This is a genomic window from Mobilisporobacter senegalensis, assembly GCF_003752155.1.
Taxonomy (GTDB): Bacteria; Bacillota; Clostridia; order Lachnospirales; family Lachnospiraceae; genus Mobilisporobacter; species Mobilisporobacter senegalensis.
Genome location: NZ_RJVG01000003.1, coordinates 1 through 57,671 on the forward strand (window position 1 = coordinate 1; position 57,671 = coordinate 57,671).

Consider the following 57,671-nt stretch of genomic DNA (forward strand, 5'->3'; position numbering starts at 1 on the left):
TTATAATCTCTATAAGTACCATAACAAAAGAAATCGAATTCAATTGACAGCATAAATATTTGACAATCGATAAATATTATTCTGCCTGCATTTGAGCAGGTGCATTTAGTGACCCCGATTTTAGATATAATCTTGTAAATAAATCGAGAACAGCCATAGCTTCACCGTCTGGTGTTACTATGGCCGTTCTTTATGGCCGTTTTTTTACAGCCCCTTTACTATTTGGTTTAATTATTCATAATCTATTTTGCATATTTTTCAATCCTTTATTAATTTCATTGGCTGTTTTACTATCAATAATCCATATAATCAGATGAACAAATATATAGATAATAAAAACAGATATAGCAAATGGGAATGCAGCATTATTACCATCGAACAACCCTGTGAAATGTCCGAAGGTTATTAAGAACATTTCCAAAACAATAAAGTGAAGTATTTTTCGAATAAACATTTGGGAAGATGATAATTCTTTTGACGAATATAATATAAAGGAGGGAAGTATAGCAATAACACCGATAATTAGAGGGGAAAAAAAGGCTTCATATCCAAACTTGGTATTTGAATCATAAATTGCTCCTAAGACCGCAATAGCTATAGTAATTCCAGTTACAATTATAAAATAATTTAATAGATTTTTCTTTAAAAATTCCTTAAAATCCATAATTTTCTCCTAAATTCTTAATTTATCTTTCAATGCAGTTACATATTGTCTGGATATTATTATCTGTTCTCCATTTTTAAGTTTTGCACTAAATCTGCCATTGAGGGCTGGTTTTACATAATCTATTTTTAATAGATTAATAATTACAGATTTAGAACATCGGAAGAACTGGTGATTTTTGTAAATATATTCTAATTCATATAGCTTGCATTTTACTTCATAAACCCTATTTTTAAGATAAGCAAACACCTTGTTGTCTATACTTTCGAAATAATAGATATCTTGTAAAGAAATCTGAAAGATCCCATAATCATCATATCCAGAGAGTATATCTCCTTGGTGTTTTACAAAGTTGATGATTTCTAATATTTTATCATCAACTTTATAACAACGAATAAGTATAGTTTCTTCTTCTGGTTTTCTTATGTTTTCAATACTAATCTTCATGCTTTCTCCTGTAGATTATATTAATATTCTTCCATAAGATTTAGCTCCTTAGTATTCTTTAAATAATGGTCGAAATAGTCTAATATAATCTGATTCATAGTTTTAATACAATAGCGGCTATCTACTTTACCAGTACCTAACATATTTGCAATGAAAGGTGAAAACATAGGCAAATCAGTAAAGTTAAGGTGTCCAGAACCTTTGATTACAACTTGACTGGCTGCGCTTGCATTGCTTGTTACTACCATATTAGCATATATTGAAGAATTATCCAATGCATCTTTGTAATGTTCTTCATTATAAAGATTTAAAATTGGAATTGGGTAAGGAGTATTATTTAATATTTCTTTTTCCATATCCAATCCAGTTACCTCACCAATCATCGTACCATCAACTACTATAACTGCATCTATATCATTACGCTCTCGACCAATTTGTGCAGCTGTTGCGCCTCCTAAAGAATGGCCAAACATACCGATTTTTTCTGTATTAATCATCTGAAAGACTTCATCAGAAGATGGAGAGGAGGCTTTACTCAAAATATTATCAATTATTAGATTTGTATCAGCAAGTCTTAGATTAAGCCAATTATGAGTGAGTTCAAATTCTTCCCTCTTATTATAATCATTATTTTGAATAGCTATTGCATCATTAAGGAAATCTACATTTACAATCGCAACTTCTCCATTTACTTGTTGGGTAAAGAAGGACTGGTAAGTATGGTCAATACTACATACTACATAACCATTGCTGGCTAATTCTACAAAAGTAGAATAATTACTGCCACGAAATCCAAATGCGCCATGAGAAAAAATTACTAATGGAAATTTTTCGTTTTCACTTTCTGGATACCAAAATTGTATGGAAACTTTTCTGTTCTCTGTTTGATTGGAATAGGATTCTATTCGATCCGGATCTGTTAATGTATAACTCATAGTCCTTGTATTATAATTACCAGTCTGAGCAAGCGGCTCATATTGAGGAAATAGGATTGCAGGTATAATGGCAAAAGTAATTAATAAACAATTACTTATACATATTATAATTATTCTTACTGTTGTATAAGTTTTTTCTGCTTTTTTCTTTTTGCGAATAATATACCATAATCCGATTAGTGCTTGTAGCGATAGAAGTGTGAAAAGTGTTGTCCATTGAAAGCCCCATTTTATTATTTTAAATATTATTAAGAAAGAAAATAGTACAAATGATATGATATGTAAATAAGATTTAATATCTTTACTATGGGAATTTATTTTAATACAATACATAGCAAATCCTATATTTACAATAATACCAATGGTTAATATAATTATCCCAGTCATTTTTATTACTCCTTTATCATTTATTATAGATTGAGTTTAATTCAAAGAAACCATAGTAGCAATAGGTTAACAGGTAAGTTACAAAATAGTCAGGTAAGTTGCATAAAGTGAGACTTAATTCAGGTGTGGCTTTTACCACATCTGAATCTTAGCTTCACCTATCTAGGGACGTAGCAGCTGGTAGTCATCAGATAAATCAAAGGATGATAACAAAAATAATCATTGATGTAACCTAAATTTTGTATTATTATTCATTTAATGGATATGTCTCATTATATTACTAATAACTGAACTTTCATATTACTTAGGAGGGATATAGAATGGCGATAGAGAAAGTAAGAAAATATTTTAAACAATGGAATATGGAGGATAGGATACAAGAATTTAATGTATCCAGTGCAACTGTAGAGCTGGCAGCAGAAGCACTTGGCTGTGAGCCGGAACGGATTGCAAAATCATTGGCCTTTAAAGTAGAAGATGATTCTATTCTTGTTGTTGCTGCTGGTGATGCCAAGGTCGACAATGGAAAATTTAAAAATAAGTTCAAGACAAAGGCAAAGATGATTGCTCAAAATGAGGTAGAAGAATTAATTGGACATGGAGTTGGTGGAGTATGCCCTTTTGCCATTCATGAAAATGTTGATGTTTATTTAGATATTTCATTAAAGCGATTCCAGACTGTATTTCCTGCCTGTGGCAGTAGCAACAGTACGATTGAACTTACAATAGAAGAGCTGGAAAGATACGCAAAAAGTAATCAATGGGTGGATGTATGTAAGAATTGGTAAAGTACAATTATGAGCAAAGCAGGACAGGAAATAGCAGTAATATTCTTTTATAATTGAAACAGGAGATGAGATTAATGGATTTTGTTCAAAGTCTGCAAAAGGCAATTGATTATATTGAGGAAAATATATTGGAACCAATTACTTATGAAGATGTTGCAGAACATGTCTATATGTCTAACTATCATTTTCATAGGACATTTAGCATGATAACGGGCATGACGGCAAATGAGTATATCAGAAACAGGAGATTATCCATGGCCGGTCAGGAAATCATCATGTCTGATATAAAAGTAATTGATCTGGCTTTTAAATATGGTTATGAATCGCCGGAAAGTTTTACAAAAGCATTTACAAGATTTCATGGTATTTCTCCCAATATAGCAAGAAAAACAGGTATGAAGCTAAAATCTTTTAATCGGCTTCTAATCAAATTAAAATTGGAAGGTGGTACTGCTATGGATTACAGAATTGAGAAGAGAGAACCGTTTCGGCTTATTTCAAAGGTGGGAAAATTCAGGAACGAATCTATTTCAGAGGAGGGAAATACAGAAATTTCTGATTTTTGGCAAGAATGCGGCAGCAATGGTACGATTCATACACTAAAACAACATGCCGGTCAGACAGACCTATATGGGTTATGTGAACCAGTATCAAAAGAAAGCACTTATTTTAAATATGGAATTGGCATGATATATGATGGCAATCATATTCCAGAAGGTTTTTTTATTTGGGAAGTAAAGAATACTTTGTGGGCTGTGTTTAAATGTATTGGTGAGACCAGCCAATGTATCGGTGAAACCTGGGATAAAATTTTTTCTGAATTTCTTCCAGGCTCAGAATATAATATGGTTGATGATACTGATTTTGAATTATATCCAGATGGTGATGATGCCGATTGTTTTTGTGAAATTTGGATACCTGTTGAAAAGAAATAACAGGATTAATAAAATGGGGCTGCCCCAAAATTATTATGAATAATACAAAAAAACTATGCTCTCCCTATAATACACTGTTGAAAGGGAGAGCATAGTTTTTATAGCTGTACATCATTCTTTTTTAATGCTGGTATTCTGATCTCAACTTCGGTATATTCACCAAGAACGCTATGATAGGATAATCCGAATTCTTTATCATAAAATAATTGAAGTCTGTGATGGATATTAACGATAGCGACACCACTGCCAGTTGTACTTTTTACATTGCCAGTTAACAATTCATCCAATGTTTCTTCCGGGATACCAATTCCATCATCAGATATGAGGAAAACAAGGGTTTCCCCTTCTAACCACCCGGTAATTACAATATTACCTTCTTTGGATTCTTTCCCTAAAATTCCATGTTGAATTGAATTTTCAACAACTGGCTGAAAAATGATCTTTGGAATGGTATATTCTAGTATATTATCAGGAATATCTACGGTAAAATGGATCTGATTATTATAACGCATATTCTGCAGCTGAATATATAGTGAAACATGCTCTATTTCTTCTTCTATCGTTACTACGATATTTCCTTTGCGTAATGTCATCTTATAAAATTTAGATAAGGTTTGTACCGCATTTGATACTTCTTCGTTCAAGCCCTTTTTTGCCAGCCAGTTAATCATATCTAAAGTATTATAAAGAAAATGAGGATTAATCTGTGACTGTAATGCTTTAAACTCGGCAGTTCTTAATTCTTTTGCATTTTTTATCTGTTCTTCAGATAAATCATTGATTTCTCCAACCATATAATTATAAGTTTCTATTAAATCACCGATTTCATCATATTCCGGCGGGTGTTCTAAAGGTGTCGGCTTGCCCGTTTTTACAGATCTCATTATATTTATGACATTTGATATACGTCTCACAATGGAATTGGATAAGGAGATAGATACCACAAAAGCAAAGGCGAGGATCAGTATATAAGCGATCAGGAATTCGATAATGATAGTTTTATTATCGGACCAAATGCTATTTACAGGTATTACAGTTATCATGATCCAATTGGTACCTGCAATTTCCTGATAGGAAATATAACAACTTCTTGATGAAAAGTATTTTGTTTCAAATTTATTTGTGTCTGGTACGATAGGAGGGATATCATCATAATAAACGAGATATTCTCCAACAAGGCTGTTATTAGAGTATCCTACAATAGCATCTCTTTCATTGATAATATATTTTGCACTTTCAGGCAGATTCGTATGTTTCTTTAATAATGAATTAATATAACCTTTATTAAAATATACTGCAACAAATGCCACTTCCTGATTATTTTCATCTGTTATTTTCCGGATAAAAGACAATTGACCGGATACTCTCTTCTCAGTCCCGGTTAAATATAGAGTTGGACTAAATATAGCTTTGCTATTTGTACTGGAGAAAATACCATGCCAGTAGGAATTCTTAATATCATCAATAGGCTTATATAATCCACTCTTTAAAAGAGTAGCATCATCAAAATATTTTGAATAGCTGGAGTCTAAGTATATCTTAATATCAGTAATCGTTGTGCCGTCGACCGCAGATAATACATTATGTGTAAATGATAAAAGCTCTTTGTATTCAGTATTATTCATCTGGAGATTTGGATTTCCGGTTAATTTAATAAAAGTCTTATCCTTTACAATCTGATTGGAGATATCCCGGATGGAACCAACAGTATTTTCAATATTTGTAACCGTTTCTCTGGCAACACTTAATTCTGATTCCTTGGTGTTCGTTATGATAAGATGAAATAACTGATTATAGAATAAAGCAGTTATGATTAATATAGGAGTCACAATAAGAATTAAGTGGGAGATTAATAATTTATTCTTTAACTTCATATCGTGAGAATAATAACTTATTAAATTATTGATTTTTTTGATCATTTCCCATAACGCTCCCTATATTCGGATGGTGATAAACCAACTGACTTTTTGAAGATCTTTCCAAAATAGTTGCTATCACTATAGCCTACTTTTGATGATATATCAGTTATTTTAAATCTGGGATCCTTTAGCATATTTTTTGCTTTTTCAATTCTAAACTCGGTAAGATATTGATTTAAGGTTTTTCCGGTTTCATTTTTGAATATTGTACAAACATAGGTAGAAGAGAGGTAAACATGTTCACTGATATCTTTTACGGATAATGTTTCATTGCTGTAATTTTTATTAATAAATTCTTTGATGCTGAAAATTGTCGCATTATCTTTTATTTCTTCTTCTAATGCTGAAAAGAATGTGTTTATTTTATCAACTAATATCTGATGAATATCTATTAAATGATTATCCTTTGAAACATAATCTAATATAATTGTATCAGAATCGGTATAAAAAGATGACATATGGAGGCTGGAGGCCGTATTATATAAAAGTGTAAATATTTTATAATAAATATCTCTGGCATAGTTTGGCAATACGTGCTGATTGTTTAACAATTCTTTATATAAAGATTCAATAATTTTAAATATTGTATTCTTATCATGATTGTTTAAACATTCTTCAAATTCATTCATCAGATTCTGATTAAAATTAGGAGCAGGTTTTAAATGATCAGAAATAATAATATTGTTATATTCATAAAAAAAAGAACTCTGAAGTAATGAAACAGCAATATTATAAGATTCATATATATTCTTGACTCCTGTAACATTTTTACCTACGGTAATATAATATTGATATGATTTATTTAAATATGCGGCTAAATCATCACATATATTATTAATACTATATTCAGTGATTTTATCATTCGTAAATATATGAATAATAATATAAGCATCATTTTTCACACCAAGAATATAATTCATTCGATACTTCTTGATACATGAATCTATCGTATCATATAATTCATTTATATCATTGTCCTGGATGCTGGAAATTGGTTTTTTCAGTGATAGGATTATGGTTGTAAAATCTGTTGTGTTCTTAATTTGATAACCAGAATCATGAAATCTTTTTTGGTAGTTCACATCACTGTTTTTTACGGGTGGATGGGTTACCTCTATGGCTAATTTACGTTTGGTATGCCTGTCATGATTATTCATGGTAATCTGTTGTTTCTCGTAGAGCGTCTGAGTTTGAACTGCACTTTTAACCGCTTCTTCTATTTCCTTTGCATCTATTGGTTTCTCAACATAGCTGATCACCTTTAAAGAAATAGCAGCTTTTAAATATTCTTTGTCAGAATAACCACTCATAAAGATAATACTTGTATTGGGTAATATCTTATTAATTTCTTTTGACATTTCGATTCCATTCATTCTAGGCATTCTGATATCACTGAGAATGATATCAGGTCTATGTTTCTTTGCAAGTTTAACGCCGTTGATTCCATCATCTGCCTCAATTATTTCATCAATTCCAAGCTTATTCCAATTAATATTAGAAATAATACCTTCTCTTGTTAATTTTTCATCATCTATTATTAGTAACTTCATTTTTATTCCCCCTTATAAAGTGAAAGTAGGAGTGTTACAGCCGACAGTCATCAGATAAAATCATGTGTTTAAAATCATCCGAATTATTATTGTAACAAAAATACATTAAATTATCAATTATAATCGGAAATATATCAAGGTATATCCATAAAAAAACCGTATATTAAAGAAAAAACAACTATATACCAATATAATTCAAACACAAATCCAAACAAAACAAACAAACTACAATAAAATATTACCCTTCTTCTAAAGATTTTACCATAGGAATTCATTTTACCCAATGATATCATAATACTAAAGATAAGAGCAATAAATAATAATTAGTTTTCCCAATATTGGAAGATAAATATTTGTTCTAATTGAAATAATGGAAGGAGAATACAAATGTCTGATTATGTTCTTGAGCTAAAAGGGATTACCAAAATATTTCCAGGCGTTAAAGCATTAGATAATGTGCATTTTCAACTTAAAAAAGGCGAAATACACGCATTGATGGGTGAAAATGGTGCAGGAAAATCTACTTTCATCAAAGTAATTACAGGAGTACATAAAGCGGAAGAAGGCAAGATGTACTTAGATGGTAAGGAAGTTGATTTTAAAAATCCCAAGGAGGCACAAGCAGCTGGAATTGCAGCTATTTATCAGCATGTTACAGCATATCCCCATCTTAGTGTTACAGAAAATATATTTATGGGACACGAAAAGGTTCAAAAAGGTACTGGCAGGATTCTTTGGAACCAGATGCATGCTGAAGCAAATGAATTATTAAAACAGCTTAGTGCTGATTTTGATGCAACGACTGAAATGGGAGCCTTAAGTGTGGCACAGCAGCAGATGGTAGAGATTGCAAAAGCACTATCTATGAAAGCAAGAATAATTATCATGGATGAACCTACAGCGGCTCTTACACAAAGAGAAAGTGAAGAATTATACAAAATAACGGAAAAGTTACGTGATGAAGGAGCTTCCATTATTTTTATCTCACATAGATTTGAAGATATGTATCGTTTGGCTACCAAAGTTACAGTGTTTAGAGATTCTCAATATATTGGTTCTTATGATGTTGATGGAATTACCAATGAAGATCTGATCGTGGCAATGGTTGGACGTGAAATAACACAGCTTTTCCCAAAACCAGAAATTAAACTTGGTGAAGAGATATTAAGTGTTAAGAATTTAAGCAGAACCGGCTATTTTAAAGATGTATCTTTCAACGTTAAAAGAGGAGAAATATTAGGATTAACAGGTCTCGTGGGTGCAGGGCGTACTGAAGTTTGTGAGACTATTTTTGGAATTGAACAAAAAAGTGGTGGTCAAGTCTTTTTAGAAGGACAAGAAGTAACAATTAATGGCCCATTAGAGGCAATGAATATGGGAATTGGTTATTTGCCTGAAGACAGACAAAAATCCGGCTTGATCTTAGATTGGGGTATTGGACGTAATATTACTTTGCCCGTCCTTGAGCAGGTATCGAAATATGGCTGGATCAATGATAAAAAAGAAAAAGAATTAGGCAAAACTTTAGCTGAAAAAGTAGATACGAAAGCAGTTACGGTCTATGACCTGGCAAGCTCCCTATCTGGTGGTAATCAGCAAAAAGTAGTTGTTGCTAAATTATTAGCTTCAGACCTTAAAGTTATTATTCTTGATGAACCAACGAAGGGTGTTGACGTTGGTGCCAAGGCGGCTATTTATGAAATCATGGGAGAATTAGCTTCCCAAGGGTATGCAATTATTATGGTTTCATCTGAAATGCCGGAAATCCTTGGTATGTGCGATAGAATCGTTGTAATGTGTGATGGCAGAGTGACAGGTGAACTGATGGGTCACGAAGCTTCACAAGAAAGGATTCTTGAAAAAGCAATGGCAAAGTCCAACAATAATCAAGGGTAGAGCGAGGTGAAAGAGAGTGGAAAAGAAAAGTTTTGACATAAAGAAATTAACAAGCTCAAGAGAAATGAGTTTGGTCCTTATATTAATCGTATTAAGTTTATTTATTCAGCTTAGAAACAGTTCTTTCTTATCAATTACAAATATTAATGACTTAATAACCAATGCAGTTATGTTAAGTATTCTTGCAGTTGGTATGATGTTTGTATTATTGATTGGTGGTATTGATATTTCCATTGGATCTACAATAGCATTTTCAGGAATGGCTGTTGCACTGATATTAAGATCGAATCCTGGAATCCCTACAATTCTTTCTTTTATTCTGGGAATTATAATTGGTACATTATGTGGATTACTGGTCGGCCTTATTATCGCCAAAGGAAAAGTCATTCCAATTATTGCAACACTTGGCCTTATGAATATTTTCAGAGGTGCAACTTACCTTATAGCTGATAATCAGTGGGTAGCAGCTTATCAGTTGCCAGAAGGTCTGAAAGCATTTGCAACAGGTAAATTCTTAGGCATTAATAATATGATCATAGTTGCAATTGTAGTGTATATTATATTTGCATATTTTATTAAATACACCAGAACCGGACGTAAAATATATGCTGTTGGAAGTAATGTTGATGCAGCTAAGGTCAGTGGTATCAATATTGACAGAATTAAAATTTTAGTATATTCCATCATGGGTGGATTATCTGGTCTGGTATCAATACTTTGGATATCTAAATACGCTTCAGCACAAGGTGATGCTGCAACAGGTATTGAAATGGATGTTATCGCTGCCTGCGTTATTGGCGGAGTAAGTTTAAATGGTGGTAAAGGTACTGTACTTGGAGTTATTTTAGGAACTGTTACATTAGGTATTTTAAATAATGCCCTGCCTTTAATTAATATTTCTCCATTCTGGCAAGATGCAATCAAAGGTTTAGTAATCATTGCAGCTATTATAATCAACACAATTACACAAAGAACTATGGATAGAAATAATCTAAAAAGGAGGGAAATCTAATTATGGGAAAGACAAAAAGAGTAATTACAACTGCACAGGAATTTTCATGGAAAAAGTTTTTCCTTCAGTGGGAATGGTTATTAGTACTATTATTTATAGGTATTAATATCATGAATGCTAATTTATCTCCTTATTATATGAACTCAAGCGGATTATTAACAGCAACATCCTCATTTTTAGAAAAAGCATTTATTGCTTTACCAATGGCTTATATATTAGTACTTGGTGAAATTGATATATCAGTTGCATCAACTGTTGCATTATCATCTGTAATCATGGGTGTTTCTTACAACAATCTGGGCATTCCAATGGAAATCGCTGTTTTAATATGTTTGGCAACTGGAACTCTTTGCGGATTTATTAATGGATTTATATTAACAAAATTCAAAGAATTGGCACCGATGATTGTTACTTTAGGTACAATGATTCTTTTCAGAGGAATCGCAACTATGATTTTAAAAGATCAGGCTTCTGGTAATTTCCCAATGTGGTTCAGTGAAATTTATTGGGGTTCCATAGGAAATATCCCATATATGCTAATTGCATTTATTGTTCTGGCAGTAGCGTTTGGAGTTGTTTTGCATAAAACAACTTTTGGAAGAAGAGTATTCGCGATTGGAAGTAATGGTATCGCAAGTAGATATTCAGGTATACAAGTGGATAAAATAAGATTGCTAATTTATACTTTAACAGGTACAATGTCAGCTGTTACTGCATTATTCTTAACATCAAGAATGGGAAGTACAAGACCAAATATTGCCCAGGGATATGAAATGGACGCAATTGCAATGGTTGTACTTGGTGGTATCTCTACAAGTGGTGGTAAAGGAAGATTTGTTGGAGCTATCATCTCAATATTTATTATTGGTTTCTTAAGATATGGATTGGGATTGGTTAATGTCAGTTCACAGGTTATGCTTATCGTTATTGGTACACTATTAATTTGTGCAGTAATGATACCAAATTTAAATTTAGGCAGATTCTTTAAAAAGAAAACGGCAAAGACTGCTTAGAAGAGGTTACTTTGTTACAAATGGCGAAAGCTATTAATGTATAATTTTTATATTAAAAGGAGGAATTTTTCATGAGAAAAATGAAAAAAATTATGTCACTAGCTCTTGTTTTATCACTTTCTGTTAGTTTATTAGCAGGTTGTGGAAGCAAGAAAGAAGAACCAGCTGCACCAGGAGGAGATACTGCCACTGAAACAACTGATTCTGTAGAGGGAAAAAACTTTGCAATCTTAGTTAAGAGTGCAGGTAACCCTTATAACGAAAAAGAAAGTGCTGGATTTAAAGAAGTTATTGAAGCTGCTGGCGCAACTGCAATCGTAAAAGCTCCAGAATCAGCTACTGCTGAAGCACAAATTACAATGATCAACGAATTAGTAGCTCAAAAAGTTGATGCAATCGCAATTGCAGGTAATGATTTTGACGCTTTACAACCAGCTCTTAAAAAAGCTATGGATGAAGGAATTAAAGTATTATCTTTAGATGCATCTGTTAATTCTAACAGCCGTATGGTTCATATTAACCAAGCGGATAGTGAAAAAATCGGACGTACTTTAATTCAAGCTACAAATGAAATGGTAAAAGGTGAAGGCCAAATCGCTATTCTTAGTGCAACCAGCCAGGCAGCTAATCAAAATACATGGATTGAATGGATGAAGACAGAATTAGAAGAAGGCGATTACTCCAAACTGGAACTTGTAAAAATTGCTTATGGTGATGATGAATTCCAAAAATCAGTAGATGAAACAGAAGCTTTAATCAAAAACTATCCAGACTTAAAAGCTATTATTGCACCAACAACTGTAGGTATTATGGCTGCAGCAAAAGTAGTTACTGATAAAGGTTTAGTTGGTAAAATTGCTGTAACTGGTCTTGGTCTTCCTAGTGAAATGGCTGAATACATTACAAATGGTTCTTGCCCATGGATGTACTTATGGAATCCAATCGATGTTGGAGCTTTAGCAGCTCATGCTTCAATCTCACTTGTAAAAGGTGATATCACTGGAGCAGAAGGAGATAAATTTGAAGCTGGTACACTTGGTTCTTATGAAGTAATCAAAGCAGCTGATGGTGGTACAGAAGTTCTTCTTGGAGCACCTTTCAAATTTGATCCAGAAAACATTGATGAATGGAAATCAGTTTACTAAAATTTAAATAAGGTAAAGAGATATCAGATATATTGTCTTGCCTTCATGATATGAATAGGGTGGTGCTGATCAAATTTGCGTGTAAGCAACTAGCAAGTGCCACAGACAGGAGAAACACGCGAAGCTTGTTTCTCCTGTTTTACAGTTAAGAATATAGTAGTCCGAACATATAGAATCATTTAATTTCGCCGGAATAAACTCGCTGCTCTTAAAATAATAAGCGAAATTGCCTGTTTTATAGAATCATTAAGAATATGTAAATTCTTAAAAGACTAATTTAAAATGTCTTGACACCATTTCATATTATTCTGGCAAGTATTTATTAGAATCAATTCATACTAAAAATATTGAATTACTAATTAAGGTATTATAACCACTAGATGTAAAATAATTTATTTAAATAATTTAATATCTGATATAAAATTAAAATATTTATAATTAAAAATGCCTTACTATTTATATAGCCAGCTTTGCTACAGAATCTATATTAAGCCTTGTGAGGCAAAGTATCATTATGGCGTCATCCGGCTGAGTACGGTGTCCATATTTCGTCAAGACTCTTACCAAGAATGTGATTTCCTAAATCACATTCTTGGTAGTATAGAGGCTTGTAAGAAATTTACCGTCACGAAGGAAAGGTAGCCCTAATGATACTTTACCTGCAAGGCTATCAGAAGAACTTAAAGCAAAGCGTATGTAGAACAACAACCCAAAGGAGGAATCAATATGGAACACAGTAAAAAATATGCATGGACCTGGAAAGTAAAAGAAGAATATTTAGATGAGTATGTAAAAATGCACCTGGATCCATGGCCAGAAATTATGGAAGAACACACGAAGGCTGGATATCGTAATTATTCTATCTTTCAAAATGGAAATCAATTTTTCTATTGTTTTGAATGTGATGATGTAAATGCAGCAAATGAGTATATTGCAAAAAGTGAAGCTTGTAATCGTTGGAATGCAATCACATCAAAAATGGTTGAGGGATCATTTGACTTTAATGAAGAGGAGCCTATTAAGTTTATGAAGGAAGTTTTTTATTTAAAATAAAAGACGGATATATTATTAGGGGGAAATTATGAGAGAATCACAAAAAACAAAAGATAAAAAGTTAAAATTACCTAAGGTAAGAAAGATAAAAGATAAAAAAATAAAAATGACTCAAATGGGAAGCAACAGGGATTCGATCGCGGGGAAATTAAAGAGATCCCTGTATAAGATAGGAGCAGTAAGTGGATTTAATATAATATTAGCAATTGTATTATTATTTACAATCTCCAATGAAATAAAATCTTTTCGGGATACGGCATTCACAGCAACTAATTTTGCCTGGAGTTCCCGTGAGACATTATTATCCGTGGAAACGAATTTTTTTAAAGCTATCTCAAGTACTGACAAAGGACAGACCGATGAATATATCATTGCTGCAAATACAGCCTCCAATAATTTAGTCAGTGCCGTTGCAAAATTAGCAGAATTGAATGTTGCCACAAAGGAAGAACTGACCAAAATTGAAGATTTAAATATGGAAATGGCCCAGGTCAAAACGAACATGCTGGCGAAGATCAAGCAAAATACCCCTGACAGCAATGAAGCCGCAAAATCTTTGTTGATGAGTAAGTATTTGCCAATTACCGCGGAAATTGCTGTAATATTAGATCAAATTGCAGTAAGGGCAGATCAGTCCGCCAATAATTTTGTATCTGGAGCTAACATAAGATCCTATATCAGCCTCGCCATTTTGATTGCATTCTTCGCATTTAACCTTTTCTTATTAATAAGTACAAGCAAATCTATTATTAAAAAAATTACAACTCCAATTGTGGGAATCAAAGATGCTTTAGTGGAAGTTGCAAATGGTAATCTGGATATTACATTTAATTATGAATCCAATGATGAATTTGGTGTATTAGCAAATTCCATCCGTGAAACAATTAAAGAATTAAAGAAATATATTGACAACATTAATATTGCTTTAAAGAATCTGTCCGAAAAAGACATGAGTGAGGAAATTACTATCGATTATAAAGGTGATTTTGAACCCCTGAAAGTATCCGTAAATTCCATAGTAGATTTTTTAAATGAGATGCTATACAAATTAAAGGGAGTAGCCTATGAGGTATCTGAGGGTGCGAAAAAAATGCAGGAATCTTCCCAGCTGCTTGCAGATGGAGCCAGTGATCAATCAAGTTCTGTAGAAGAACTTGCTGCTACTATCCATGAGGTCACTGAGGCAGTACAGGCAAATGCAGATAATGCAAAGCATGTCAATCAATTTTTTGATAAATCCATCCAGCAAATTGATGAGGGAAATGATTATATGAAGGAACTTCTTGCCTCAATGGAACGTATTGCAGAACATTCGAATCAAGTGTCAAATATAGTTAAGATGATTGATGAAATATCATCACAAACAAATCTTCTGTCATTAAATGCTGCAATAGAAGCAGCAAGAGCAGGGGAACATGGAAAAGGTTTTGCAGTCGTTGCCAACGAAATTGGAAAACTTGCAAATGAAAGTGCCCTGGCCGCAAAAAATTCGACAGATTTAATCAATAAGACCTTAGAAGTTGTTAAAAGTGGTTCTGAACTTACCTCTAAAACTGCAAGTGTTTTTGATGCAATTGTAAAAGATTCAGAAGAAACAAAAGAATTAGTAAATGGTATTGATGAAGCTTGTGCAAGTCAATCTGATTCTTTGGCAGAAATCCTTGTTGTTGTAAATCAGATTGCTAATGTTACAGAAGCAAATACATTAGCAGCGGAAGAAACAGCAGCTTCCAGTGAAAAACTGACCTCGGAAGCGGATACACTTCGTTCAATGTTAGATGAATATGTATTAAAAGAGATATAAAAAGTTTTATATTTTTCTGGGAAAAAGGACGGATGTGGTTTTACATCCGTCCTTTTTTATGAAAAACAAACAAAAACAAATAAAAACAACAAAAACAAGTAAAACAGTATTGACTAAAAAAGAAAACAATGATACAATACAGTTAAACAAACATAAAACAAACCAAAACAACATTTTTAGGAGGAAATATTATGGTATCTGAATACGAAATCAAGAAAGAAATATGCGAAATAGGTAGAAGAATCTATAATAAAGGTATGGTTGCTGCAAATGATGGTAACATTTCTGTAAAGTTAAATGAGAATGAATTTTTATGTACGCCAACCGGTGTTAGTAAAGGATTTATGACTCCTGAATATATCTGTAAAGTAGATAAGAATGGAAAGGTACTTCAAGCAAACGGTAACTTCAAACCATCTTCAGAAATCAAAATGCATATGCGTGTATATAAAGAAAGACCAGACGTTAATTCAGTAGTTCATGCTCACCCAATGTATGCAACTGGATTTGCAATTGCAGGTATTCCATTAACTCAGCCAATTATGCCGGAAGCAGTTATCACTCTTGGTTGTGTTCCGATTGCTGAATATGGTACACCATCTACAGAAGAAATTCCAGATGCAGTATCAAAATATGTTCAATATTATGATGCAGTATTATTAGAAAATCATGGAGCTTTAACTTACTCTGATTCACTTTTAGCAGCATACCACAAGATGGAGTCTGTAGAATTCTATGCACAATTATTATTCATCTCAACTCAACTTGGCGGACCAAAAGAATTATCAGAAGCTCAGGTTCAAAGACTATATGAGATCCGCAGACAATTCGGCATGACAGGAAAACATCCTGCTGATCTTTGCCAAAACAACAAAGATGGAAAAACTAGTTGTCACGGATGCAGCGAACATGGAAGCAAAGGAACTGATACAGATGCATTAGTTTCTGAAATCGCAAGTAAAGTAATTCAACAATTAGGTTTAAAATAAGAAATATTATTATCAATCATTCTACAGAAAAGGGGAATGATATATGCATGAAACCAATGAACCTGGTAAAAAGAAACTCGCTAGTCTATACCACGATTTAGACGGTTTGATTGGATATATTGAGTGCATTCAGGCAGAATCAGATAATGTTGATTTAAACTTAAATTTAAGAGATATTACCAGAAAAATAAAATCCACTCAGGCACAAATGGTTGAAGCAGTTGTAAAAGATGTGATGGGAGTGTACCTGCCATTGGAAAAAAATGAGATGGTACAGGATATAAACCTGGATCAGGCGGTTGTTTTAATCAAGGAAGTGGAAAATCAGGCAAAAAGGTGGGGCATGTCTGTTGTAACAAGTATTTATAACAGTGCAGCAAGACCGGTAGCAGTACATTGCATGGACCAATCCTATATAGCAAGTTTTGATGTGGCAAATAATAAAGCATATGCGTCAGCTGCTCTGAAAATGTCCACAATTACATTAAAGAATTTAAGTCAGCCAGGACAGGAATTATACGGCATTCAACATACCAATGAAGGGCAGATTGTAATATTCGGAGGCGGCGAACCACTTATTTACAAAGAAAAAATCATAGGTTCCATAGGAGTAAGTGGTGGTACGGAAGAAGAAGACACAAAACTAGCTGAGTTTGGTAAAAATAAATTGAAGGAGGTCATGACGTGGTCGTAGATGAAAAACAACTTCAAGACATCGTTAATAAAGTATTAGTTAAACTACAGAATAATCCACAAAGTGGTCAAAATAGATTATTAGGCGTCTTTGACGATATGACGGAAGCCATTAACGCAGCGAAAAAAGCACAAAGTATTGTACAAAAGTTATCTATGGATTGCAGAGAAAAAATCATAAGCAATATACGTAAAAAAACTTTGGAAAATGCGGAACTTATGGCTAAAATGGGTGTGGAAGAAACAGGAATGGGCAATGTAGGACATAAGATATTAAAACATCAGCTTCTTGCAGAAAAAACACCTGGTACTGAAGATATTGCAACAATTGCATGGTCTGGAGACAGAGGCTTGACATTGATAGAAATGGGGCCATTTGGCGTAATTGGAGCAATCACTCCATGTACAAATCCAAGTGAAACGATTCTTTGCAATAGTATCGGTATGATCGCAGGAGGCAATACAGTTGTATTTAATCCTCATCCGGCAGCAATTAAAGTTTCTAACTTTGCTGTAAACCTAATAAATGAAGCATCTATTGAAGTAGGCGGACCAGAAAATATCGTAGTATCTGTGAAAAAACCTACTATGGAAACAAGCGATATTATGCTAAAACACAAAGATATCCCATTAATCGCAGCAACAGGAGGACCAGGAGTTGTTACTACAGTTCTTTCTTCTGGAAAACGTGGCATTGGAGCAGGAGCTGGTAACCCACCAGTGCTTGTAGATGAAACTGCTGATATTAAAAAAGCTGCAGAGGATATCGTAAATGGTTGTACTTTCGATAATAACCTGCCATGTATCGCAGAAAAAGAAATCGTTGCGGTAAATGAAATAGTAGAAGAACTGATATATTATCTCATTGAAAATGGTTGTTATGTAATTACGAAAGAAGAACAGGACAAATTAACAGCCGTTGTTCTAAAAGATGGCAGATTAAATAGAAAATGTGTAGGTAAAGATGCACGTACATTACTATCTATGATAGGGATCAATGCTCCAGACAACATTCGCTGCATTATCTTTGAAGGAGAAAAAGAACATCCTCTTATTGATGAGGAATTAATGATGCCGATCCTTGGTATCGTCAGAGCCAAAGATATTGATGATGCAATTGAAAAAGCAGTCTGGTTAGAGCATGGCAATCGTCACTCAGCACATATGCATTCAAAGAATGTGGATAATCTGACTAAGTTTGGTAAAGCAATCGATACTGCAATCTTTGTTAAGAATGCACCTTCCTATGCAGCGCTAGGTTTTGGCGGAGAAGGATTTTGTACCTTTACGATCGCAAGTAGAACTGGTGAAGGTCTTACTTCCGCTCGTACCTTTACGAAGCAAAGACGTTGTGTAATGGCAGACAGCCTTTGCATACGATAATCAAATAATATAGGAGGATTTGTAATGGATGTAAATTCAGTTAACATTGAAGAGATTGTAAAACAAGTACTTCAGGGAATGAAAGAAGCTCCAAAAAGTACAGCTGCTAATACATCTGCAGGTACAATACCTAAGACAAGTAAAGTAGCAATGCTTACAAAACTAGAAACATTTGAATTAAAAGAATATCCAATACCTGAATTAGGGGATGATGACATCCTTGTTAAGGTTGAAGGATGTGGTATCTGTGGTACAGATGCTCATGAATATAAAAGAGACCCATTTGGTTTGATTCCGGTTGTACTTGGTCATGAAGGTACCGGTGAAATCGTTAAGATGGGCAAAAATGTAAAGAAGGACAGTGCTGGTAAATCACTTAATATTGGTGATAAAGTAGTAACTTGTATGATCTTTAAAGACAATCCGGATATTACAATGTTCGACCTTAACAAGCAAAATGTAGGGGGAGCAGATGTATATGGATTATTACCGGATGATGATGTTCATTTAAATGGATGGTTTGCAGATTATATTGTTATTAGAGGCGGATCTACCGTATTTAATGTAAGTGATCTGGATTTAGACTCAAGAATCTTAATCGAACCTTCTGCAGTATTAATTCATGCAGTGGAGAGGGCGAAGACTACAGGAATACTTAGATTCAATTCCAGAGTAGTTGTACAAGGATGCGGACCAATTGGATTACTTTGTATCGCAGTGCTTAGAACCATGGGTATTGAAAATATTGTTGCAGTAGATGGTGAACAAAAGAGACTTGACTTTGCGAAAGAATTAGGTGCAACAAAATCAGTAAACTTTAAAGACCATAACGGTATTGAAGCGTTAGCAAAAGGCGTGGAAGATGCATTTGGCGGTTACCTTGCAGATTTTGCATTCCAATGTACCGGTTCCCCGGTTGCCCATGCAAATATATATAAATTTATCCGTAATGGCGGTGGTCTTTGCGAACTTGGTTTCTTTATCAATGGTGGAGATGCAACAATCAATCCTCATTTTGATATTTGTGCAAAAGAAATCACTACAGTAGGATCCTGGGTTTATACATTAAGAGATTATGCTACAACATTTGATTTCTTAAAGAGAGCAAAAGGAATCGGGCTTCCAATTAACAAATTAATCACACATAAATATCCGCTAAGTCAAATTAATGAAGGCTATGTAACGAACCTTAAAATGGAAGGCTTAAAGATTGCCATTATTAATGAATAATAGGGAGAAAAAAGTATGACAAGTGCAGTAGGAATGATAGAAGTATATGGACTTGTTGCAGCTTTTGTTGCAGGAGATGCTGGATGTAAAGCAGCGAATGTTACAATAGAGACTTTCGATCGAAATAAGCCTGCAAATGCAGACAGCCTTCCGGTTCCTTTAATCATTATGGTAAAGTTTCGTGGTAGTGTTGATGATGTTAGAGCGGCAGTTGATGCGGCGGAAGTGGCAGCAAATAAAGTTTCTGGAGTGATTACAAAACATATTATTGCCAGACCAGAAACTGATACTGAAAAGATGTTAAAATTAAATGGATTAGATAAGAACTAAAACTATAAATGGAATTAATCAGGAGGATAATTATTATGGCACAAGAAGCATTAGGAATGGTAGAAACCAGAGGATTAACAGCAGCAATTGAGGCAGCAGATGCAATGGTGAAAGCAGCTGAAGTTGTATTAGTAGGAACAGAAAAAATCGGTTCCGGACTTGTAACAGTATTAGTCAGAGGAGATGTAGGCGCTGTGAAAGCAGCTACAGAAGTTGGTGCAGCAGAAGCAAGCAGACTTGGCGAATTAGTAGCAGTGCATGTAATTCCAAGACCACATACAGATGTAGAAAAAATTCTTCCTAGAATCTAATGATATATTAGCCCATGGCAAAAAGGAGTGTAGGACCAATGAAATCATTAGGATTTATTGAAATCCCAAGCGTAACAGCTGCGATTGAAGCACTAGATACTATGTGCAAAACGGCAGACGTTGAATTTGTTACATGGGAGAGAAAATTAGGTGGAAGACTTGTAACAATCGTTGTTAGGGGCGATGTTGCTGCTGTTACAGAAGCAGTTGAAAGTGCAGCAAGTAAAGCAATGAAACCTTGTGTTCATGCAGTGATCCCAAATCCACATGAAGAAACATTAAGAATGGTTGAGATTAGTGCTAATAAGTTTAATTAGGCGGTGTAAACATGGCAGATGAAAAAAAGCCAGTGAAAGCAAATGAGAAACCACCAGTAAATGTGGTACCAGAAAATATTCAAAAAGATACAATTGTAAAAGAAGTAAATTCAAAAAATGAAACCATCAAAACTAAAAAAGTCGTATCAAAACCTGTAAAAAAAGAGGTTGAAGAGACAATTATCAAGGAGGAAAAAAGAATGGCACAAGAAGCATTAGGAATGGTAGAAACTAGAGGTTTAGTAGCAGCAGTTGAGGCAGCAGATGCAATGTTAAAAGCAGCTAACGTTACACTTGTAGGAACAGAAAAAATCGGTTCTGGTCTTGTATCTGTTATGGTAAGAGGTGATGTAGGAGCTGTTAAGGCTGCTGTTGAATCAGGAGCAAATTCAGCATCTAAACTTGGTGAATTAGTAGCAACTCATGTAATCCCAAGACCACACACAGATGTAGAAAAAATACTTCCAGCTTTAAAATAGGTTTTTATTACAGTTCAGCTATGCAGAAAGTAGTGTCAAATTCCACGAGGGTGCTTGCATACTAAGGGCAGTTTGTGCACTACTTTCTATATGGCGTTCTGCCTAAGCAAAATGTAGCAGCGCGAAACCCCGCTTAGGGCTGAACTGTAGCAGCTCAAAAGTTCAGGGTAAGATAAAATTATTGGTACGAAATTAAAAGAGGTGACAATCTTGGAAGAAAAAACAGTTGAAATGATAACAAAATTGGTTATGGAAGCAATGAATCAAAAAAGTACCAATGAAGGATTTGCTGTACCAGTTGGAGTATCTGCAAGACATATACATTTAACAAAAGAAGATGTAGAGACATTATTTGGAAAAGGTTATGAATTAACCAAGAAAAAAGAGTTAATGGGCGGCCAGTACGCGGCCAATGAACTGGTAACAATCGTAGGTATAAAGCTTAGAGCCATCGAGAATGTAAGAATTTTAGGACCTGTCCGTAAGGCATCCCAGGTTGAAATTTCAGCAACAGATTCGATAAAATTAGGAATAAAAGCTCCGATCAGAGAGTCAGGAGACATTAAGGGTTCGGCACCAATTGCAGTCGTTGGGCCAAAGGGTGTTGTATATTTACAAGAAGGCTGTATTATAGCAAAAAGACATATACATATGTCCCCGGCAGATGCAAAAGAAGCTGGTGTAAACAATGGTGATACAGTATCAGTGCAAGTTGAAAATGAAAGAGGAACAACCTTTAATCATGTAAGTATCCGTGTGGATGAGAGTTTCACATTGGAAATGCATATTGATACAGATGAAGCAAATGCAGCTAAAATTGCTACAGGGAATATTGTCAGGATTTTAAAGTAATGCAGATGATAGTCATCAGATAAAGTAGAAATAAATACATTTTTATGTAATTATAATAAATGAAGTATAGGAAAACCAAATTTGAATGTTAAGTAGGTGAAAACATGATTGTAGGCAAAGTTGTAGGCAGTGTTGTAGCGACAAGAAAGAATGAACACCTTGTAGGCTCAAAATTTTTAATTGTTGAACCTTTTAAAAATATGGAGCAAGGCAGCGAGAGATTTGTAGCAGTTGATAATGTTGGTGCAGGAATAGGTGAAATTGTTCTTGTAGCAAAAGGCAGTGCCGCCAGAATTGGCTGTAATACAGAAAGTTCACCTGTTGATGCAGCAATTGTCGGTATTGTTGACGACTGGATAGGACTGGAGTAGATTTGACATATGGATATTAAGGAATTAACAAGTATTGTGAAGGAAAGTGGAGTTGCCGGTGCTGGAGGCGCAGGGTTTCCAACCTATGGAAAGTTTGATAAGAGAGCGGATACGATTATCTTAAACTGCGCTGAATGTGAACCTTTGCTGAAAGTACATAGGCAGCTTTTACAAAAATTTGCTTATGAAATCATGAGTACACTTGATATGATAGCGACAGCAGTAGAAGCAAATCAGATTATTATTGCCGTAAAATCTTCTTATACCTTAACAGTTGATGCTGTTAAATCCTATATTGATTCATTTCCCAAAATTATAATCAAAGAGCTAGAAGAAGTTTATCCAATGGGAGATGAAATTGTACTTATCTATGAAACATTAGGTAAAGTCGTACCTCCTGGTAGTATTCCAATTGAAGCCGGAGTTACTGTATTCAATGCAGAAACTGTTTATAATATCTATAAAGCAGTCACAGATCATGAGCCGGTTTCTTCTAAATATCTTACGATAGCAGGAGCAGTAAATACTCCCGTGACGATAAAAGTTCCTATTGGAATGACTGTAAAAGAGGTTGTAGATTTAGCTGGAGGATCTGTAGTTGATAATCCTGTATATATTATGGGAGGTCCAATGACAGGGAACATTGTAAATTCTTATGATACAGTTACGAAAACTACCAATGCAATTTTGGTCCTGCCTAAAAATCAATATGTAATACAAAAGAGGTTATCAAAGACCTCTATTAATATGAAAAGAGCCATGTCAGCTTGCTGTCAATGTGAAATGTGCACGAATCTGTGTCCCAGAAATCAATTAGGGCATCCTATTGCGCCTCATATGTTCATGAGAGCAGCCACAAGTGGTGTTACGAAAGATTTAGAGCCATTTTTGGATACAATGTTTTGCAGTTCTTGTGGATTATGTGAAATGTATGCCTGTCCCCAAGAACTGTCTCCAAGGCGGTTAATTCAGGATTATAAAAATGGATTAAGACAAAATGGAATCATTATGCCAAAAGGATATTCCTTGGGGGAAGTAGAATCTTTCAGAGAATATCGTAAGATTCCTATGGAACGTTTGACTTCCAGGCTCGGTTTAAAAGCTTATAATGTGGAGGCTCCCCTCACTGAGACTGAAGTGATACCAAAACAGGTAAAAATCTTATTAAATCAACACATTGGTCCAAAAGCAGAACCTGTGGTAAATAAGAAAGATATGATAAGCAAAGGTGATGTGATCGCAGCGGCAGAAGAAGGAAAACTTTCTCTCCCAATACACGCATCAATTTCAGGCGAAATATTAGAAGTAAACGATAAATATATAATAATTAATAGTTAGTATAGTCTGATAATTGTGAAACTCTTAATTGTGCCTATGATTATTCCAAAGTACACGGGAATATCAATAGACACAAAAAAGGGCTTCACAATTATCAGTATAGCGAATAGAGAGAGGATGCGCACTTTATGGGTAAGGCAATCGGAATGGTTGAATATAAAACAGTTTCCAGAGGATTATTAGTAGCAGATATGATGCTTAAAACAGCAGAAGTTGAGATTGTTGAGGCTCAGACGGTATGTCCTGGAAAATATATTGTATTATTAAGTGGTGATCTAAGTGCTGTTAATGCATGTATTGAAGCTGCCCGTACTGGTCATAGTGAACATCTGATAGATAGTTTTATTCTGGGTAATCCCCATGAATCAATTTTTCCGGCTATTTATGGTACCACCAGGATTGATAAAATCAATGCTCTTGGGATTTTAGAAACTTTTTCAGCAGCATCTATTATTGTAGCTGCCGACGAAGCGGCCAAAACGTCACAAGTGGATTTGATAGAATTAAGAATTGCCAGAGGTATGTGTGGTAAATCTTATCTATTATTAACAGGAGATATAGCTGCGGTAGAAGCAGCTATAGCAAAGGCAAAATCAGCTGTTGGCGAAAATGGGATGTTATTAGATTCTTCAGTAATTGCAAATCCTGATGGAAAACTTTGCAAAAGTATATTATAATGCTCATAAAGACAATTTTTCTTGCTCGCAAGGGAAAAATTGTCTATGGGATAATAAATACGGAGTATTTATTATATTCACATAGACTAATCCTTACATAAGGGAAAAAATGCTTGCGTGACAATAAATACGAAGTATTTATTGTATGCTCATATAGCATTTAAATAGAAAATTGTCTATGGGACAATAAATACAACAAATTAAATGGGGTACCATGTAGGAAAGTAGGAATGTTGATGCTTGCAATCGAAAGAAGAAATAAGATATTGGAGATTTTACAAAGTGAAAACCGGGTTGTGGTTAGTAATTTAAGTGAATTGTTCAAGGTTACAGAAGAAACAATCAGGCGAGATCTTGAGAAACTTGAAAAAGAAGGCTTGGCCAAGAAAACTTATGGTGGGGCGATCATTAATGAAAGTGTAAATGTAGATTTGCCATATACTGTCCGTAAGAAAGCCAATGTGGCAAACAAACAATACATTGCAGAAATTGTAAGTTCTATGATTGAAGATGGGGACCATATCATGATGGATGCAAGTTCTACTGCAGTGTTTGTTGCAAAGCAACTAAAGAAAAAGAACAAGAGAAATTTAACTCTGATAACTAATTCCATCGAGATTCTTTTAGAATTATCCGATGTAGTCGGATGGAATGTTTTATCAACCGGAGGTGTGTTAAAAGAAGGTTCCCTCTCTTTAGTCGGCTATCAGGCAGAGAAAATGATCAGTACTTTTCATGTTGATAAAGCAATTATCTCCTGCAAAGGGGTCGATATGAATAATGGCATCACAGATTCCAATGAAATGGATGCACATATTAAGAAATTAATACTCGATTCTGCGAATACAAAAATATTAGTAGCAGATACATCAAAATTTGGTAAGATATCATTTACTCAAATAAGTGAATTAGATAAAGTTAATATTCTTGTGACAGATACAAAATTGGATGAAAAATGGGAACAAACATTTGAAACTTTAAAAATTGATTATAAGTATAGTAAAGAACAATAATAATATCGCTCTATTTAAATCAAGGAATATAGTTTTTAATTTAATAATAAAAAGCTTGTGGTGAAAGATGAATCTTCACCACTTTTTTTGTTTAAACTCAAAACAAACACAAAACAAATAAAAACAGATATTAAAACAATGATAAACAAAGATAAATAAAGAAAAACAAACAAAAAACAGTTGAACAACACAATGAAATATGGTATTATAAAATAGAACATAGAATAGATAGAATCAGATATACAGATTCTTAAATATAAATAGTTATCATTACGAAAGGCGGAGCTTATGAAACGATCAAAGAGAATGGAAGTGCTGGATGGACGTCCTGTAAATAAAGATGGGTTTATCAATGAATGGCCGGAAATGGGATTTGTTGCAATGAAAAGCCCTTATGATCCTAAGCCTTCTATTAAAGTGGTTGATGGAGTGATTGTTGAATTAGATGGGAAGAAAAGAGATGACTTTGATTTTATAGATCAGTTTATAGCTGATTACGCAATTCGAATTGATAGAAGCCTGGATTCAATGGCTTTATCGTCTCTTGATATTGCCAGAAAAATAGTTGATATTAATGTATCCAGAAAAGAGATATTAAAAATCGTATCCGGTATTACTCCGGCTAAGATGGTTGAAGTAATCAATTATCTTAATGTTGTCGAGATGATGATGGGTATGCAAAAAATGAGAGCAAGAAAGACACCGGCAAACCAGGCACATATCACGAACTTAAAAGATGATCCGGTACAAATTGCAGCCGATGCAGCGGAAGGGGCTCTTAGAGGGTTCCGTGAAGAAGAAACAACTGTTGGCATTGCAAGATATGCACCGTTTAATGCGATTGCATTGCTGATAGGATCTCAGGCAGGAAGAAGAGGCGTTCTTACCCAATGTGCCGTAGAAGAAGCTACAGAATTAGAATTAGGAATTCGCGGTTTCACAACTTATGCTGAAACAATGTCAGTGTATGGTACAGAAAAAGTATTTGTGGATGGAGATGATACTCCATATTCTAAAGCATTTTTAAATAGTGCATATGCTTCCAGGGGATTAAAAACGAGATTCACATCAGGATCCGGTTCGGAAGTTTTAATGGGAAATGCGGAAAAGAAATCCATGCTTTATTTAGAAACCAGATGTCTCTATGTTACAAAAGGCGCTGGTTCACAAGGAATACAAAATGGTTCTGTCAGTTGTATTGGTGTGACTGCCAGTGTACCTGCCGGTATTAAAGAAGTAATCGGTGAAAATTTAGTAGCGGCCTTACTTGGTCTTGAATGCGCTTCTTCTAACGATCAAAGTTTCACAAATTCTGATATGAGAAGAACTGCAAGAACAATGCTTCAGTTTATGCCTGGCACGGATTTTATCTTCTCCGGATATGCAGGAGAACCTAATTACGACAATTTATTTGCAGGTTCTAACTTTGATGCTGAGGATTTTGATGACTACAATGTATTACAAAGAGATATGCAGGTAGATGGCGGCTTAAAACCAGTGAAAGAAGAAGATGTGATTCGGGTCAGATCATTAGCTGGGAAAGCTGTACAGGCAGTATTTAAATATTTAGGATTGACTGAAATCACAGATGAACAGGTAGAGGCAGTTACATATGCCCATGGAAGTAAAGAAACTTTAAGTCGTGATGTTGTTGCAGATCTAATGGCAGTAGAAGATATGATGAAGAGAGGAATTACAGGAGTTGACATTGTAAAAGCCCTGGCTGAAACCGGCTTTGAAGAGTTGGCAGAAAGTATCTTAAATATGTTAAAACAACGTGTGGTAGGTGACTATATGCAGACTTCAGCAATTTTAGATGAAAATTTCAAAGTAAACTCAGGAGTAAATAATCCAAATGATTATATGGGACCGGGTACTGGTTATCGTGTGGATGGAGAACGCTGGGAAGAGATTAAGAGAATTCCTCACATTATTGACCCTAATAACTTCTAGGAGGTGGCATGCATGGAGTTAAATCAAGAATTAATTGAACGAATTACAAGGTTGGTTATAGAAAAAATCAATCTGCAGAATGAACAAAGTGAAGCCCATGGCACTCCTTTTACTGGGAAAACTTCTTATGCAGGATATCCGGTGGCTAAAAAAGGTACAAATCCAAAAGAAGTGGTTGTAGGAGTAGGGCCGGCATTTCAAAGAGAAATTAAGAAAACCATTAATGGATTAAGTCTGGATGATGTTTTAAAGAATATTACAGCCGGAATTGAAGAAGAAGGCATGATACCCCGGGTAGTAAAAATATTAAAGACTTCAGATGTGTGCTTTATGGCATTAGAGGCGGCTAAGATAAGTGGATCAGGTATTGGTATCGGAATCCAGTCCAAAGGAACTACAGTAATCCATCAAAAAGATTTATATCCATTATCTAATCTGGAATTGTTTTCACAAGCTCCATTAATGACATTAAAAACCTACCGGGCAATTGGTAAAAATGCAGCAAAATATGTGAAAGGTGAGAAAGTATCTCCAATTGAAGGAGTAAATGATCCGATGGTTCGTGCCAATTACCAGGTAAAAGCAGCACTTATGCATATTAAAGAAACAGAACTGGTAGATGTTAGTATACCAATGATTGAATGGAGGTCTGAAAATGAGATATCCTTTAGGTGAGCATGAAATAAATTCCATAAAATCCAAAACGGGAAAGAAATTAAGTGGAATTACATTAGATGAAATAAAAAAAGGAAATGTAACAGCAGATGATATAAAGATTTCAAAAGAAATGCTTTATAATCAGGGACAGGTAGCCAAGGAAAGTGATAATTCAGAACTTGCTAAAAATTTTGAAAGAGCATCTGAACTTGTGGATGTACCCGATGAAGTAATTTTAGAAATGTACAATAAATTAAGACCAAATAGATCAACAAAACTTGAATTAGCCACTATGGCTAAAGATCTTTTAGAGAAATACAAAGCAGTAAATTGTGCCAAATTGGTAATGGAAGCGGCTGAAATTTATGAGAAAAGGGGAATTCTTCTTTGAAATTAATTGCAGGTGTAGATATTGGTAATTCAACAACAGAAGTTTGTATCGGTGGGATCAAAGAAGATGGGCGGATTCGTTATCTGTCCTCTTGCAAAAGAGCAACCACAGGGACAAAAGGAACGCTGGCAAATGTATCAGGAATCAAAGATGCATTAGAAGAGGCTATGGGAATCTTAAATAAGTCTGTCAATGAACTTAGTCTGATCCGTATTAACGAAGCGACACCAGTTATAGGTGATACCGCAATGGAAACCATCACGGAGACAATTATTACAGAATCTTCTATGATTGGTCATAATCCATCCACTCCAGCTGGTGCAGGTCAGGCAGTTGGTACCATTCTATATATGGAGCATTTAAATCAGGGAAAGGCAGAGATTCCTTATATTATAGCTGCCGGTAGTGAAACAACTTATGAAGAAATAGCCAGACAGATAAATCAATATAGTAACAGGCTTAATATAGCAGGATTAATCCTACAGGCAGATGAAGCAGTTTTAGTATGGAATCGTTTAAAGAACAAAATACCGGTAGTGGATGAAGTAAAAAGAATTTATCAAATACCAGAATTTAAAGTAGCAGCAATTGAAGTTGCACTTGTAGGTCAAAGTATAAGAATGCTTTCCAACCCTTATGGGATAGCAACCTTGTTAAAGTTAAATGGAGAAGAGACAAAAGCGGTCACTCCAATTGCTAAAAGTTTAATTGGCAAGAGAAGCGCTGTTGTAATAAAGACTCCTCATGGTAATGTGAAAGAAAATATATTACCTGCCGGAGAAATATATATTGAATCAGATCAGATCTACTCTGTAAATATTGATTCTGGCGCGGAAAGAATCATGGAAGTATTAGAAAATGCAGGAACCATAAAAGATATCAGCGGTCAGGCAGATTCCAATATTGGTAATATGTTAAATAATATTAAAACAGGTATGGGTAAAGTCATAGAAGAAACAGATAGAAATATAAAAATCACTGATATTTTGGCGGTGGATACGCTGGCACCTGTGCCTATTTCCGGATCACTGGCAGGAGAGACCTGTATGGAAAAAGCGGTTGGAATTGCAGCCATGGTCAAAACCGAACAATTGCCAATGAGGAAAATTGCAGAGGAGCTAAAGAGGCAGTTACATATTTATGTAAAAGTTGCCGGAGTAGAAGCAATTATGGCAACCCTTGGAGCAATTACCACTCCCGGAACAACACTGCCTCTGGCGATTCTCGATCTTGGAGGAGGCTCTACAGATGCTGCAATTATTGACAGAGACGGCAAAGTAAAAGCAACACATCAGGCAGGAGCAGGAGAATTAGTCTCCATGCTTATTCAGACGGAACTTGGATTAACCAGCCGTCACACAGCAGAACAGATAAAGAGGTATCCTTTGGCAAAGGTAGAAAGCCTATATCATATGAGACTGGAAAACGGTGGAATGCATTTCTTTGAAGAACCAGTTGAACCGAAATATTTTGGGAATGTAGTGCTTTTACATCCGGATGAAATGATTAAGATAGAAGAAGATATACCGTTAGAAAAAATAGCTCTTATTCGAAAAGAAGCCAAGAGAAAGGTATTTGTCAAAAATGCAGTAAGAGCATTATTAAAAATAGCCCCAGATCATAATTTAAGAAGTATATCTAATATTGTTTTAGTTGGTGGGTCTGCAGAGGATTTTGAAATACCTGAAATGTTAATGGAAGAATTTGCGAACTACAAGATAGTTTGCGGGCGTGGAAATATCAGGGGAACAGAAGGTCCAAGAAATGCAGTAGCCACAGGACTTGTTCTATCATATGCAGGTGGAAGCCATGGGAATGAATAAACCATCAATACTAATTTATATAAATGAAGCCGATCCAGATATTTTAAATGAGGTCTGTGCAGGCATTGAAGAAGAAGGAATTCCATATGAGATTTTTTCTAAAGAAGAAATGGATTTAGAATATTTATCTTTCAATAGTGCCAATGATTCTATCTTAGGAGCCGGTATAGGTATATTTGGAGGGAAAGTTGCATTGTCCCTGCGTTCTCTTCCAAGGGGAACTTATATCTATTATTTAGAAAATCCTACAGATAGTGAGAGCAGAAACATAGGTGCAAATGGAGCAAGGGCAGTAAAGAGAATGCCATTTAAAGATTAATTTGAACTAAGAAGGAATGATAATATGAGCATATATACAAAAACTGGTGATAATGGTTCTACAAAATTAATGAAATTGCAGAATGTTTCTAAATCCGATGAAAGAATCCAGCTTCTTGGAAACATTGATGAATTGACGAGTAATCTTGGATTGATCAAAGCATCCAGTGATAATGCAGATATAAAAAATGAGATAGAAAGAATACAGAAAAATCTTATGACAATTATGGCTTGTATTGCTGATCAATTCAACCAGCAACACAAGATGAACGAAGCAGAAGTAATTCACTTAGAGGAAGAAATCAATCGTATGGAATCTTCTTTTTCCAGAAAGAACGAATTTATTCTGCCGGGACAAACAAAGGAATCGGCTCAGATAGATATTGCAAGAACAGTTGCAAGAAGAGCGGAAAGATGGCTGGCTGTTGTTGACCGTAAGTTTAATGCAGACTCAGGGGCTAAAAAATATATGAATCGACTGGCTGATTATCTATATATGCTGGCAAGGTATACTGACTTTATGCTGAGTAAAAAGAGTGATAAAGAAACAACATTTTCAACAAGCATACAGAGGGATAGGACAGATGATGAGATCATATCGGCTGTACTACAGAAGTTAGGATTAGGAAATAAAAATATGACCTTATCCAGTGCAAAAAAATTAATTGAAAAGGTTGAAGAACGTGCAAAAGAGGTTGGCTTAAATGCGGTTATTGCTGTATGTGGACCTGATGGTAATCCAATCGCTGTCCATGTAATGGATGGTGCATATCTGGCAAGTTTTGATATTGCAATGAAGAAAGCCTATACCAGTGTGGCTGTGAAAATGTCAACGAAAAGATTAGGAGAATTAGCAAAACCAGGAGAAACGTTCTATGGAATTGATAAGGCAGATAATGGACGGATGATAATCTTTGGCGGTGGAGTGCCATTAATGGCAGGAGATATGATGATAGGCGGTCTTGGAGTCAGTGGAGGAACATCGGAAGAAGATTCCCATTTAGCAGACTATGGACTTGAAGTACTGGACAAAGTATTATAATGGAGGCGATCAGGATGGAACATAATGATATTGAAATTAAGAAAAGCTTACGAATAAATAAATTAATAGAAGATTTATATGCTAATATGCCTGAAATTGAGGCAGATAGAGCCTATTTATTAACAGAGAGCTATAGACAAACGGAAGATGAACCAATCATCATGCGTCGCGCAAGAGCCTTTGAACATATTTTGAATAATATTCCAATCACTATTCGTGATCAAGAATTAATTGTGGGAAGTGCAACTATATCACCCAGAGGATGCCAGGTCTTTCCTGAGTTTTCATATTCCTGGTTAGAGGGTGAATTTGACACAATAGCGACCAGAAGTTCTGATCCATTCTACATCTCAGAAGATACAAAGAATATATTAAAAGATGTTTTTAAATATTGGAAAGGAAGAACAACAAGTGAACTGGCAACGACATATATGGCGCCAGAGACTAAAATGGCAATGGAACATAATATATTTACACCAGGAAACTATTTTTATAATGGAGTAGGTCATGTTACCGTTTGCTATGAAAAAATTCTAAAGATCGGTTTCGAAGGAATTATAAATGAAGTAAAAAAAGCTTTATCAAAATTAAAGGTATCGGATATGGATTATGTAAAAAGAAATGAATTTTTACAATCCGTATTAATTAGCTGCCAGGCAGCAATTGATTATGCAAACCGCTATGCCAAATTAGCAGTGGAAGAAGCAAAAAAATGCAATGATAAAACGAGAAAAGAAGAACTTATGTTAATAGCACATAACTGCAGCAGAGTACCGGCTCAGGGTGCGGCTACCTTTTATGAAGCATGTCAGTCTTTCTGGTTCGTTCAGATGTTATTGCAAGTGGAATCCAGTGGTCACTCTATTTCACCTGGACGTTTTGATCAATATATGTTTCCATATTATGAGGCCGATATAAAATCAGGGAAGATTACAAAAGAGTTTGCAATAGAGCTTATGGATTGTATCTGGGTAAAATTAAATGATTTAAACAAAGCACGTGATGCTGCTTCGGCAGAAGGTTTTGCAGGATACAGCCTGTTCCAGAATCTCATTGCCGGTGGTCAGAATAAAGACGGTGTAGATGTTACTAACGAATTATCTTATATGTGTATTGAAGCATCCATGCATGTTATGCTTCCTCAACCGTCCTTATCTGTACGTGTATGGAATGGCACACCTCATGAATTCCTGATAAAGGCAGCAAAATTAACACGCACAGGAATTGGTCTGCCTGCATATTACAATGATGAGGTCATCATACCTGGATTAGTAAATCGTGGATTAACCTTGGCAGATGCCAGAGAATATAACATTATTGGATGTGTGGAGCCCCAAAAGGCCGGTAAAACAGAAGGATGGCATGACGCAGCTTTCTTTAACATGCTAAGACCTTTAGAGCTTGTATTTAGTAATGGAATAGATCAGGGAAAACAAATAAGTATTGAAACCGGTGATGTTGAGAAAATGACTTCCTTTGAAGAATTCTTTGAAGCATATCAAAAGCAAATGAACTATATGATCGGTCTCATGGTAAATGCGGATAATGCCATTGATGTAGCTCATGGAGAAAGATGCCCGCTGCCATTTTTATCAAGTATGATCGAAGACTGTATCGGACGTGGTAAAAGTGTGCAGGAAGGTGGTGCAGTCTATAATTTTACCGGGCCTCAGGGATTTGGAATCGCCAACATGACAGATTCTTTATATGCAATTAAGAAATTAGTATTTGAAGACAGAAAAGTAACTTTGGCAGAATTTAAACACGCTTTGGAAGTGAATTTTGGAAAAGGTATTGATTCTGCTGCAGCAGAAGAAATTACGAAGGAAGTTGCCAGCAATCTATTAAAGCAGGGAAAACAGGTTACAGAACAAGAAATCAGAGATATCTATACTTCCGTATTATCAGGCGGTATTAGTAAGGAAGAACAGGAAAGATTGAATTATATATTAGACTTAATATCTGAGCTTCCTAAGTATGGTAATGATGTTACTGAGGTGGATATGTTTGCCCGTGAAGTTGCATATACCTATTCCAAACCTTTAGAAACTTTTAGAAATCCCCGTGGAGGACAGTATCAGGCAGGATTATATCCAGTATCTGCCAATGTACCTTTAGGAGCACAGACTGGAGCTACACCGGATGGAAGATTTGCCTTTACTCCAATCGCAGATGGTGTTTCTCCTGCATCAGGAAGGGATACGAATGGACCGACTGCAGCAGCTAATTCAGTAGCAAAATTAGATCATTATATTGCATCCAATGGAACTTTATTCAATCAGAAATTCCATCCATCTGCATTAAGCGGCGTAAGAGGGCTTGAGAACTTCATATCATTGATACGTGCTTTCTTTGATCAAAAAGGAAGTCATATGCAGTTCAATGTAGTTAGCAGGGATACTTTAATAGATGCTCAGAATCATCCAGAGAATTACAAAAATCTAGTAGTTCGCGTTGCAGGATATAGTGCTTTATTTACCTCTCTTTCAAGATCATTACAAGATGACATTATCGCTAGAACGGAGCAGGGATTCTAATTGGAGGAGATTATTGTGGAAAAAGATTTTACACAGGTAAAAGGTAGAATATTTGATATACAGAAATATTCCATTCACGATGGCCCGGGGATACGAACCATAATATTTTTAAAAGGTTGTGTCCTTCGCTGTAAATGGTGCTGTAATCCAGAATCTCAGGAATATGAGATTCAAACAATGGAAGTTCAGGGAAAACAAAAAATTATAGGAAGAGATGTTACTGTTGAAGAAGTCATGAAAGAAATTATGAAAGACATGCCTTACTACAGAAGATCCGGCGGCGGTGTTACCCTATCTGGCGGTGAAGCCTTATGTCAGCCAGAATTTGCAGTGGCTTTATTAAAGACCTGTCAGGAATATGGGATTCATACTGCCATAGAAAGCACTGGTATGGCTGACTTTCACGTGATTGATCAGTACTTGCCATATCTGGATTTATATCTAATGGATATTAAGCATATAAACAGCAAAAAACACGAAGAATATACAAGCAGACCAAATCAGTTAATCTTAGAGAATGCAAGGAAAATTGCAGAATCCGGTACAAATTTAATTATCAGGGTTCCTGTGATTCCAACCTTTAATCATAGGGCAGAAGAGATCAATGATATTGCAAATTATGCAAAGACATTACCGGGAGTAAAAGAACTGCACTTACTCCCATATCACAGATTAGGACAGGATAAATATGAAGGACTTGGCAGAGAGTATGAATTATCCCATATCGAACCCCTAAGTAACGAGTATATGGAAGAATTATCAAAAGTAGTTAGATCATCAGGATTACAATGCCAGATCGGTGGCTGATTAAGGAGTGATAAAATGAATTTTAATGATATATTATCCAATGAAGGAAAGACACGGATTATTCAGGAGATTGTACCAGGGAAGCAGATTACCATAGCCCATGTTATAGCCAATCCTGATGAGATTCTTTATAAAAAATTAGGCTTAAATCCAGAATTAGACTATCATAAGGCGGCCATTGGGATTGTAACTATGAGCCCAAGTGAAACTGCAATTATAGCAAGTGATATTGCCATTAAAACTTCCGGAATCGATCTGGGATTTGTAGATCGTTTTAGTGGAACCTTAATTGTTACCGGCTCTGTATCAGAAGTTGAAACATCATTAAAAGCAATTGTGGATTATGCAAAGGAAAAATTAGGATTCACTGTATGTGAAATTACGAGAACATAAAAAACTTATGTAGATTTTGTACACATTTTCTATTAAACTAAGGAGTGACACATATGAAGAAAATCATACTGATGGGACGAAGTGAATGTGGAAAAACTACATTAACACAAGCTTTAAAAGGTGAGAAAATAAGATACCATAAAACCCAATATACCAATTATTTTGATGTGATCATTGATACACCAGGTGAATATGTAGAAAATAGAGTGCTGGGGAGAGCCTTGGCTTTATATGCTTATGAAGCGGATGTGGTTGGATTATTAATTAGTTCTACGGAAGACTATTCTTTACTTAGTCCGAATATAACCTGCCTTGTGAATCGTGAGGTCATAGGTATAGTGACCCAGATCGACCAGCCAGAGGGAAATCCTGAGAGAGCTAAAGAATGGCTGAAATTAGCAGGGTGCAGCAAGATATTTTTTGTAAGTGCAGCTACCGGTGAAGGAGTATGGGAGATCATAGATTATTTGAAAGAAGATAGCGATGTCCTGCCTTGGGAGAAAGAAGTATCAGGTGTATAGAATGACAAATATCTTAGTATTAAACAGAATGAACGAGGTGACTTTATGAATCAGGAATTATTACATAAATTAGAGAAAATCACAGAAGAAGAGTCATTGATATTATCTGGGAAGAATTCTGTTGAGAAAAATATCTATACTTCCAAGAAGGATTTTGTTATTGACAGCAAAAAGATGCTGGATAAAGGAAAGCTTATAGATGTTCGAACTCATACAAGGTTTATACATTTTCCAAAACATAAACATAATTATATTGAGATTATCTATATGTGTTCCGGCAGCACGACTCATTTGATTAATGATACCAGCAGGGTAGTACTGCAAAAAGGGGATATGCTGTTTTTAAATCAAAATGCATATCAAGAGATACTTCCGGCAGGAGAAAAGGATATTGCTATTAATTTTATTGTATTACCTGAATTCTTTGATGTTGCCTTCTCCATGCTTGAAGGAGAGAATATGCTAAAAGATTTCATTGTAGATTCTTTAAGAAAAGATACTGGAAAGTCCAGCTATTTGTATTTTAAAGTGTCAGATATTCTACCGGTGCAGAACTTGGTAGAAAATATGATCTGGTCTTTGGTAAACAAGCAATCAGGCAGCCGGAAAATTAATCAGACTACCATGGGATTATTATTACTTCAGTTATTAAATTATACAGATAAAATCGACCAAAAAGAAACGGATTCCTATGATAATTTTATCACATTATCGGTTCTTCGTTACATTGAGGAAAATTATAAAGAAGCAAGCCTTACTGTATTATCCAGATCTTTGAATCAATCTGTTTATCAGCTCAGTAAATTTATAAAGAAGAATACGGGACATACTTTTAAAGAACTATTACAGATGAAACGATTAAGTAAAGCAGTAGATTTATTAAAAAATACAAGATTACCAGTTGCTGATATTATTCTGGCAGTAGGATATGATAATACCAGTTATTTTCATAGAGTATTTAAAGAAAAATATAATTTTACCCCTAAACAATATAGGGATAATATATAAAAGTGGTTGTTGCAAAAATACAGTTTTCTGAACTTAGAAGAACTTTATATTTCTCGAAATTTATGCTCCGTCGCGCGAAAGGCAGCGGCATTCTCTATCTTGCCGCTTTTCGCACATACATCCCACAAATTATCTACGAAATATAAAGTTCTTCTTACTATACAGATATTCTTATTTTTTACAACAACCATTTTTATATGTTGATTAAATATACTGACTCATTATTTTATCATAACACTCATCCACACCTTTAAAATTCATGGCATTTTTGTAGATTGCTTCTAATTTTTCATGTTCCTTTTTTGATTTCTCAAGGCGTTCTAACCCATTATTCACTAACATATTGAACATTAAAAAGTTATTTGCAATATCTGAATTAAATGTAATAATTGTATCAATATCCAGGAATGGATGTAAATTAATCACTTCATCATAATTACTATCTATATGGCTATCCGCTGTTTTTAAAAATAAGTTTAACTCAGGGATCAATAAATGCTGCAATTTTTCAGGATGGAGAGGCATATAAAAAGCTTCCACAAAATATCCTTTTCTTAATGCTTCGTTTAAAATTCTATCTAATAGTTTGGAAGCATAGTTTACATTTTCTCCGACAATAGCCCAGACTTTGTTCCCTTCACATAATGAATCCGTATGATTTATATATCCATTTGCTGTATACGCTTCTGAGAATAATTTTCTTACTTTTCCAGGCCCCATAGTTGATGATTTATCTGTAAAAATCTTATCAAGTACTTCTTCACAAACGACGCTAAATTCTTGATCGTCAGTATATCTGTCATAGATAGAATTGATCTCATCAAGAATTAGTCCGGCTCCCTTTAAATAAGTATAAGCACTTTTATATAATTGTGATTTTGTTTTGTTTATCTGTACAATTTCATCTTTATGTGCCTGCAAATCTTTATTATCAAGATAGATTCCAAGATTTACAATTTCATCTACTGCTCCCGGCAGTACTGGATCAATGGTATGAGGTGCTGTTCCATCCACAAATATTACTTTTAAGTCCGATATAATGACTCCATCCAGGCTGTCATTATCACTTGAACAATGAATATACTCTACCGGATGTTTTTTCTTCCACATACTTTCACCAATTTTTTTCATAAAGGAGCTTTTGCCAACTCCGGGACCGCCTTTTAGGATATAAATACGGTCAGCCGCATAAGGATTGATTAGATAGTCGAAATAGCTAAAGAACCCTTTGGATGTATTATTGCCTGCGAAAACATGTTTTTCTGTCAAAAAAATTACCTCCAAATATACCTTCTTATGTATTATATGAATTTAATATGGTAAAATATAATTTAATATAAGAATTATATTTTTCGATTCTTATAAAGCTCCAGATAAGAATTGCACTACCAGCATTATAATTACCTTAAAGGAGATTTTATATGAAAAAGATGGCTTTAATTATATTGAGTTTTATAATTTGTGTTATAGTAATAGGCTGCAGCAAAAAGGATGCTGATACAGAACAGAATAATGATATGGAACAATTGGTTTTTCAGGCTCAAATTGTAAATCTAAGTACAGGGGATAATCCCAGCTGCCTGGTTGTTGCAAAAGAAGATATAGGATATGGAGATAATCCCACTTTAATATCTTTAAACATACCGGAAGATCAATTATTTAATATGGATGACAATACAATAGCAATGAAGGATTTAGAACCGGGAAATATCCTTGAGATAACAAGTGACGGTGCTTTCCTGGAATCTTATCCATTGCAGATCGGAACAGTTTATAAAGTAAAAATAGTTGATAAAGGTTCCGTGAAAGACATAGAGCAATATGAAGAAGAAGTGAGCAAATATGTAAATTAATTCCTGGAAGTTGATGTTGACGTATCACGGATATAATGCTAGAATAATTCATATCAAACGAAATGAGGTAAGAATGAATGATGATTATTGCTTGCTAATTAATGAATTTAATATGCATGAATTAAACCTATTCACAGGTTTCTTTTTTGTCAGCAAGAAATTATCATTCTTTTTTATACTATATTTTGAAGGGAAAGTTTAATAATTTATCAAATAATAATTATTATTTGATAAATCCTTATTATACTTTTATTCCAGAATGCCTGAGCCACAAGATGATAATTTCTTGTGGTTTTTTTACGCAATAGGAAATGGAATAGTATAAAAGAGGAAGGTGATAGTATGTCACAAATTATTGTAAGTGATTTAACATTTAGTTATGATACAAGTTACGATAATATTTTTGAACATGTAAATTTTATGATCGATACTGACTGGAAGCTTGGTTTTATTGGAAGGAATGGAAGAGGAAAAACAACCTTTTTAAATTTATTGCTGGGTAAATATGAATATACCGGGAATATTACCACATCTGTTGATTTTGATTATTTTCCATTCGAAGTTTTGGATGAAGGGTTGGAAACGATCCAAATTATAAAGGATACCGTTGCTCCATTTACCCGCTGGGAGAAAGAGATGGACGAGTGTCTTTTATTAATTGAAGAGGGAGATTCTCGGAAAACCCTGGAAGCTACAGAAAAATATGGTGTAATTCAGGAAATATATCAGGCACATGACGGGTATATTATAGAGGAATTAATTGAAAAAGAATTAAGTACCCTAAAGGTTGATCTATCTGTGTTAAAAAGACCGTTTTCCACGTTAAGCTTTGGAGAACGTACCAAAATTATGTTAGCAGCATTATTTTTAAAGAAGAACAACTTCTTATTAATTGATGAGCCAACGAATCACCTGGATATGGAAGGGCGGGAAATCCTTGGAGATTATCTGCAAAGTAAGAAAGGGTTCATACTTGTATCTCATGACCGTGCTTTCTTAGACCGGATTATAGATCATGTATTATCAATAAATCTGACGAATATAGAAGTACAAAAAGGAAATTATTCATCCTGGCAGCATAATAAAGAACTTCAGGATCATTATGAATTAGATAAGAACGAACAATTAAGGAAAGATATTGTATCTCTTCAGACAGCTGCAAAACGTACCTTAGGATGGTCCGATAAAATTGAAGCTACAAAAATAGGTACCCATGCAGCAGACAGGGGTGCAATCGGGCATAAATCTGCAAAAATGATGAAACGTGCCAAAAGTATTGAAGCCAGACAATTAAATGCTATAGAAGAGAAACAGGGATTGCTAAAGAATATTGAAAAAGCAGATTCATTGAAATTGAATTTATTGACTTTTCCAAAAGATAGAATAATTGAGGCAGAGGATATAAGTCTGTTCTATGAAGACAGGAAAATTGCGTCTTCCATTAACTTTATCCTAAAGAAAGGTGAACGTATTGCATTAAAAGGGAAAAATGGTTCAGGGAAATCCACTTTAATTAAGCTTATGTTAGGTGATAATATAAAATATACTGGAAGATATTATATTGCACCTAACATTAAGATATCTTATGTTTCTCAGGACACTTCTTATCTTTCCGGTAATTTGAAAGATTTTGCAGTACAATATGGTTTAGATGAAACGATTTTTAAGACGGTACTTCGCCAATTAGATTTTTCAAGGGAACAATTTGAGAAGGATATCCAGGAATTTAGCGGGGGCCAGAAGAAGAAGGTATTATTGGCAAAAAGTCTGTCACAACCTGCCCATTTATTTATATGGGATGAGCCGTTTAATTTTATTGATGTATTGTCAAGAGTACAGATTGAGGAATTAATTCTCAAATATGAACCTACCATGATCTTTGTAGAACATGATAAGATATTCTCTGAACGAATAGCCACAAAGATTCTACAGATGTAGAAAAGCGATGAAGCACTATTATCATAGTTTAATTTTCTGATTGGGATTAAGATTTCTTAAAAGAACTTTTATAAATGAGGTGAAAAAATTGAATGGACAAAATAGAAATGATATTAAAATCGGAGCGGAAGTTGACATCATATTAAAAAAAGACCAAACTACAGGAACTTTAACAAGAGGCCATGTGAAAAAAATATTGACTAATAGTAAATATCATCCTCATGGAATTAAGGTAATGTTAGAAGAAGGAGATATGGTTGGCAGAGTTCAAAATATCGTAGAATAATAGAAAATAAATACACGGAGAAACTTATATGAATAAAAATTGGAAAAAGAATATTATATTATTTTTAAGCAGCCAGACAATGTCTCTCTTTGGCTCTTCCCTGGTACAATATGCCATTATGTGGTATATTACTTTAGAAACAAAGTCTGGAGTCATGATGACCATATCGATTATATGTGGATTTTTACCTAACTTCTTTTTATCTCCTTTTGCGGGTGTGTGGGCGGACAGGTATAATCGCAAGAGATTAATTATGATTTCCGATTCCTTTATTGCCATATCAACTTTGATACTTGCTATACTATTTTTGATGGGATATGATGCCATATGGATGACTTTTGTAGTATCGGCAATACGGGCTTTAGGTTCTGGAGTACAGTCTCCAGCAGTAAATGCTTATCTTCCAAGTCTCGTACCGGAAGATAAGCTTATGAAAGTGAATGGCACAAATGGCAGTATACAGGCATTTGTTATGTTAGTATCTCCAATGTTAAGCGGAGCTTTACTTTCTGTCGCGACTATAGAAGCAATCTTTTTTATTGATGTTGTTACTGCATTTATCGCAGTTATGATATTATTGCTTTTCTTAAAAGAAACACCTCATGAGAGAACAGTGAGTGACCAGCCCATCAGTTACTTTGGAGATCTAATGAAAGGTATAAATTATATTAAAAACCATTCCTATCTAAAGAGATTCTTCCTATATAGTGGATGTTTCTTTATATTAGCAGGACCTGTTGCTTTTTTAACGCCTCTTCAGGTCACACGTAACTTTGGAGATGATGTATGGAGACTTACAGCAATTGAAGTAATCTTCTCCATTGGAATGATGGCAGGTGGCATTATAATGGCATCCTGGGGTGGATTTAAGAATAAGATCTATACCATGTCATTATCCAGTATTACTTTAGCAATTTGTACTTTTCTATTTGGATTTGTTGGGATATTCTGGATATATTTAATGCTTATGGGGATATTTGGACTGGCCATGCCGTTCTTTAATACACCATCTACAGTACTATTACAGGAGAGAGTAGAAGAAGAATATTTAGGAAGGGTCTTTGGAGTCTTTGGAATGATAGCCAGTGCAATGATGCCAATAAGTATGCTTATATTCGGACCACTTTCAGATGCAATAAAAATTGAATATATGTTAATTATTACAGGAATATTTATGGTAATTGGGAGTTTAATTTTAGTGAAGGATAAGGTATTATTAGAAGCAGGAAAACCAAAAATATAGTGGAGGTAGAGTTATGAAACGATTCTTAGATTGCAGCAGTTCTGATTTTAGTAAAATGACAAGTAAAGAGTTATTAGAATCTATTGGAAAAAGTGAAGGAAGAATCATCGTATGCGAAACTATAGGGATTGCAATGCCAATGCTTGGTGATGTTACCAATGCAGAATTTGTAGCTGCTATGGGTGCAGATATCATACTATTAAACTTATTTGATGTAAATGAACCAGTCATTCGTGGTATGCCTGAAGTTTCTCCAGATGATACAATCAAAGAAATTAAGAGACTTACCGGCAGACCAATTGGTATTAATCTGGAGCCAGTAGAGCAGTCACTATCCAGCAAGGAAGGGGATAACCCAATTTGGGAATTAACGGAAGGGCGAAAAGCCACTTATGAAAATGTAAAGAAAGCATATGAAATGGGGACGGATTTTATTGTTCTAACTGGAAATCCTGGAGTTGGAGTAAATAATAGTGCAATAACAGAATCTATTAAGATGATAAGAGAGAATTTTGGAGATAATATATTAATTATTTCCGGAAAAATGCATGGTTCAGGAATTCTATCAGAATCAGGTGAGAAGATAATAACAAAAGAGGATATCTTTAATTTTGTAGAAGCTGGTGCGGATATTATCCTTATGCCAGCACCTGGTACGGTACCAGGTATTACAATGGAATATATACGAGAACTTGTGATATATGCACATAATTTGGGAGTCTTAACATTAACTGCAATTGGTACTTCCCAGGAAGGCGCAGATGTTGATACCATAAAAGAGATCGCCCTGATGTGTAAAATGACAGGAACGGATTTACATCATCTTGGAGATTCAGGATATCTTGGAATGGCGCTGCCTGAAAATATTTTGGCTTATGGAACAGCAATTCGTGGAATCAGGCATACTTATCACAGAATGGCATTATCAATAAAAAGATGATTTTAAAATTAAGTGTATAATCTATAAAATAATAATTGATAGGGTGTTACGGAATATGTAACACCCTATTTCTTTATAAATATTTAATATAAATTTTATCGGATGACTACCAGCTGTGATTAAATTTCATAAAATTTTTTATATATATTACATAAAAAAAGTCATTGAATCAGCCCATAACTGTATAAAATAATCATAATATGGTACTATGTTTCATAATGGTCCAATCAAATTGACGTAAAAGTTTCAAGATAGTATATTGAATGTATGAATGGAGGAAAAAGATGAAAAGTGTTCTGGTACGTTTACAAGAGTATTCAGGTCAAGCTAGCGGAGCTGAAAAAGGTGTGATTAAATATTTAATGCAAAACCCAGAAAGGGCAGTGAATTGCAATGTTCACGAACTGGCTGAAATTACATTCTCATCACCTTCGACAATAATTCGTCTTTGTCGAAAATTGGGTTTTCAAGGTTTTAAAGAAATGCATAAATCTCTTCTCTATGAGATGGCACTTCGAAAATCTACCAATCGGGAGAAAGGAAAAGAGATTACGAAAGAGGATTCCTTAGAATCGATTGTAGATAAGGTAACTTATAAAAATATAGTTTCCTTAGAAAATACAAGAAAGCTAATTGATATTGATATTCTGGAAGCTTGTGTTGATCTACTTTGTAAGTCTCAAACAATCTGCCTGTTCGGCATGGGTTCATCCCTGCTGGTAGCAAAAGATGCCTATTTAAAATTTCTAAGAATGAACAAACCTTGTTTGATCAGTGAAGACTGGCACGCCCAGTTACTTCAGGCCAGGAATATCAGAAATAAAGATGTTGCAATTGTAATCAGTTATTCTGGATTAACAGAAGAGGTGCTAAGATGTGCAGCTGAAGTGAAACAAAAGGGAGCACCTATTATAGCAATCACAAGATTTGAAGATTCTCCTTTATCCCGTATGGCAGATTACAATTTAAGTGTTGCTGCAACAGAATTTATATTCCGGAGTGGAGCAATGTCTTCAAGAATTGCACAACTGAGTCTAATTGATATTCTTTATACAGGATTTTTAAACAGACAATACGAATCCAGTTTAACCCAGTTTCAAAGAACACATATCGATAAACCTTACCATCATATTACACAAGATGAAAGTAATAATGAAAATAGAATCAAGGAGGAATGACAGTTGCTAGATTTAACAAAACTAACAACCGAGACACGCAATGAGAGAACTATGAATCTAGATTGTATGACCCCGCTGGAGATTGCAACTATTATGAATAAGGAAGATGAAATGGTAGTGGCAGCTGTAAAAGAGGTATTACCACAAGTTGCAACAGTTATTGAATGGTGCACCAATTCCCTTAAAAATAGCGGTAGAATCATTTATATGGGAGCAGGGACAAGTGGTCGTCTAGGACTTTTAGATGCCGTTGAGTGCCCGCCGACTTTTGGTACTTCACCAGAAATGGTAGTAGGACTAATTGCCGGAGGCAGCGGAGCATTTATTAAAGCAGTAGAAGGTGCTGAGGATAGTACTACTTTAGGAGTAGAAGATTTAAAGAAACTTAACCTTAACAAGAATGATATTGTGATCGGTATAGCTGCAAGTGGGAGAACTCCATATGTAATTGCAGCCCTAAAATATGCAAGAGAACTTGGTTGCAAAACAGCAGTTCTGGTATGTAATAGAAACTCAGAGATGGCTAAACATGCAGATATTGCAATAGAACCAGTGTCAGGTCCAGAAGTTTTAACAGGATCTACAAGATTAAAATCTGGTACAGCCCAAAAAATGATACTTAATATGATTTCAACTGGTAGTATGGTGGGGATTGGAAAAGCATATCAAAATCTTATGGTTGATGTAATGCAGACCAATATGAAATTAGTTTCCAGGGCAGAGAATATCATCATATCTGCTACAGATTGTGATAGAGAGACTGCAAAAGAAACTCTGGAAATAGCAGAAGGAAGTGCCAAGCTGGCAATTACAATGATACTTTTGCAATGCTCTAAAGAAGAGGCTATAGAAAGATTAAATCACTCACACGGGCATATACGTTATGCTCTTGAGAATAAATAATCATAATTGGAGGAGGAATATATATGTCAAACTTAGAACTAGCGAAGAAACTTGTTGAATTAGTTGGTGGTAAAGAAAATGTTGAAAAAGCAACTAATTGTATGACAAGATTACGCTTAACAGTTAAGGATGCCAGTATAGTAAAAGGAGAAGAAATCAAAGGTTGTGAAGGTGTCATGGGATATATCGTTGATGGCACATCTCTTCAAATTGTTTTAGGACCAGGAAAGGCAAAAAAAGTTGCTGATATCTGTACAGATGAATTAGGACTTCCTAAAGTTAAGTCAGGTACAGATAATTGGGAAGATAATAAAGCTTCCATGAAATCTATCCAGAAACAAAGTCCATTTAAAAAAGCAATCAGAACAATCGCAGATATTTTTATTCCATTAATTCCAGCCATTATTGCTGCAGGTTTATTTAATGGGTTAACAAGCTTAATTACTACTCTACAAGGTCAGGGAGTATTAGCAGCTGATGGTTTCTGGCAAGTAACTCAATTAATCTTCGGTTTAATTGGTAGTGGATTCTTAGGTTACTTTGCAATTTATACAGGTATTAATTCTGCAAAACAATTTGGTGCTACAGAAGCACTAGGCGGTATGATTGGTGCTATGTCAATTGCTGCTAACATTGTTCCTATATCAACATTCTTCGGTTTATACAATGAAGAACAACCACTCAATTCTATCTTAACAACAGGTAAAGGTGGTATTATCGGTGTTATCGTTGGTGTTTGGATTTTAGCGAAAGTTGAAAAATATGTTAGAAAACATGTACCAGATGTATTAGATTTAATTGTTACGCCATTTGTTTCTTTATTAGTTACTGGTCTTATCTTCGTTTTCGCGATTATGCCAGTTGCAGGTTATTTTTCTGATGGATTAGTAGCAGTACTTAGTATCATTATTAATTCAGCAAATCCAGTGGTAAGTGTAATTAGTGGTTATTTATTGTCTGCTTTATTCTTACCAATGGTATTACTTGGATTACATCACGGGCTTATTCCAATCTATGCTATTCAATTAGAAGCTTTAGGCGGAGTAACATTATTCCCAGTATTAGCTATGGCTGGTGCTGGTCAGGTTGGTGCATCCATTGCAATTTACTTAAAAGCAAAACGTACTGGAAATAACCGTTTACAAAAAGTTATTACTGGTGCACTTCCAGCAGGTTTCTTGGGAGTTGGTGAACCATTAATCTATGGAGTTACGCTTCCAATGTTTAAGCCATTTATTACTGCAGGTTTAGGAGCAGGTTTTGGTGGAGCTTATGTAATGTTAACACATGTTATGGCAAATTCATGGGGCCCTTCAGGATTAGTTGCTATTCCAATTATGAAACCAGACAGTATGTTAAACTTCTTTATTGGTTTAGTTATATCTTATGTTGCAGGATTCATTATCACTCAGTTCACTATTAAAGAAAAGGATGTAGCAAATGCTTAATTCCATTGGTTACTCTGTATACTTATCTAATTTTGAGGAACAGAAGGAACAGCTTTCTAAGATATATACAAAAGACAGTTATATATTTACGACTTTTCATATGAGTGAGGAGTTTGACAATACTTATATAGAACGCGCCATGGATATGTGCAGTTATATTAAGAATCTGGGATTTAAAATTATCGGTGATGTCTCCAGAAAAACATTAGAATTTTTTCAAGTAGATAGTTTAATTAAATTTGCAAAACAAATGAATCTGTCTATTCTTAGGATTGATTACGGATTTACGGAAGAAGAAATACTTGAACTTGCAGAACAAATGCCAATTTGTATTAATGCATCTACTGTAACGGATGATTTTATTCATACTATTGCATCAAAAAATTTAGATGTTTATGGGATACACAACTTTTATCCACGACCTGAAACTGGTTTAGATGAAGAACTATTCAGAACTCTTAATAAAAAGCTAAAAGAAAATGGAATAAAAGTTCTTGCATTCGCAGCCGGAGATATTTCAAAAAGGGGCCCAGTCTATGAAGGGCTTCCTACTTTAGAGGCCCATAGATATACAGCAACTTATGCAGCAACTCTTGATCTGTTATTAAACTATGGGGTAGACGGTGTTTTTATCGGTGATGGAATCATCAGCAAATATCAGGCAGATTTAATTTTCGGCTTTATAGATACAAATATCATAAATTTACCTGTAGAGTTTAATGATATGGGAAAAGAACTATACGAGAAAGAATTTACGATTAGGGTAGATTCGCCCCGCTGGCTGAAAAGGTTACAAGAATCCAGAGAATATTCCTGCTTTGGAAGAGAGATCACACCAGAAGAGTGTAAGGTTAGAAGTGTAGGAAGTGTTACAATTGATAATATTTCCTATCAAAGATATTCAGGAGAAATACAGATTATTGTTGAAGAATTGCCAGCAGATGAGAAAGTGAATGTAATTGGTCACATACCAAAAGAGTATCATATCTTATTAAAGAGTATTAAAAATGGTACAAAGATACGTTTTGTAAAGCCAATATAAAATAAACTTAATTCAGATATGGTTGGCCCCACATCTGAATTTAAGTTTTACTTTATATAAATAATAAAACTTCCCTAGAATAAGTCCAGTGTATTAAATGCACTGGACTTATTAATTGTGGGTTTACACCACTTTACATAAATGTTACAATTAATACTAGATAAAGAATTTTAAGTTTAAAAATACGGTACAAACATTGAACAAGATTCTATAGTAACTATGTATAACTATAAAAGGAGTGAAAGTGAATGGACTGGAGAAAAGAACTAAAAGAGAATGTAACTACAGTAAAGGAATTAAAACATGTATTGCCACTTAATATGGAACCGGAAGATACAAATAAAATGGAGAAAATTATTAAGTCATATCCTATGTCGATTCCAAAATACTATTTGTCTTTAATAGACGAAACGAACGATAATGACCCTATTAAAAAACTATGTATTCCATCAATAAAGGAAACAGATCTTAGCGGGAGTTTTGATACGAGTGGAGAGTTAGATAATACTGTAGTAGTAGGGCTGCAGCACAAATATAAACAAACGGCATTGGTACTGTCAACAAATAAATGTGCAATGTATTGCAGACATTGTTTCCGTAAAAGATTAGTTGGAGTAAGTGATAAAGAGGTTAGCAACCATTTTGGTGAAATTATCACATATATCAGGGAACATGATGAAATCAGCAATGTATTGCTATCAGGCGGAGATGCCTTCTTAAATAATAATCAAAAGATAGAATCTTACCTAAGAGCATTATCAGAAATAGAACATTTGGATTTGATCCGTTTTGGGACGAGAACTCCGGTAGTCTTTCCAATGCGTATTTATGAAGATGAAGAATTATTAAATATATTAAAGGAATATTCAAAGAAGAAAAAAATCTATCTCATAACACATTTTAACCATCCCAAAGAATTAACCAGTGAAGCAAAAAGAGCAATCAATTCTTTAATCACTGCAGGTGTTATTGTGAAAAATCAAACAGTTTTATTAAAAGGGATAAACGATAATTCTGATACAATGGCGAAATTATTAAAGGACCTTACGAGATTTGGAGTCATACCCTATTATATTTTCCAATGCAGGCCGGTATCAGGTGTTAAGAACCAGTTTCAGGTACCACTGAAGAAAGCGTATCAAATAATTCAAGAGACAAAAGCAAGATTAAATGGACAAGGGAAATGTTTTCGTTACGTATTGTCTAATGAGACAGGCAAAATTGAAATATTAGGAAATATGGAAGATGAGATGATTTTTAAATATCATCAGGCAAAATATGAAAAAGATCAAGGCAGACTATTTACATTGAATATATCAGAAAATCAATGTTGGATATAAAGAGAAATTTAATTAAATTTTATTGACAGAGTAAAATATTGGAGTTATAATGGTTGTATAATAAAAAAGGCAGAGTATTGAGAGCCATGATTGAAAGATAGTATTACATACTATTCTTTTAAGTCATGGCTCTTTTTGCTTGATTAAGGAGGCATACAATGTTTGACGTGGTTATTATTGGAGCTGGGATCGTTGGAAGCAGTATCGCAAGAGAATTATCAAGATACAAATTAAAGACCTGCGTATTAGAGAAAGGCTCTGATGTTGCTACAGGCTCATCAAAAGCTAACAGCGGTATTGTACATGCAGGTTTTGATGCAAAATCTGGTACATTGAAGGCGAAATTAAATGTGCAGGGAAATATCATGTTTGACCAGTTATCAAAAGATTTAGATTTTCCATTCCGGAAAAATGGTTCTCTTGTATTATGTTTTAATAAAAAGGATATTCAGAAGTTAGAGGAGTTAAAGGAGAAAGGCGATAGAAATGGAGTATCAAATCTTTCAGTACTTACGAAGGAACAGTTATCTGCATTGGAGCCAAACCTTAATGAGAATGTAGAAGCTGCATTATATGCACCAACGGGAGGAATTGTATGTCCTTATGAAATGACCATTGCATTTGCAGAAAACGCTTGTATGAATGGAGTGGAATTTAATTTTAATACAGAAGTAACGGATATTATTAAGAAGGAAGATTCATTTATCATTGAGACGAACAATGGCAGATATGGATCAAAAGTAATAATCAATGCTGCCGGACTTTTTGCAGATGAAATTAATAACATGGTAAGTAAAGAAAAAATAGAGATCAAGGGGAGAAAAGGGGAGTATTGCCTATTTGATAAAACCGTTGGTTCACTTGCCCGTATGACATTATTTCAACTGCCGACTTCAATGGGAAAAGGAGTCTTGGTTTCACCAACCGTTGATAACAATTTGTTGATCGGGCCAACTGCACTGGATATCCCGGATAAATCAGATACGACCACAACAAGGGAAGGAATCGAGGAAGTTATTGATAAAGCCAGACTGACGCTGAGGGAAATACCAGTAAATAAGACGATCACATCATTTTCAGGAATTAGGGCCCACGCAGTAAAAGATGATTTTATCATAGGTGAAGCAAGTGATGTAAAAGGTTTTATCAATGCTGCAGGTATTGAATCGCCAGGGCTTACAAGTGCACCGGCGATTGCAAAGATGATTGAGGAGATTGTTGGAAGAATATTATCTCCTTCATTCAATGAGAATTTCAATCCAATCCGAAAAGGAATTCCAAGATTTCGCGAGATGAATAATGAAGAGAGAGATAACTTGATTAAAGAAAATCCTTCCTATGGAAAAGTAATATGCAGATGTGAAACAGTAACAGAAGGTGAAATTTTAAATGCAATACACCGTCCTCTGGGAGCACGAACACTGGATGCGGTAAAAAGAAGGACCAGAGCAGGAATGGGAAGGTGCCAATCTGGTTTTTGTTCCACGAAGATTGTTAGTATCTTGGCAAGAGAGTTAAATTTATCAGAGATTGAAATCACCAAATTTGGTGGAGCTTCTTATTTGCTAATAGGCGAAAATAAAGAATTAATGAATCCATAGGGGGGAGGAACAGAGATGGTAGAGCATGAGGTAATAATCATTGGAGGAGGTCCTGCAGGACTTGCTGCAGCTATCGGTGCCAGAGAAGAAGGGATTGAAGATATCTTAATACTAGAACGGGATAATAATCTTGGCGGCATTTTAAACCAATGTATTCATAATGGATTTGGTTTACATACATTTAAAGAAGAACTAACCGGACCTGAATATGCAAAAAGGTTCGTGGAGAAAGTAGAGGAAATGCATATTCCATACAAACTAAATACTATGGTGATTGATGTAAATAAAGATAAAGTTATTACTGCAGTGAATGAAGAAGATGGAGTAATAGAACTGAAGGCGAAAGCAGTTATCCTTGCCATGGGATGCAGGGAAAGACCAAGAGGAGCGATTCATATACCAGGAAGCAGATGTGCGGGAATTTATACAGCGGGAGCTGCACAAAAATTCGTAAATATTGACGGATTTATGCCTGGAAGGGATGTTGTTATATTAGGCTCCGGAGATATTGGTTTAATTATGGCAAGGAGGATGACTTTAGAAGGTGGAAATGTAAAAGCTGTCATTGAATTATTACCATATTCAGGAGGATTAAAGAGAAATGTTGTACAATGTCTGGATGATTTTAATATCCCATTAAAACTATCCCATACTGTAGTGAAGATTCATGGGCAAGACAGGTTAACTGGTATTACCATTGCTAAAGTTGATGAGAATAGAAAGCCGGTCAAAGAGTCGGAAGAATATATTCCTTGCGATACATTATTATTATCTGTAGGGTTGATCCCTGAAAATGAACTATCTGAGAAAGCAGATGTTGAATTATCCGGAGTAACAGGAGGACCAATCGTAAATGAAAGTCTGCAGACCAATGTGACAGGAATATTTGCCTGCGGCAATGTACTTCATGTTCATGATCTGGTAGATTATGTCTCAGAAGAAAGTATTCTTGCAGGTAAAAATGCAGCAAGGTATATTAATGGAAAAACCTTTGATGAAGTATTTATTGAGGTCAATACTTGTGATGGTGTTCGCTACTGTGTTCCTAAATTTATCAATCCTGAAAATATTACAAAAAGTATCTCTGTAAGATTTCGTGTTGGAGATGTATATAAAGACAAATATATCTCAATTTATTTTGACGGACATAGAGAGATACATATTAAGAAACGAATTTTAACTCCTGGAGAAATGGAAACGATAAAACTTACAGAAGCAATATTTAAAAAATACCCTACATGTAAGGAAATTACTATTAAAGTGGAAGGGGAATAGTGGGATGGAAGAGAAAAAAGAAATAACTTGTATTGGATGTCCAATTGGATGCATGTTAGAGGTAACTCTGGAATATAATGAAGTAAAGGATGTAAAAGGGTATACCTGTTTGAAAGGAAAAACCTATGCAATCAAGGAATGTACCAATCCTACCAGAATCTTAACATCAACAGTCAAAGTTAAGAATGGCACAACGAATATGGTATCGGTAAAGACGATACAGGATATTCCAAAAGATAAGATAAAAGAATGTATGGATGAAATAAAGGGACTTGCAGTGAAAGCTCCAATCCATGCAGGTGATATTATCGTCTCAAATGTTGCCGGAACGATGGTTGATATTATTGCTACGAAAGATGTTCCGGAGCATTTATAACAGATACGTAATAATTACAATAGAATCATTTGGCGGAGAGAAGAGAGAGAGCCATTATTAAAAAGAGCAAACCACTCTTTATTAATAGGGCTCTTTTGGTTTTATCAAAGTAAAGTAGTGATGTGATAACTTGGAGGTGGTTGGCAGAGGCATGATAGGGAAAATTAAATCTAGATTTCTAGATTTAATATAGAAAATTAAAAAGGAGGAATTGTATGTCAACTTTTTTAGCAGAATTTCTAGGAACAATGATACTGATCTTATTGGGTGATGGTGTTGTAGCTGGGGTAGCTCTTAACAAAGCCAAAGCCAAAGATGGGGGCTGGATCGTAGTCACGAGTGCCTGGGCATGTGCAGTAGCTATACCAGCGTTCATTTTTGGAGGGGTTAGTGCTCACTTTAATCCAGCACTAACAATTGCATTGGCAGCCATTGGTAACTTTTCCTGGGACTTAGTACCAGGCTACATTGCAGCTCAATTCTTAGGAGCTATAGCAGGGGCTACATTAGTTTGGCTTGCTTATTTACCACACTGGGCTCAAACAGAAGACAAGGCTGCTAAACTTGGAGTATTTTGTACAGCTCCAGGTATTAGGCACACAGTTGGCAATTTAATTACTGAAATTATCGGCACATTCATTTTAGTTTTTGGAATTCTTGGACTTGGCCAAGTAACAATGGCAGATGGAGTCGGTACATTAGCAACGGGGTTATTAATCTTAGCTATCGGTCTTTCTTTAGGCTCACCTACAGGATATGCTATTAATCCAGCTAGAGATTTAGGACCTCGTATTGCCCATGCAATTCTTCCGATCGCAGGTAAAGGCGGGAATGATTGGGGTTATTCCTGGATACCTGTGTTAGGACCAATTATTGGGGCATTAATTGGTGCGGGAGTTTTCAAATTAGTATTCTAGTAGTATAATTTAATACATAATGAAAACAATGAGCCAAGGGTGAAACATTTGGCGAATGTAACAAGATCATGAACCTGTTCATGGTATAACAATTTAGTCGAAAGACAAATTACAAAAATGGAGGAAATAAAACTATGGGTAAAGAATATATAATGGCGTTGGATCAAGGTACTACAAGTTCTAGATGTATTTTATTTAATAAAAAAGGAGAAATTGTTGCTGTATCACAAAAAGAATTTGAACAGATTTATCCAGAGGGTGGCTGGGTAGAACATAATGCGATGGAAATTTGGGGGACTCAGATTGGTGTTGCTGGTGAAGCTTTAGCAAAAGCCGGCCTGGATGCTACCGATGTTGCAGCAATTGGCATTACAAATCAAAGAGAAACTACAGTTGTATGGAATAAAAGAACCGGACTTCCAGTTTACAATGCAATTGTATGGCAATGTAGAAGAACAGCTGGCTACTGTGACGAATTAAAAGAGAAAGATTTCGATAAAATTATTAAAGAAAAAACAGGCTTAATTTTAGATCCTTATTTTTCAGGAACAAAGATAAAGTGGATTTTAGATAATGTTCCTCATGCAAGAGAACAAGCAGATGCCGGAGAGTTATTATTTGGTAATATTGATACATGGCTGATCTGGAACTTAACAAAAGGCAAAGTACATGTTACGGATTATTCCAATGCTTCCAGAACCATGATTTATAATATTCATGACTTAAAATGGGACGATGAACTATTAGCTGAATTAAATATTCCTTTATCCATGCTTCCAGAAGTAAAATCCTCCAGTGAAGTATACGGTGAAACCGATGAGATGATTTTTGGTTCACCAATCCCAATAGCGGGGGATGCCGGGGATCAGCAATCTGCTTTATTTGGACAGTTATGCTGTGAGGAAGGGATGGCTAAGAATACCTATGGTACGGGCTGCTTTTTACTTATGAATACAGGCAATAAGCCTGTGACATCCAATAATGGATTATTAACGACTATGGCTGCCTGTCATAACGGGAAACCAGAATATGCGCTGGAAGGAAGTATATTTGTTGGTGGCGCTGTAATACAATGGCTACGTGATGAATTAAGAATGTTCACATCTGCCGCAGAATCTGAGAAATATGCTACAGCTGTAGAAGATACAAATGGTGTATATTTAGTACCTGCATTTGTAGGTCTTGGAGCTCCTTATTGGGATCCTTATGCAAGAGGTACCATCGTAGGACTTACCAGAGGTGCAAAGAAAGAACATTTGATTCGTGCGGCTTTAGAGTCTATGGCATTCCAGACATTTGATGTTTTGCATGCTATGGAACAAGACTCAGGCATTACATTACAAACATTAAAAGTAGATGGTGGAGCTTGTGCTAATAACTTTTTAATGCAATTCCAGGCAGATGTTTTAAATACTCCGGTGGAAAGACCTGCAGTAATTGAAACAACAGCACTTGGTGCAGCATATCTTGCAGGTTTGGCAGTAGGATTCTGGAAGGATCTAGAAGACATTAAGACAAATGTCAATTCATCCTCAACATTTATTCCAAATATGGAGGATGAAAGAAGAGTCACCATGACAACGGAGTGGCACAAAGCGGTAGACAGATCCCTTGGTTGGAAAAAGTAATGTAGATTCCAGGATTTGATTATTATCAGAATAGTGTTAACAAATAGAAACCAGTGGAAGCAATTCGTTGCTTCACTGGTTTACTAATATATGACAAAGGTGGAATTTAATGAAAACTGATTTTTATAATAGGGTACATATTAATCCAATCATAGCTGCAATTACAGAGAATTCTCAATTAGATAATGCATTACAATCACCATGTGAAATCATATTTTTATTAAAATCGGATATATTTAATGTAGGGACTTATGTTGATAAAGTAAAGGCATCTGGAAAAGGTGCATATGTTCATGTGGATTTGATTGATGGATTATCTAAAGATGCGTTAGCAATAAAGTATATTCATGAAAATATTCACCCAGATGGTATTATTACAACGAAAACAGGTATCGTTAAAGCTGCAAAAAACCTTAATATGTTTGTAATACAACGCTTATTCATGCTGGATCATCTATCTTTTGAAACAGGATTAAATTCCATTGACACAATGAAACCCAATGCCGTTGAATTACTGCCAGGTATTATGCCTAAAATTATAAAAAGGTTTCATAAATCTACCAATATACCTCTCATTGCGGGTGGTCTTATTATGGATAAAGAAGATGTAATGTTAAATCTGAAAGCAGGCGCAACAGCAATATCTTCAAGCTGTGAAGAAGTATGGTACATGTAAAAATTAGTATAGGAGGCATACATTATGAAAAAATTAGTGAATCGCCCTGAAAATGTAGTGGAAGAAATGTTAAGTGGTATGGTTTTAGCACATCCCGATTATGTCCGAAAACTAGATGGTTTTAATGTACTTGTCAGAAGAGAGTCTCCGGTAGAAAAAAAGGTTGCCCTGGTTAGTGGTGGTGGAAGTGGTCATGAACCTTCCCATGGGGGATATGTTGGATATGGTATGCTTGATGCTGCGATCGCAGGAGATGTTTTTACTTCTCCAACTCCTGATCCAATTTATGAAGCAATTAAGGCAGTGGATGGGGGAGCAGGAGTGTTACTTATTGTGAAGAATTACACCGGTGATATTATGAATTTTGAGATGGCGAAAGATATGGCAGAAATAGATGGCTGTCAAGTTGAGTATGTTGTTGTAAATGATGATGTCGCTGTGGAGAATAGTACATATACTGCTGGAAGACGTGGTATTGCAGGAACTGTATTCGTACATAAAATAGCAGGAGCAAAAGCAGAGATCGGAGCGAGTTTAGAAGAAGTGAAAGTAACAGCCCAAAAAGTAATTGATAATGTACGCAGCATGGGTATGGCGCTCTCCCCTTGTATTGTACCGGCAGCAGGAAAAGCTAATTTTACTTTAGCTGAGGATGAGATGGAAATCGGAATGGGAATCCACGGTGAGCCAGGAACCCACAAAGATACCCTTAAAACAGCAGACGAAATTACCGCCCAATTAGTGAATAAAATCCTGGAAGATATGCAATTATTGGATGGAGATGAAGTCGCTGTCATGATTAATGGACTTGCCTCCACTCCTTTAATGGAGCTATACATAGTAAATCGAAGAGTGCATGAAATACTAAGCAGTAAAGGAATAAAGATATATAAAACGTTTGTTGGAGAATTTATGACATCTCTTGAAATGGCGGGATGTTCTGTGAGTGTATTAGAATTAGATGAAGAATTAAAAGAATTACTAAACGCAAGTGCAGATACTCCTGCTTTTAAATTACTATAATAGGAGAATTGTGATGAGCGTAAATGGGTTGAAAATCATAGATATTTTGAACAAAATTGCAGATGTAATAGATGAGAATAAATTCTATTTAACAGAACTGGATGCAGCAATCGGTGATGGAGATCATGGATTAAATATGAGTAAGGGATTTGCTGTTGTGAAAGAAAAATTAAAAGAAGATACAGGTAGTAATATTGGAGATATTCTTAAAAAGACGGGAATGGCTCTTGTATCCAATGTAGGAGGAGCCTCTGGTCCTTTATATGGAACGGCATTCCTAAAGGCGGCTGTTGTAATGAATGGAAAAGGAGAAATGGATTTATTCGATTTTGTTATGGTGCTGCAAGCTGCTCTTGACGGAATAAAGATGAGAGGCAAGGCAGAGCCGGATGATAAAACCATGATTGATGCTATTGAACCTGCATTAAATGTTTTAAAGGATGGAGTGGAAAAAAGGTTACCGGTAAAAGTCACCTTAAAAGAAGCTGTAGATGCAGCATATAGGGGCGTGGAACATACAAAAGAGATAACTGCAAGAAAAGGAAGAGCCAGTTATCTGGGAGAGAGAAGCATTGGGCACCAGGACCCGGGCGCTACTTCAAGTGCCTTAATTCTGGATACTATTTATCAGGCAATTGCAGATGGAAGATAGGTGTATGGCTTATGGTTGGATTAGCAATAGTATCACATAGTGAAAAACTTGCATTGGGAGTCATAGAATTAGCAGGTCAAATGGCGTGGGATGTTCCTATGGCAGCAGCAGGAGGGACCAAAGACGGCAGATTGGGTACGGATCCCGATAAGATAACCACTGCAATAAACGAGGTTTTTTCTGAAGATGGAGTTATCGTTCTCTTTGATTTAGGCAGTTCCTATATGAATACTGAGATGTCCTTGGAATTTCTTGATGATGAGATAAGGGAAAAAGTCATCATAATAGATGCCCCTATTGTTGAGGGTGGAGTAGCTGCAGCAATACAAAGCAGTATTGGAAAAACATTATCTGAAATCAAAGAAGGTTTA

At 35.0% G+C, this 57,671-nt stretch carries 56 protein-coding genes and 1 pseudogene (1 of these 57 running past the window's edge); 51 read left to right on the forward strand and 6 right to left on the reverse strand.

Annotation, left to right across the window (positions count from 1 at the left end):
* Positions 1-235 precede the first annotated feature (235 nt).
* The 3 genes from EDD66_RS05295 to EDD66_RS05305 are packed head-to-tail and all read right to left on the reverse strand — an operon-like array spanning position 236 to position 2,433.
* Positions 236-664 (reverse strand): DUF3021 family protein, encoded by a 429-nt coding sequence (locus EDD66_RS05295; RefSeq protein WP_123608535.1) that lies wholly within the window; start codon positions 662-664, stop codon positions 236-238.
* Positions 665-673: 9 nt separating this feature from the next.
* The gene (locus EDD66_RS05300) at positions 674-1,111 is read right to left on the reverse strand and encodes a LytTR family DNA-binding domain-containing protein (RefSeq protein ID WP_123608536.1); all 438 of its coding nucleotides are present in this window, start codon (positions 1,109-1,111) and stop codon (positions 674-676) included.
* A gap of 20 nt (positions 1,112-1,131) precedes the next feature.
* The gene (locus EDD66_RS05305; protein WP_123608537.1) at positions 1,132-2,433 is read right to left on the reverse strand and encodes an alpha/beta hydrolase family protein; all 1,302 of its coding nucleotides are present in this window, start codon (positions 2,431-2,433) and stop codon (positions 1,132-1,134) included.
* A gap of 320 nt (positions 2,434-2,753) precedes the next feature.
* Between EDD66_RS05305 and EDD66_RS05310 the strand changes: the two genes are divergently transcribed.
* Both EDD66_RS05310 and EDD66_RS05315 read left to right on the forward strand, forming a co-directional pair.
* On the forward strand, positions 2,754-3,221 hold the full coding sequence (locus EDD66_RS05310; RefSeq protein ID WP_123608538.1) for a YbaK/EbsC family protein: 468 nt from the start codon (positions 2,754-2,756) through the stop codon (positions 3,219-3,221).
* A 74-nt stretch (positions 3,222-3,295) separates the two neighbouring features.
* Positions 3,296-4,156, forward strand: coding sequence for an AraC family transcriptional regulator (locus EDD66_RS05315; RefSeq protein ID WP_123608539.1), 861 nt, complete (start codon positions 3,296-3,298; stop codon positions 4,154-4,156).
* A gap of 98 nt (positions 4,157-4,254) precedes the next feature.
* Here the strand turns inward: EDD66_RS05315 and EDD66_RS05320 are convergent, their stop codons facing one another.
* On the reverse strand, positions 4,255-6,075 hold the full coding sequence (locus EDD66_RS05320) for a cache domain-containing sensor histidine kinase (RefSeq protein ID WP_123608540.1): 1,821 nt from the start codon (positions 6,073-6,075) through the stop codon (positions 4,255-4,257).
* Positions 6,072-7,625, reverse strand: a complete 1,554-nt coding sequence (locus EDD66_RS05325) for a response regulator transcription factor (RefSeq protein WP_123608541.1) — start codon at positions 7,623-7,625, stop codon at positions 6,072-6,074. Before EDD66_RS05325 ends, EDD66_RS05320 begins: the two co-directional genes overlap by 4 nt.
* Before the next feature lie 387 nt (positions 7,626-8,012).
* Here EDD66_RS05325 and EDD66_RS05330 point away from each other — a divergent pair, with 387 nt between their 5' ends.
* From EDD66_RS05330 to EDD66_RS05475, 30 genes are all read left to right on the forward strand, one after another.
* Positions 8,013-9,521: a sugar ABC transporter ATP-binding protein gene (locus EDD66_RS05330; RefSeq protein WP_123608542.1), complete on the forward strand. Its 1,509-nt coding sequence runs from the start codon at positions 8,013-8,015 to the stop codon at positions 9,519-9,521.
* A gap of 16 nt (positions 9,522-9,537) precedes the next feature.
* Positions 9,538-10,533 carry an ABC transporter permease gene (locus tag EDD66_RS05335; RefSeq protein ID WP_243115306.1) on the forward strand — a complete coding sequence of 332 codons (996 nt, stop codon included), beginning with the start codon at positions 9,538-9,540 and terminating at the stop codon, positions 10,531-10,533.
* Positions 10,534-10,535: 2 nt separating this feature from the next.
* Positions 10,536-11,546, forward strand: coding sequence for an ABC transporter permease (locus EDD66_RS05340; RefSeq protein WP_123608543.1), 1,011 nt, complete (start codon positions 10,536-10,538; stop codon positions 11,544-11,546).
* Positions 11,547-11,617: 71 nt separating this feature from the next.
* On the forward strand, positions 11,618-12,691 hold the full coding sequence (rhaS, locus tag EDD66_RS05345; RefSeq protein ID WP_330510850.1) for a rhamnose ABC transporter substrate-binding protein: 1,074 nt from the start codon (positions 11,618-11,620) through the stop codon (positions 12,689-12,691).
* A 726-nt stretch (positions 12,692-13,417) separates the two neighbouring features.
* Positions 13,418-13,744, forward strand: coding sequence for an L-rhamnose mutarotase (locus tag EDD66_RS05350; protein ID WP_123608544.1), 327 nt, complete (start codon positions 13,418-13,420; stop codon positions 13,742-13,744).
* A gap of 28 nt (positions 13,745-13,772) precedes the next feature.
* Positions 13,773-15,548, forward strand: coding sequence for a methyl-accepting chemotaxis protein (locus EDD66_RS05355; RefSeq protein ID WP_123608545.1), 1,776 nt, complete (start codon positions 13,773-13,775; stop codon positions 15,546-15,548).
* Positions 15,549-15,739: 191 nt separating this feature from the next.
* The gene (locus EDD66_RS05360) at positions 15,740-16,537 is read left to right on the forward strand and encodes a class II aldolase/adducin family protein (protein ID WP_123608546.1); all 798 of its coding nucleotides are present in this window, start codon (positions 15,740-15,742) and stop codon (positions 16,535-16,537) included.
* A gap of 43 nt (positions 16,538-16,580) precedes the next feature.
* Positions 16,581-17,231: a GlcG/HbpS family heme-binding protein gene (locus tag EDD66_RS05365; protein WP_243115307.1), complete on the forward strand. Its 651-nt coding sequence runs from the start codon at positions 16,581-16,583 to the stop codon at positions 17,229-17,231.
* Positions 17,222-18,613 (forward strand): aldehyde dehydrogenase family protein, encoded by a 1,392-nt coding sequence (locus EDD66_RS05370; protein WP_123608547.1) that lies wholly within the window; start codon positions 17,222-17,224, stop codon positions 18,611-18,613. Before EDD66_RS05365 ends, EDD66_RS05370 begins: the two co-directional genes overlap by 10 nt.
* Before the next feature lie 24 nt (positions 18,614-18,637).
* Entirely contained in the window at positions 18,638-19,843 is a 1,206-nt protein-coding gene (locus EDD66_RS05375; protein WP_123608548.1) for a zinc-dependent alcohol dehydrogenase, read from the forward strand.
* 15 nt (positions 19,844-19,858) lie between these two features.
* Positions 19,859-20,173, forward strand: a complete 315-nt coding sequence (locus EDD66_RS05380) for a BMC domain-containing protein (protein ID WP_123608549.1) — start codon at positions 19,859-19,861, stop codon at positions 20,171-20,173.
* Between the two features lie 35 nt (positions 20,174-20,208).
* The gene (pduA, locus tag EDD66_RS05385) at positions 20,209-20,484 is read left to right on the forward strand and encodes a propanediol utilization microcompartment protein PduA (RefSeq protein WP_123608550.1); all 276 of its coding nucleotides are present in this window, start codon (positions 20,209-20,211) and stop codon (positions 20,482-20,484) included.
* 38 nt (positions 20,485-20,522) lie between these two features.
* Complete coding sequence (locus EDD66_RS05390) at positions 20,523-20,801, forward strand: BMC domain-containing protein (RefSeq protein ID WP_123608551.1); 279 nt, start codon at positions 20,523-20,525, stop codon at positions 20,799-20,801.
* A 200-nt stretch (positions 20,802-21,001) separates the two neighbouring features.
* Positions 21,002-21,280: a BMC domain-containing protein gene (locus EDD66_RS05395; RefSeq protein WP_123608908.1), complete on the forward strand. Its 279-nt coding sequence runs from the start codon at positions 21,002-21,004 to the stop codon at positions 21,278-21,280.
* Between the two features lie 231 nt (positions 21,281-21,511).
* Positions 21,512-22,132, forward strand: coding sequence for a phosphate propanoyltransferase (locus EDD66_RS05400; protein ID WP_408632101.1), 621 nt, complete (start codon positions 21,512-21,514; stop codon positions 22,130-22,132).
* 104 nt (positions 22,133-22,236) lie between these two features.
* Positions 22,237-22,503 (forward strand): EutN/CcmL family microcompartment protein, encoded by a 267-nt coding sequence (locus tag EDD66_RS05405; protein ID WP_123608553.1) that lies wholly within the window; start codon positions 22,237-22,239, stop codon positions 22,501-22,503.
* A gap of 9 nt (positions 22,504-22,512) precedes the next feature.
* Positions 22,513-23,841 carry a 4Fe-4S dicluster domain-containing protein gene (locus EDD66_RS05410; protein ID WP_123608554.1) on the forward strand — a complete coding sequence of 443 codons (1,329 nt, stop codon included), beginning with the start codon at positions 22,513-22,515 and terminating at the stop codon, positions 23,839-23,841.
* Between the two features lie 128 nt (positions 23,842-23,969).
* Positions 23,970-24,518 carry a BMC domain-containing protein gene (locus tag EDD66_RS05415; protein WP_123608555.1) on the forward strand — a complete coding sequence of 183 codons (549 nt, stop codon included), beginning with the start codon at positions 23,970-23,972 and terminating at the stop codon, positions 24,516-24,518.
* 236 nt (positions 24,519-24,754) lie between these two features.
* Positions 24,755-25,531, forward strand: a complete 777-nt coding sequence (locus EDD66_RS05420; protein WP_123608909.1) for a DeoR/GlpR family DNA-binding transcription regulator — start codon at positions 24,755-24,757, stop codon at positions 25,529-25,531.
* Positions 25,532-25,819: 288 nt separating this feature from the next.
* Positions 25,820-27,484, forward strand: coding sequence for a propanediol/glycerol family dehydratase large subunit (locus tag EDD66_RS05425; protein WP_123608556.1), 1,665 nt, complete (start codon positions 25,820-25,822; stop codon positions 27,482-27,484).
* A 12-nt stretch (positions 27,485-27,496) separates the two neighbouring features.
* Complete coding sequence (locus EDD66_RS05430; protein WP_123608557.1) at positions 27,497-28,159, forward strand: propanediol/glycerol family dehydratase medium subunit; 663 nt, start codon at positions 27,497-27,499, stop codon at positions 28,157-28,159.
* On the forward strand, positions 28,140-28,532 hold the full coding sequence (locus tag EDD66_RS05435) for a diol dehydratase small subunit (RefSeq protein ID WP_123608558.1): 393 nt from the start codon (positions 28,140-28,142) through the stop codon (positions 28,530-28,532). The genes EDD66_RS05430 and EDD66_RS05435 overlap by 20 nt, the downstream gene beginning before the upstream one ends.
* Complete coding sequence (locus EDD66_RS05440) at positions 28,529-30,355, forward strand: diol dehydratase reactivase subunit alpha (RefSeq protein WP_123608559.1); 1,827 nt, start codon at positions 28,529-28,531, stop codon at positions 30,353-30,355. The genes EDD66_RS05435 and EDD66_RS05440 overlap by 4 nt, the downstream gene beginning before the upstream one ends.
* On the forward strand, positions 30,342-30,674 hold the full coding sequence (locus EDD66_RS05445; RefSeq protein ID WP_123608910.1) for a glycerol dehydratase reactivase beta/small subunit family protein: 333 nt from the start codon (positions 30,342-30,344) through the stop codon (positions 30,672-30,674). Before EDD66_RS05440 ends, EDD66_RS05445 begins: the two co-directional genes overlap by 14 nt.
* 24 nt (positions 30,675-30,698) lie before the next feature.
* Positions 30,699-31,715, forward strand: a complete 1,017-nt coding sequence (locus EDD66_RS05450) for a cob(I)yrinic acid a,c-diamide adenosyltransferase (protein WP_123608560.1) — start codon at positions 30,699-30,701, stop codon at positions 31,713-31,715.
* 14 nt (positions 31,716-31,729) lie between these two features.
* On the forward strand, positions 31,730-34,252 hold the full coding sequence (locus EDD66_RS05455; protein WP_123608561.1) for a glycyl radical protein: 2,523 nt from the start codon (positions 31,730-31,732) through the stop codon (positions 34,250-34,252).
* Between the two features lie 15 nt (positions 34,253-34,267).
* Complete coding sequence (locus EDD66_RS05460) at positions 34,268-35,059, forward strand: glycyl-radical enzyme activating protein (protein ID WP_123608911.1); 792 nt, start codon at positions 34,268-34,270, stop codon at positions 35,057-35,059.
* A 15-nt stretch (positions 35,060-35,074) separates the two neighbouring features.
* Complete coding sequence (locus EDD66_RS05465; protein WP_123608562.1) at positions 35,075-35,452, forward strand: BMC domain-containing protein; 378 nt, start codon at positions 35,075-35,077, stop codon at positions 35,450-35,452.
* A 53-nt stretch (positions 35,453-35,505) separates the two neighbouring features.
* Complete coding sequence (locus tag EDD66_RS05470) at positions 35,506-35,973, forward strand: EutP/PduV family microcompartment system protein (protein WP_123608563.1); 468 nt, start codon at positions 35,506-35,508, stop codon at positions 35,971-35,973.
* A 45-nt stretch (positions 35,974-36,018) separates the two neighbouring features.
* Positions 36,019-36,981, forward strand: coding sequence for an AraC family transcriptional regulator (locus EDD66_RS05475; RefSeq protein WP_123608564.1), 963 nt, complete (start codon positions 36,019-36,021; stop codon positions 36,979-36,981).
* A 204-nt stretch (positions 36,982-37,185) separates the two neighbouring features.
* Here EDD66_RS05475 and EDD66_RS05480 read toward each other — a convergent pair whose 3' ends face one another.
* Positions 37,186-38,250: a hypothetical protein gene (locus tag EDD66_RS05480; protein ID WP_123608565.1), complete on the reverse strand. Its 1,065-nt coding sequence runs from the start codon at positions 38,248-38,250 to the stop codon at positions 37,186-37,188.
* Between the two features lie 152 nt (positions 38,251-38,402).
* Between EDD66_RS05480 and EDD66_RS05485 the strand changes: the two genes are divergently transcribed.
* The 19 genes and pseudogenes from EDD66_RS05485 to dhaM form a co-directional block, all read left to right on the forward strand.
* The gene (locus tag EDD66_RS05485; RefSeq protein WP_123608566.1) at positions 38,403-38,834 is read left to right on the forward strand and encodes a hypothetical protein; all 432 of its coding nucleotides are present in this window, start codon (positions 38,403-38,405) and stop codon (positions 38,832-38,834) included.
* Between the two features lie 342 nt (positions 38,835-39,176).
* Complete coding sequence (gene abc-f / locus EDD66_RS05490) at positions 39,177-40,772, forward strand: ribosomal protection-like ABC-F family protein (protein WP_123608567.1); 1,596 nt, start codon at positions 39,177-39,179, stop codon at positions 40,770-40,772.
* 88 nt (positions 40,773-40,860) lie between these two features.
* On the forward strand, positions 40,861-41,058 hold the full coding sequence (locus EDD66_RS05495; protein WP_123608568.1) for a YwbE family protein: 198 nt from the start codon (positions 40,861-40,863) through the stop codon (positions 41,056-41,058).
* A 28-nt stretch (positions 41,059-41,086) separates the two neighbouring features.
* Complete coding sequence (locus EDD66_RS05500; RefSeq protein WP_123608569.1) at positions 41,087-42,301, forward strand: MFS transporter; 1,215 nt, start codon at positions 41,087-41,089, stop codon at positions 42,299-42,301.
* Positions 42,302-42,314: 13 nt separating this feature from the next.
* Entirely contained in the window at positions 42,315-43,241 is a 927-nt protein-coding gene (locus EDD66_RS05505; protein WP_123608570.1) for a DUF7916 family protein, read from the forward strand.
* A gap of 284 nt (positions 43,242-43,525) precedes the next feature.
* On the forward strand, positions 43,526-44,419 hold the full coding sequence (locus EDD66_RS05510) for a MurR/RpiR family transcriptional regulator (RefSeq protein WP_123608571.1): 894 nt from the start codon (positions 43,526-43,528) through the stop codon (positions 44,417-44,419).
* Between the two features lie 3 nt (positions 44,420-44,422).
* Positions 44,423-45,322, forward strand: coding sequence for an N-acetylmuramic acid 6-phosphate etherase (murQ, locus tag EDD66_RS05515; protein WP_123608572.1), 900 nt, complete (start codon positions 44,423-44,425; stop codon positions 45,320-45,322).
* 23 nt (positions 45,323-45,345) lie between these two features.
* Entirely contained in the window at positions 45,346-46,770 is a 1,425-nt protein-coding gene (locus EDD66_RS05520) for a PTS transporter subunit EIIC (RefSeq protein WP_123608573.1), read from the forward strand.
* Entirely contained in the window at positions 46,763-47,812 is a 1,050-nt protein-coding gene (locus tag EDD66_RS05525; protein WP_123608574.1) for a MupG family TIM beta-alpha barrel fold protein, read from the forward strand. The genes EDD66_RS05520 and EDD66_RS05525 overlap by 8 nt, the downstream gene beginning before the upstream one ends.
* Positions 47,813-48,060: 248 nt before the next feature.
* On the forward strand, positions 48,061-49,152 hold the full coding sequence (locus EDD66_RS05530; protein ID WP_123608575.1) for a KamA family radical SAM protein: 1,092 nt from the start codon (positions 48,061-48,063) through the stop codon (positions 49,150-49,152).
* Between the two features lie 158 nt (positions 49,153-49,310).
* Positions 49,311-50,753, forward strand: coding sequence for an NAD(P)/FAD-dependent oxidoreductase (locus EDD66_RS05535; protein ID WP_123608576.1), 1,443 nt, complete (start codon positions 49,311-49,313; stop codon positions 50,751-50,753).
* Positions 50,754-50,768: 15 nt separating this feature from the next.
* Complete coding sequence (locus EDD66_RS05540) at positions 50,769-52,028, forward strand: NAD(P)/FAD-dependent oxidoreductase (protein WP_123608577.1); 1,260 nt, start codon at positions 50,769-50,771, stop codon at positions 52,026-52,028.
* 4 nt (positions 52,029-52,032) lie between these two features.
* Positions 52,033-52,404: a DUF1667 domain-containing protein gene (locus EDD66_RS05545; RefSeq protein ID WP_123608578.1), complete on the forward strand. Its 372-nt coding sequence runs from the start codon at positions 52,033-52,035 to the stop codon at positions 52,402-52,404.
* 212 nt (positions 52,405-52,616) lie between these two features.
* A pseudogene (locus EDD66_RS05550) lies at positions 52,617-53,321 on the forward strand (MIP/aquaporin family protein); the annotation flags it as partial.
* A 134-nt stretch (positions 53,322-53,455) separates the two neighbouring features.
* On the forward strand, positions 53,456-54,949 hold the full coding sequence (glpK, locus tag EDD66_RS05555; RefSeq protein ID WP_123608580.1) for a glycerol kinase GlpK: 1,494 nt from the start codon (positions 53,456-53,458) through the stop codon (positions 54,947-54,949).
* Positions 54,950-55,058: 109 nt separating this feature from the next.
* Positions 55,059-55,625 (forward strand): glycerol-3-phosphate responsive antiterminator, encoded by a 567-nt coding sequence (locus EDD66_RS05560; RefSeq protein WP_123608581.1) that lies wholly within the window; start codon positions 55,059-55,061, stop codon positions 55,623-55,625.
* Positions 55,626-55,649: 24 nt separating this feature from the next.
* On the forward strand, positions 55,650-56,648 hold the full coding sequence (gene dhaK / locus EDD66_RS05565; RefSeq protein ID WP_123608582.1) for a dihydroxyacetone kinase subunit DhaK: 999 nt from the start codon (positions 55,650-55,652) through the stop codon (positions 56,646-56,648).
* Positions 56,649-56,661: 13 nt separating this feature from the next.
* The gene (gene dhaL, locus EDD66_RS05570; protein ID WP_123608583.1) at positions 56,662-57,300 is read left to right on the forward strand and encodes a dihydroxyacetone kinase subunit DhaL; all 639 of its coding nucleotides are present in this window, start codon (positions 56,662-56,664) and stop codon (positions 57,298-57,300) included.
* Positions 57,301-57,311: 11 nt separating this feature from the next.
* A protein-coding gene (gene dhaM, locus EDD66_RS05575; protein ID WP_123608584.1) for a dihydroxyacetone kinase phosphoryl donor subunit DhaM crosses the window boundary here: on the forward strand, positions 57,312-57,671 show its 5' portion. Its footprint extends 33 nt past the window's final position; the window shows 360 of its 393 coding nt (coding positions 1-360); the start codon lies at positions 57,312-57,314; the stop codon falls past the right edge of the window.

Coding starts and splice junctions, on each gene's coding strand:
- EDD66_RS05365 (WP_243115307.1), top strand. CDS start 16,581: ATGCATGAAACCAATGAACCTGGTAAAAAGAAACTCGCTAGTCTATAC.
- EDD66_RS05320 (WP_123608540.1), bottom strand. CDS start 6,075: ATGATCAAAAAAATCAATAATTTAATAAGTTATTATTCTCACGATATG.
- glpK (WP_123608580.1), top strand. CDS start 53,456: ATGGGTAAAGAATATATAATGGCGTTGGATCAAGGTACTACAAGTTCT.
- EDD66_RS05475 (WP_123608564.1), top strand. CDS start 36,019: ATGAATCAGGAATTATTACATAAATTAGAGAAAATCACAGAAGAAGAG.
- EDD66_RS05410 (WP_123608554.1), top strand. CDS start 22,513: ATGGATATTAAGGAATTAACAAGTATTGTGAAGGAAAGTGGAGTTGCC.
- EDD66_RS05405 (WP_123608553.1), top strand. CDS start 22,237: ATGATTGTAGGCAAAGTTGTAGGCAGTGTTGTAGCGACAAGAAAGAAT.
- EDD66_RS05530 (WP_123608575.1), top strand. CDS start 48,061: ATGGACTGGAGAAAAGAACTAAAAGAGAATGTAACTACAGTAAAGGAA.
- EDD66_RS05350 (WP_123608544.1), top strand. CDS start 13,418: ATGGAACACAGTAAAAAATATGCATGGACCTGGAAAGTAAAAGAAGAA.
- EDD66_RS05395 (WP_123608908.1), top strand. CDS start 21,002: ATGGCACAAGAAGCATTAGGAATGGTAGAAACTAGAGGTTTAGTAGCA.
- EDD66_RS05360 (WP_123608546.1), top strand. CDS start 15,740: ATGGTATCTGAATACGAAATCAAGAAAGAAATATGCGAAATAGGTAGA.
- EDD66_RS05375 (WP_123608548.1), top strand. CDS start 18,638: ATGGATGTAAATTCAGTTAACATTGAAGAGATTGTAAAACAAGTACTT.
- EDD66_RS05545 (WP_123608578.1), top strand. CDS start 52,033: ATGGAAGAGAAAAAAGAAATAACTTGTATTGGATGTCCAATTGGATGC.
- EDD66_RS05465 (WP_123608562.1), top strand. CDS start 35,075: ATGAATTTTAATGATATATTATCCAATGAAGGAAAGACACGGATTATT.
- pduA (WP_123608550.1), top strand. CDS start 20,209: ATGGCACAAGAAGCATTAGGAATGGTAGAAACCAGAGGATTAACAGCA.
- dhaK (WP_123608582.1), top strand. CDS start 55,650: ATGAAAAAATTAGTGAATCGCCCTGAAAATGTAGTGGAAGAAATGTTA.
- EDD66_RS05540 (WP_123608577.1), top strand. CDS start 50,769: ATGGTAGAGCATGAGGTAATAATCATTGGAGGAGGTCCTGCAGGACTT.
- EDD66_RS05355 (WP_123608545.1), top strand. CDS start 13,773: ATGAGAGAATCACAAAAAACAAAAGATAAAAAGTTAAAATTACCTAAG.
- EDD66_RS05390 (WP_123608551.1), top strand. CDS start 20,523: ATGAAATCATTAGGATTTATTGAAATCCCAAGCGTAACAGCTGCGATT.
- EDD66_RS05425 (WP_123608556.1), top strand. CDS start 25,820: ATGAAACGATCAAAGAGAATGGAAGTGCTGGATGGACGTCCTGTAAAT.
- EDD66_RS05430 (WP_123608557.1), top strand. CDS start 27,497: ATGGAGTTAAATCAAGAATTAATTGAACGAATTACAAGGTTGGTTATA.
- EDD66_RS05305 (WP_123608537.1), bottom strand. CDS start 2,433: ATGACTGGGATAATTATATTAACCATTGGTATTATTGTAAATATAGGA.
- EDD66_RS05505 (WP_123608570.1), top strand. CDS start 42,315: ATGAAACGATTCTTAGATTGCAGCAGTTCTGATTTTAGTAAAATGACA.
- EDD66_RS05420 (WP_123608909.1), top strand. CDS start 24,755: ATGCTTGCAATCGAAAGAAGAAATAAGATATTGGAGATTTTACAAAGT.
- EDD66_RS05325 (WP_123608541.1), bottom strand. CDS start 7,625: ATGAAGTTACTAATAATAGATGATGAAAAATTAACAAGAGAAGGTATT.
- EDD66_RS05415 (WP_123608555.1), top strand. CDS start 23,970: ATGGGTAAGGCAATCGGAATGGTTGAATATAAAACAGTTTCCAGAGGA.
- EDD66_RS05330 (WP_123608542.1), top strand. CDS start 8,013: ATGTCTGATTATGTTCTTGAGCTAAAAGGGATTACCAAAATATTTCCA.
- EDD66_RS05510 (WP_123608571.1), top strand. CDS start 43,526: ATGAAAAGTGTTCTGGTACGTTTACAAGAGTATTCAGGTCAAGCTAGC.
- EDD66_RS05520 (WP_123608573.1), top strand. CDS start 45,346: ATGTCAAACTTAGAACTAGCGAAGAAACTTGTTGAATTAGTTGGTGGT.
- abc-f (WP_123608567.1), top strand. CDS start 39,177: ATGTCACAAATTATTGTAAGTGATTTAACATTTAGTTATGATACAAGT.
- rhaS (WP_330510850.1), top strand. CDS start 11,618: ATGAGAAAAATGAAAAAAATTATGTCACTAGCTCTTGTTTTATCACTT.
- EDD66_RS05300 (WP_123608536.1), bottom strand. CDS start 1,111: ATGAAGATTAGTATTGAAAACATAAGAAAACCAGAAGAAGAAACTATA.
- EDD66_RS05380 (WP_123608549.1), top strand. CDS start 19,859: ATGACAAGTGCAGTAGGAATGATAGAAGTATATGGACTTGTTGCAGCT.
- EDD66_RS05535 (WP_123608576.1), top strand. CDS start 49,311: ATGTTTGACGTGGTTATTATTGGAGCTGGGATCGTTGGAAGCAGTATC.
- dhaL (WP_123608583.1), top strand. CDS start 56,662: ATGAGCGTAAATGGGTTGAAAATCATAGATATTTTGAACAAAATTGCA.
- EDD66_RS05400 (WP_408632101.1), top strand. CDS start 21,512: ATGATAACAAAATTGGTTATGGAAGCAATGAATCAAAAAAGTACCAAT.
- EDD66_RS05310 (WP_123608538.1), top strand. CDS start 2,754: ATGGCGATAGAGAAAGTAAGAAAATATTTTAAACAATGGAATATGGAG.
- EDD66_RS05445 (WP_123608910.1), top strand. CDS start 30,342: ATGGGAATGAATAAACCATCAATACTAATTTATATAAATGAAGCCGAT.
- EDD66_RS05560 (WP_123608581.1), top strand. CDS start 55,059: ATGAAAACTGATTTTTATAATAGGGTACATATTAATCCAATCATAGCT.
- EDD66_RS05315 (WP_123608539.1), top strand. CDS start 3,296: ATGGATTTTGTTCAAAGTCTGCAAAAGGCAATTGATTATATTGAGGAA.
- EDD66_RS05525 (WP_123608574.1), top strand. CDS start 46,763: ATGCTTAATTCCATTGGTTACTCTGTATACTTATCTAATTTTGAGGAA.
- EDD66_RS05340 (WP_123608543.1), top strand. CDS start 10,536: ATGGGAAAGACAAAAAGAGTAATTACAACTGCACAGGAATTTTCATGG.
- EDD66_RS05500 (WP_123608569.1), top strand. CDS start 41,087: ATGAATAAAAATTGGAAAAAGAATATTATATTATTTTTAAGCAGCCAG.
- EDD66_RS05435 (WP_123608558.1), top strand. CDS start 28,140: ATGAGATATCCTTTAGGTGAGCATGAAATAAATTCCATAAAATCCAAA.
- EDD66_RS05455 (WP_123608561.1), top strand. CDS start 31,730: ATGGAACATAATGATATTGAAATTAAGAAAAGCTTACGAATAAATAAA.
- EDD66_RS05450 (WP_123608560.1), top strand. CDS start 30,699: ATGAGCATATATACAAAAACTGGTGATAATGGTTCTACAAAATTAATG.
- EDD66_RS05485 (WP_123608566.1), top strand. CDS start 38,403: ATGAAAAAGATGGCTTTAATTATATTGAGTTTTATAATTTGTGTTATA.
- EDD66_RS05295 (WP_123608535.1), bottom strand. CDS start 664: ATGGATTTTAAGGAATTTTTAAAGAAAAATCTATTAAATTATTTTATA.
- EDD66_RS05470 (WP_123608563.1), top strand. CDS start 35,506: ATGAAGAAAATCATACTGATGGGACGAAGTGAATGTGGAAAAACTACA.